The sequence below is a fragment of the Pseudescherichia sp. genome (assembly GCF_031998825.1).
Taxonomy (GTDB): domain Bacteria; phylum Pseudomonadota; class Gammaproteobacteria; order Enterobacterales; family Enterobacteriaceae; genus Pseudescherichia.
Genome location: NZ_DAMACX010000016.1, coordinates 1 through 56,515, shown reverse-complemented (window position 1 = coordinate 56,515; position 56,515 = coordinate 1). Strand labels below are relative to the sequence as shown.

Annotated in this window: 55 protein-coding genes and 1 pseudogene; 27 read left to right on the top strand and 29 right to left on the bottom strand. The window is 54.9% G+C overall.

Annotated features, from left to right (window positions below; genetic code table 11):
* Positions 1-157: 157 nt before the first annotated feature.
* The 3 genes from RTP97_RS09800 to RTP97_RS09790 all read right to left on the bottom strand — a co-directional run bounded on the left by RTP97_RS09800 (position 158) and on the right by RTP97_RS09790 (position 2,643).
* Complete coding sequence (locus RTP97_RS09800) at positions 158-439, bottom strand: hypothetical protein (RefSeq protein ID WP_409455933.1); 282 nt, start codon at positions 437-439, stop codon at positions 158-160.
* A complete protein-coding gene (locus RTP97_RS09795) occupies positions 440-667 on the bottom strand; it encodes a hypothetical protein (protein ID WP_312413087.1) in 228 nt (75 codons plus the stop codon). It abuts the gene before it with no gap.
* Between the two features lie 131 nt (positions 668-798).
* Positions 799-2,643 (bottom strand): pectate lyase, encoded by a 1,845-nt coding sequence (locus tag RTP97_RS09790; RefSeq protein WP_312413084.1) that lies wholly within the window; start codon positions 2,641-2,643, stop codon positions 799-801.
* Between the two features lie 75 nt (positions 2,644-2,718).
* On the opposite strand from RTP97_RS09790, the gene RTP97_RS09785 reads away from it, so the two are divergent.
* From RTP97_RS09785 to RTP97_RS09770, 4 genes are read left to right on the top strand one after another with little or no spacing between them, the layout of a single operon-like run.
* A complete protein-coding gene (locus tag RTP97_RS09785) occupies positions 2,719-3,963 on the top strand; it encodes an oligosaccharide MFS transporter (RefSeq protein ID WP_312413081.1) in 1,245 nt (414 codons plus the stop codon).
* Positions 3,964-3,976: 13 nt separating this feature from the next.
* On the top strand, positions 3,977-5,269 hold the full coding sequence (locus RTP97_RS09780) for a sulfatase-like hydrolase/transferase (RefSeq protein WP_312413078.1): 1,293 nt from the start codon (positions 3,977-3,979) through the stop codon (positions 5,267-5,269).
* Positions 5,270-5,272: 3 nt separating this feature from the next.
* Complete coding sequence (locus RTP97_RS09775; RefSeq protein ID WP_312413076.1) at positions 5,273-6,073, top strand: sulfite exporter TauE/SafE family protein; 801 nt, start codon at positions 5,273-5,275, stop codon at positions 6,071-6,073.
* Complete coding sequence (locus RTP97_RS09770; RefSeq protein ID WP_312413075.1) at positions 6,070-7,236, top strand: anaerobic sulfatase maturase; 1,167 nt, start codon at positions 6,070-6,072, stop codon at positions 7,234-7,236. Before RTP97_RS09775 ends, RTP97_RS09770 begins: the two co-directional genes overlap by 4 nt.
* Before the next feature lie 51 nt (positions 7,237-7,287).
* Here the strand turns inward: RTP97_RS09770 and RTP97_RS09765 are convergent, their stop codons facing one another.
* Together RTP97_RS09765 and RTP97_RS09760 are read right to left on the bottom strand one after the other, a co-directional pair.
* Positions 7,288-8,031 carry a Crp/Fnr family transcriptional regulator gene (locus tag RTP97_RS09765; RefSeq protein ID WP_312413074.1) on the bottom strand — a complete coding sequence of 248 codons (744 nt, stop codon included), beginning with the start codon at positions 8,029-8,031 and terminating at the stop codon, positions 7,288-7,290.
* Positions 8,028-8,198, bottom strand: a complete 171-nt coding sequence (locus RTP97_RS09760) for a helix-turn-helix domain-containing protein (RefSeq protein ID WP_409455935.1) — start codon at positions 8,196-8,198, stop codon at positions 8,028-8,030. The genes RTP97_RS09765 and RTP97_RS09760 overlap by 4 nt, the downstream gene beginning before the upstream one ends.
* A 563-nt stretch (positions 8,199-8,761) precedes the next feature.
* On the opposite strand from RTP97_RS09760, the gene RTP97_RS09755 reads away from it, so the two are divergent.
* On the top strand, positions 8,762-9,121 hold the full coding sequence (locus RTP97_RS09755) for a hypothetical protein (protein ID WP_312413071.1): 360 nt from the start codon (positions 8,762-8,764) through the stop codon (positions 9,119-9,121).
* Positions 9,118-9,522, top strand: a pseudogene (locus RTP97_RS09750) (phospholipase D-like domain-containing protein); the annotation flags it as partial. The gene RTP97_RS09755 and the pseudogene RTP97_RS09750, both read left to right, overlap by 4 nt.
* A 167-nt stretch (positions 9,523-9,689) precedes the next feature.
* On the opposite strand, the gene RTP97_RS09745 reads toward RTP97_RS09750, so the two are convergent.
* Positions 9,690-10,901: a right-handed parallel beta-helix repeat-containing protein gene (locus RTP97_RS09745; RefSeq protein ID WP_312413068.1), complete on the bottom strand. Its 1,212-nt coding sequence runs from the start codon at positions 10,899-10,901 to the stop codon at positions 9,690-9,692.
* A 341-nt stretch (positions 10,902-11,242) separates the two neighbouring features.
* Between RTP97_RS09745 and RTP97_RS09740 the strand changes: the two genes are divergently transcribed.
* From RTP97_RS09740 to RTP97_RS09730, 3 genes are all read left to right on the top strand, one after another.
* Complete coding sequence (locus tag RTP97_RS09740) at positions 11,243-12,031, top strand: MBL fold metallo-hydrolase (protein ID WP_312413067.1); 789 nt, start codon at positions 11,243-11,245, stop codon at positions 12,029-12,031.
* A gap of 125 nt (positions 12,032-12,156) precedes the next feature.
* Positions 12,157-12,936, top strand: a complete 780-nt coding sequence (locus RTP97_RS09735) for a zinc-dependent alcohol dehydrogenase family protein (RefSeq protein ID WP_312413066.1) — start codon at positions 12,157-12,159, stop codon at positions 12,934-12,936.
* Positions 12,884-13,147, top strand: coding sequence for a zinc-binding dehydrogenase (locus RTP97_RS09730; RefSeq protein WP_312413065.1), 264 nt, complete (start codon positions 12,884-12,886; stop codon positions 13,145-13,147). Before RTP97_RS09735 ends, RTP97_RS09730 begins: the two co-directional genes overlap by 53 nt.
* Positions 13,148-13,204: 57 nt before the next feature.
* On the opposite strand, the gene RTP97_RS09725 is transcribed toward RTP97_RS09730, so the two are convergent.
* Positions 13,205-13,561 (bottom strand): helix-turn-helix domain-containing protein, encoded by a 357-nt coding sequence (locus RTP97_RS09725; protein WP_312413064.1) that lies wholly within the window; start codon positions 13,559-13,561, stop codon positions 13,205-13,207.
* A gap of 149 nt (positions 13,562-13,710) precedes the next feature.
* Here RTP97_RS09725 and RTP97_RS09720 point away from each other — a divergent pair, with 149 nt between their 5' ends.
* Positions 13,711-16,671, top strand: coding sequence for an RHS repeat-associated core domain-containing protein (locus RTP97_RS09720; protein ID WP_312413062.1), 2,961 nt, complete (start codon positions 13,711-13,713; stop codon positions 16,669-16,671).
* 340 nt (positions 16,672-17,011) lie between these two features.
* The gene (locus RTP97_RS09715) at positions 17,012-17,908 is read left to right on the top strand and encodes a manganese catalase family protein (RefSeq protein ID WP_312413060.1); all 897 of its coding nucleotides are present in this window, start codon (positions 17,012-17,014) and stop codon (positions 17,906-17,908) included.
* Positions 17,909-17,962: 54 nt separating this feature from the next.
* Here RTP97_RS09715 and RTP97_RS09710 read toward each other — a convergent pair whose 3' ends face one another.
* Positions 17,963-21,664, bottom strand: coding sequence for an NAD(P)-binding protein (locus RTP97_RS09710; RefSeq protein WP_312413059.1), 3,702 nt, complete (start codon positions 21,662-21,664; stop codon positions 17,963-17,965).
* Between the two features lie 429 nt (positions 21,665-22,093).
* On the opposite strand from RTP97_RS09710, the gene RTP97_RS09705 reads away from it, so the two are divergent.
* Positions 22,094-22,681 (top strand): WYL domain-containing protein, encoded by a 588-nt coding sequence (locus RTP97_RS09705; protein ID WP_312413057.1) that lies wholly within the window; start codon positions 22,094-22,096, stop codon positions 22,679-22,681.
* On the opposite strand, the gene symE is transcribed toward RTP97_RS09705, so the two are convergent.
* Positions 22,678-22,989 (bottom strand): endoribonuclease SymE, encoded by a 312-nt coding sequence (symE, locus tag RTP97_RS09700; RefSeq protein WP_312413054.1) that lies wholly within the window; start codon positions 22,987-22,989, stop codon positions 22,678-22,680. The two genes, RTP97_RS09705 and symE, sit on opposite strands and share 4 nt — an antisense overlap.
* A gap of 206 nt (positions 22,990-23,195) precedes the next feature.
* Between symE and RTP97_RS09695 the strand changes: the two genes are divergently transcribed.
* From RTP97_RS09695 to RTP97_RS09685, 3 genes are all read left to right on the top strand, one after another.
* The gene (locus RTP97_RS09695) at positions 23,196-24,317 is read left to right on the top strand and encodes a cupin domain-containing protein (RefSeq protein ID WP_312413051.1); all 1,122 of its coding nucleotides are present in this window, start codon (positions 23,196-23,198) and stop codon (positions 24,315-24,317) included.
* 212 nt (positions 24,318-24,529) lie between these two features.
* Entirely contained in the window at positions 24,530-25,597 is a 1,068-nt protein-coding gene (locus tag RTP97_RS09690) for an HlyD family secretion protein (RefSeq protein ID WP_312413049.1), read from the top strand.
* Positions 25,587-26,657, top strand: coding sequence for a DUF2955 domain-containing protein (locus RTP97_RS09685; protein WP_312413046.1), 1,071 nt, complete (start codon positions 25,587-25,589; stop codon positions 26,655-26,657). Before RTP97_RS09690 ends, RTP97_RS09685 begins: the two co-directional genes overlap by 11 nt.
* Here the strand turns inward: RTP97_RS09685 and RTP97_RS09680 are convergent, their stop codons facing one another.
* Together RTP97_RS09680 and RTP97_RS09675 are read right to left on the bottom strand one after the other, a co-directional pair.
* Positions 26,658-27,929: a DUF445 domain-containing protein gene (locus RTP97_RS09680; protein ID WP_312413043.1), complete on the bottom strand. Its 1,272-nt coding sequence runs from the start codon at positions 27,927-27,929 to the stop codon at positions 26,658-26,660.
* Between the two features lie 41 nt (positions 27,930-27,970).
* Positions 27,971-28,492 carry a VOC family protein gene (locus tag RTP97_RS09675; protein ID WP_312413040.1) on the bottom strand — a complete coding sequence of 174 codons (522 nt, stop codon included), beginning with the start codon at positions 28,490-28,492 and terminating at the stop codon, positions 27,971-27,973.
* Between the two features lie 209 nt (positions 28,493-28,701).
* Here RTP97_RS09675 and RTP97_RS09670 point away from each other — a divergent pair, with 209 nt between their 5' ends.
* The gene (locus tag RTP97_RS09670) at positions 28,702-30,072 is read left to right on the top strand and encodes an NAD-dependent succinate-semialdehyde dehydrogenase (RefSeq protein ID WP_312413038.1); all 1,371 of its coding nucleotides are present in this window, start codon (positions 28,702-28,704) and stop codon (positions 30,070-30,072) included.
* A gap of 44 nt (positions 30,073-30,116) precedes the next feature.
* Here the strand turns inward: RTP97_RS09670 and RTP97_RS09665 are convergent, their stop codons facing one another.
* Positions 30,117-31,529, bottom strand: coding sequence for a PLP-dependent aminotransferase family protein (locus tag RTP97_RS09665; protein ID WP_312413035.1), 1,413 nt, complete (start codon positions 31,527-31,529; stop codon positions 30,117-30,119).
* A gap of 177 nt (positions 31,530-31,706) precedes the next feature.
* Here RTP97_RS09665 and RTP97_RS09660 point away from each other — a divergent pair, with 177 nt between their 5' ends.
* The gene (locus RTP97_RS09660) at positions 31,707-31,871 is read left to right on the top strand and encodes a DUF1127 domain-containing protein (protein WP_312413032.1); all 165 of its coding nucleotides are present in this window, start codon (positions 31,707-31,709) and stop codon (positions 31,869-31,871) included.
* A gap of 25 nt (positions 31,872-31,896) precedes the next feature.
* On the opposite strand, the gene RTP97_RS09655 is transcribed toward RTP97_RS09660, so the two are convergent.
* A complete protein-coding gene (locus tag RTP97_RS09655) occupies positions 31,897-32,793 on the bottom strand; it encodes a LysR family transcriptional regulator (RefSeq protein WP_312413029.1) in 897 nt (298 codons plus the stop codon).
* A 319-nt stretch (positions 32,794-33,112) separates the two neighbouring features.
* Between RTP97_RS09655 and RTP97_RS09650 the strand changes: the two genes are divergently transcribed.
* Genes RTP97_RS09650 through RTP97_RS09640 form a run of 3 tightly spaced genes read left to right on the top strand, consistent with a single transcriptional unit; the run spans position 33,113 to position 35,400 of the window.
* Entirely contained in the window at positions 33,113-33,796 is a 684-nt protein-coding gene (locus RTP97_RS09650; RefSeq protein ID WP_312413026.1) for a nucleoside recognition domain-containing protein, read from the top strand.
* Positions 33,789-34,256 carry a YjiG family protein gene (locus RTP97_RS09645; protein WP_312413023.1) on the top strand — a complete coding sequence of 156 codons (468 nt, stop codon included), beginning with the start codon at positions 33,789-33,791 and terminating at the stop codon, positions 34,254-34,256. The genes RTP97_RS09650 and RTP97_RS09645 overlap by 8 nt, the downstream gene beginning before the upstream one ends.
* A 40-nt stretch (positions 34,257-34,296) precedes the next feature.
* Complete coding sequence (locus RTP97_RS09640; RefSeq protein WP_312413020.1) at positions 34,297-35,400, top strand: M20 peptidase aminoacylase family protein; 1,104 nt, start codon at positions 34,297-34,299, stop codon at positions 35,398-35,400.
* Between the two features lie 39 nt (positions 35,401-35,439).
* Here the strand turns inward: RTP97_RS09640 and RTP97_RS09635 are convergent, their stop codons facing one another.
* Together RTP97_RS09635 and RTP97_RS09630 are read right to left on the bottom strand one after the other, a co-directional pair.
* A complete protein-coding gene (locus tag RTP97_RS09635) occupies positions 35,440-36,087 on the bottom strand; it encodes a LysE family translocator (protein WP_312413019.1) in 648 nt (215 codons plus the stop codon).
* Positions 36,088-36,135: 48 nt separating this feature from the next.
* Entirely contained in the window at positions 36,136-36,879 is a 744-nt protein-coding gene (locus tag RTP97_RS09630) for an AraC family transcriptional regulator (protein ID WP_312413018.1), read from the bottom strand.
* Between the two features lie 193 nt (positions 36,880-37,072).
* Between RTP97_RS09630 and RTP97_RS09625 the strand changes: the two genes are divergently transcribed.
* Together RTP97_RS09625 and RTP97_RS09620 are read left to right on the top strand one after the other, a co-directional pair.
* Positions 37,073-37,360: a BrnT family toxin gene (locus RTP97_RS09625; protein WP_312413017.1), complete on the top strand. Its 288-nt coding sequence runs from the start codon at positions 37,073-37,075 to the stop codon at positions 37,358-37,360.
* Positions 37,347-37,649 (top strand): BrnA antitoxin family protein, encoded by a 303-nt coding sequence (locus RTP97_RS09620; RefSeq protein WP_312413015.1) that lies wholly within the window; start codon positions 37,347-37,349, stop codon positions 37,647-37,649. Before RTP97_RS09625 ends, RTP97_RS09620 begins: the two co-directional genes overlap by 14 nt.
* A 43-nt stretch (positions 37,650-37,692) precedes the next feature.
* Here RTP97_RS09620 and yjiA read toward each other — a convergent pair whose 3' ends face one another.
* From yjiA to RTP97_RS09605, 3 genes are all read right to left on the bottom strand, one after another.
* Entirely contained in the window at positions 37,693-38,649 is a 957-nt protein-coding gene (gene yjiA, locus RTP97_RS09615) for a GTPase (protein ID WP_312413013.1), read from the bottom strand.
* An 8-nt stretch (positions 38,650-38,657) separates the two neighbouring features.
* Positions 38,658-38,852: a YbdD/YjiX family protein gene (locus RTP97_RS09610; RefSeq protein WP_042388298.1), complete on the bottom strand. Its 195-nt coding sequence runs from the start codon at positions 38,850-38,852 to the stop codon at positions 38,658-38,660.
* 94 nt (positions 38,853-38,946) lie between these two features.
* Positions 38,947-41,097, bottom strand: coding sequence for a carbon starvation CstA family protein (locus RTP97_RS09605; protein ID WP_312413011.1), 2,151 nt, complete (start codon positions 41,095-41,097; stop codon positions 38,947-38,949).
* 311 nt (positions 41,098-41,408) lie between these two features.
* Here RTP97_RS09605 and tsr point away from each other — a divergent pair, with 311 nt between their 5' ends.
* Complete coding sequence (tsr, locus tag RTP97_RS09600; protein WP_312413008.1) at positions 41,409-43,076, top strand: methyl-accepting chemotaxis protein; 1,668 nt, start codon at positions 41,409-41,411, stop codon at positions 43,074-43,076.
* A gap of 109 nt (positions 43,077-43,185) precedes the next feature.
* On the opposite strand, the gene opgB is transcribed toward tsr, so the two are convergent.
* The 9 genes from opgB to RTP97_RS09555 all read right to left on the bottom strand — a co-directional run bounded on the left by opgB (position 43,186) and on the right by RTP97_RS09555 (position 50,647).
* A complete protein-coding gene (gene opgB / locus RTP97_RS09595) occupies positions 43,186-45,477 on the bottom strand; it encodes a phosphatidylglycerol--membrane-oligosaccharide glycerophosphotransferase (RefSeq protein WP_312413006.1) in 2,292 nt (763 codons plus the stop codon).
* Between the two features lie 204 nt (positions 45,478-45,681).
* Entirely contained in the window at positions 45,682-46,182 is a 501-nt protein-coding gene (locus RTP97_RS09590) for a DUF2501 domain-containing protein (protein WP_312413005.1), read from the bottom strand.
* Between the two features lie 72 nt (positions 46,183-46,254).
* On the bottom strand, positions 46,255-46,992 hold the full coding sequence (gene dnaC / locus RTP97_RS09585) for a DNA replication protein DnaC (RefSeq protein WP_312413003.1): 738 nt from the start codon (positions 46,990-46,992) through the stop codon (positions 46,255-46,257).
* 2 nt (positions 46,993-46,994) lie between these two features.
* Entirely contained in the window at positions 46,995-47,534 is a 540-nt protein-coding gene (gene dnaT, locus RTP97_RS09580; RefSeq protein WP_312413001.1) for a primosomal protein DnaT, read from the bottom strand.
* Between the two features lie 122 nt (positions 47,535-47,656).
* The gene (locus tag RTP97_RS09575; RefSeq protein WP_042388279.1) at positions 47,657-48,085 is read right to left on the bottom strand and encodes an organic hydroperoxide resistance protein; all 429 of its coding nucleotides are present in this window, start codon (positions 48,083-48,085) and stop codon (positions 47,657-47,659) included.
* 94 nt (positions 48,086-48,179) lie between these two features.
* Positions 48,180-48,635 (bottom strand): MarR family transcriptional regulator, encoded by a 456-nt coding sequence (locus RTP97_RS09570; protein WP_312412998.1) that lies wholly within the window; start codon positions 48,633-48,635, stop codon positions 48,180-48,182.
* A gap of 64 nt (positions 48,636-48,699) precedes the next feature.
* Positions 48,700-49,341, bottom strand: coding sequence for a TetR family transcriptional regulator (locus RTP97_RS09565; protein WP_312412996.1), 642 nt, complete (start codon positions 49,339-49,341; stop codon positions 48,700-48,702).
* A 65-nt stretch (positions 49,342-49,406) separates the two neighbouring features.
* On the bottom strand, positions 49,407-49,880 hold the full coding sequence (locus RTP97_RS09560) for a threonine/serine exporter (RefSeq protein WP_312412994.1): 474 nt from the start codon (positions 49,878-49,880) through the stop codon (positions 49,407-49,409).
* A complete protein-coding gene (locus tag RTP97_RS09555; RefSeq protein ID WP_312412991.1) occupies positions 49,871-50,647 on the bottom strand; it encodes a threonine/serine exporter ThrE family protein in 777 nt (258 codons plus the stop codon). Before RTP97_RS09555 ends, RTP97_RS09560 begins: the two co-directional genes overlap by 10 nt.
* A gap of 471 nt (positions 50,648-51,118) precedes the next feature.
* Here RTP97_RS09555 and RTP97_RS09550 point away from each other — a divergent pair, with 471 nt between their 5' ends.
* From RTP97_RS09550 to RTP97_RS09540, 3 genes are all read left to right on the top strand, one after another.
* Complete coding sequence (locus RTP97_RS09550) at positions 51,119-51,856, top strand: LuxR C-terminal-related transcriptional regulator (protein WP_312412989.1); 738 nt, start codon at positions 51,119-51,121, stop codon at positions 51,854-51,856.
* Positions 51,802-52,482, top strand: a complete 681-nt coding sequence (bglJ, locus tag RTP97_RS09545; RefSeq protein WP_312412986.1) for a DNA-binding transcriptional activator BglJ — start codon at positions 51,802-51,804, stop codon at positions 52,480-52,482. Before RTP97_RS09550 ends, bglJ begins: the two co-directional genes overlap by 55 nt.
* Before the next feature lie 154 nt (positions 52,483-52,636).
* Positions 52,637-53,980 (top strand): PTS sugar transporter subunit IIC, encoded by a 1,344-nt coding sequence (locus RTP97_RS09540; RefSeq protein WP_312412983.1) that lies wholly within the window; start codon positions 52,637-52,639, stop codon positions 53,978-53,980.
* 3 nt (positions 53,981-53,983) lie between these two features.
* Here RTP97_RS09540 and fhuF read toward each other — a convergent pair whose 3' ends face one another.
* Both fhuF and RTP97_RS09530 read right to left on the bottom strand, forming a co-directional pair.
* Complete coding sequence (gene fhuF, locus RTP97_RS09535; RefSeq protein WP_312412981.1) at positions 53,984-54,772, bottom strand: siderophore-iron reductase FhuF; 789 nt, start codon at positions 54,770-54,772, stop codon at positions 53,984-53,986.
* A gap of 99 nt (positions 54,773-54,871) precedes the next feature.
* Positions 54,872-55,936 (bottom strand): GGDEF domain-containing protein, encoded by a 1,065-nt coding sequence (locus tag RTP97_RS09530; RefSeq protein ID WP_312412978.1) that lies wholly within the window; start codon positions 55,934-55,936, stop codon positions 54,872-54,874.
* 252 nt (positions 55,937-56,188) lie between these two features.
* Between RTP97_RS09530 and RTP97_RS09525 the strand changes: the two genes are divergently transcribed.
* Entirely contained in the window at positions 56,189-56,425 is a 237-nt protein-coding gene (locus RTP97_RS09525; protein WP_312412975.1) for a DUF1435 domain-containing protein, read from the top strand.
* The last annotated feature ends 90 nt before the right edge of the window (positions 56,426-56,515 follow it).

Sequence of the window (56,515 nt, the reverse complement as noted above, 5' to 3'; positions counted from 1 at the left end):
AATGAAGCATTCGAGTCCGGCCTTCGCCAAAAACGCTTGTTATAATCTGAAAAAGTACCACAATCAGTGGCTTGTACAATGAAGCTGAGCGTTGACGGCAACTACAAAATGGCCGCATCTCCGACTTTTTGTTTATAAAGCTTTGGGCCAGATCTTTTCACTCACTCCCTGTTTTATCAATCTCTCTCCACGCAACTTCTGAGCATCTCTGCATTGTTTCAATATAGCTCAGCGCCACCTTAACCCCGCCCGCCAGCGCCCCTTTCACCGCCACGCCAGCTCTCACTTCAGCCCACGTCATCGCACCCATCCAGAACGTCGGTAGCACCAGAAACATCGACCCCATCACCAGATTGATAATCACGTCATCCTGCGTATTCTGAATCTCGGCGAGATCCCAGCTACTGTGGGTAACGCTGTTATAGAGCACATCCAACAATCAGCTATCGAGCCACCGCGCCAGTTCCCAACAGGAAGTCAGGAATAATAGCGCGAATTGCACAAACGTCAGCGTCATCACCACCTTCACGTCCCATGCCGAGCAGAGCGTTATCAGCGGAATACAGATCACCAGCGCCTGTTCCATCACACGGGAGAGTGCGAGTTCACCAGAGAGACGTTGGATAAGTACCGCGGCATCAGGATAGTCGCGCAGCGCCTCAATCACGCTGCGTGTCAGATGAATTTACGCCTGAAGATGCTTCCTCCGCGACACGATGAATACAAAATGGTGTACGCGGAGGAAGCATTTAGCGCAGTAAGAAATTCAATACTGCCTGGAAAGCTATACTGCTGTGGTTATCGCCGGGAGCTACTTTCCGGCTCCAGTGCGCCGATAGTCGGTGGTGTTCCGATAGCCTGATTTAACGCATCGTGTGCAGGTGCGCCAGTAACAGCGACCCCCGCATTAATGGCCGGTGAAGCGGATTGCGGTAAATAGTCCCGCCAGAGCACATTTTCTGGACCTGGGTTAGCCAGTCGCGGATCGCCGATTAACGCATAACTGTCAGAGGGCATTACCGGAACATTGTTGTAGAGATTGTGGTCGCCAGTAATAGCGGAGTCGTTGTAGTCCCAGACTGGAGTAACGCCGGAGCCATCGCCCATCAGGATGTTGTTAGTCAGCTTAAGCTCAACTGCACCATCGTTGGTTGCCCCTTCTGTCAGAATGAGATGAGCGCTGGTTGAGTCTGGCGGCAGCAGAATTGTGTTGTTATAGATTTGTCCGTTAATCACGCCGCCGCTGCATACCTGGAAGGTGCGGGTCCTGTCCGCTACGGACAGGTTATAGCGGATCAGGAAATTGCGCGATTTGCCGGGGACATCATAGCCATAGGGGCAAAGCAGGAAAAAGCCGCCTTCATTGCCCGAGGAAATATTGTACTGATAGACAATGCCATTTGTTGAGTGATCGACATCATAAGACATACCGTCCTGAGTGGTATGGCCTCCTGAAGCGAAGTTGTACTGGTAAACGATATTGTCGCTGTTGGCCGACCACATTCCTGCATTTGGCGAGCCGGAGCGCATATTAAAACCGTTCAGTACGTTGTATTCCACCGTACTGTCCGTACTGGTCATGGGCGCGATGCCATCGCCACCAATGTCAGAAAGCATATTATGGCTGATATGGGTATTGTTGAATGGCTGCCACTTCGCCGTACATAAGCTGTACCAGAACTCGACCAGTTCCGGGCGTTGGCACCAGTTGGACCAGGTATAGATACCCTCGCGATCGACGGCGTGAATAATATTATCGTTGATATTCAGCCCGCTAAACCAGGTGGGGATCGTGTTGCCGAGCGCCTCCACCACAATGCCGCCGGAGGCATGGGCATATTTGCCGATGCTGCTGTCCGAAGGATTTTTTGTGGCTGGCATTTCTCCACGGACATCATGAATATTCAGGTGCTGAAGGCGGATCCCCTGATGTTCTCCACTGTTGGTGGCGCTAACCCATAATCCCCGGCGAGGGGATTTTCCATCACCGCTGGCCGAAAGCTCCAGATTCTGTACCGTTACCCAACTGACATCGGTCATGTGGAAAGCCGCTTCGTTGCCGTTTGCTTCTATGCGGGGTAACGCCGTTCCTTCACCCCAGGCATCATAGATAACAGGGGCACTCTCTGAGCCAGATGTTGTGGCAACTACTTCGCCATTACAGGTGGTACCACGGCGAAACAGAATGCTGTCCCCCGGTCGCACTTCATGATTGTTAAGCGTACCGATAGAGTTAATAGGATTACTGGCGGTTCCATCACCGTCAACGGTAGCGGAGCAATCAATATAAAGTGACTGTGCGTGAATGGAAAAAGAAAATAACAGCGTGAGTATCATAAGGAATAATCTGCGCCGCAAATTATTCCTCTTATAACGACTGATGTTGTTTAATAAATAAGTTGTCATAATATTAGCCTCATTTATGAATGAATAGGGATGATGAAACGGGCTGCTGATCATTAACAAAATTATGAAAAGAGTATTGCCAAGCCGGTCACGCGATGCCATTTGCTTACGGTTTGAAACAGACGGTAAATGCCGGGGGAAAATAAAGTTTCTGCTCACGAATGTGGTTAGGGTCACAATATAATCAGTTTTGATATGACGGTTGTTATAAGCGTTCTGGCCCTTTCTTTTTACCATTCCCGCACACTGTTCTGCGCAGTTGTCCTCGGAAAACAGTGCCTCTGTTTGATGATGCTTATTAAGGTGGCGGCAATGATTAAAACACATGACACCCGATGGAATGTGATCCTCTGGGGATTTTTTTTCCTCTTCTATTACTACAACTGGTCTTCCTGCTTCTTGTTTTTACCCATGTGGCTAACCCGAATGGTGGGGCTGGATAAAACGCATATAGGTATGGTGTTCTCCTCCTTTGCAGTGGCGGCTATCTGCCTGCAACCGCTGCTGGGCTGGGTAACGGATAAGCTAGGGCCGAAAAAACACCTGCTGTGGCTGATCGTTATCCTGATGGTGCTCTTCGCGCCGTTCTTTATTTACGTGTATACCCCGCTGCTGCAAAGCCATTTTGCGATTGGATTGGTGGTGGGCGGGCTGTATCTGGGATTTATCTTCCACGCGGGCTATGGCGCGGTGGAAGCCTTTGTCGAGAAAGTCAGTCGTAGTCGGGGCTTTGAGTATGGGCGTCCACGGCTGTTTGGCTGCTTTGGATCGGCGGCCTGCGCGACTATCTCCGGTATTCTTTATGGTTTCGATCCGACATGGATTTACTGGATTGGTTCGGCGCTGGCTTTACTGCTGGTGGTGATCCTGCTGGTTGCCCGTTCTGAGCCGCTGCCGGGCATTGAAGCGGAGCAGGTCCGCCAGCAGAAGGTCAGCGTGTGGGAGTTGTTTAAACTTCGCCGGTTCTGGTATTTCACATTATATGTATTAGGTGTGGCCTGTATTTATGATGTTTTCGACCAGCAGTTTATTAATTTTTTCACCCGTTTTTTTGACCATCAGGAAGAGGCGGCAAGAGCATTCGGCTATATTACGACTGCCGGGAATCTCGGCGATGCCGCCGTAATGTTTTTTATTCCACTGCTGATTAATAAATATATTGGCAGTAAAAATGCATTATTAATTACCGGCACTATTATGACGGTTCGGATTATTGGTTCATCTTTTGCCACCGGGCCGATTGAAGTGCTCTTTTTACGGATGCTGCATAATTTTGAAGTACCTTTCCTGCTGATTGGTATTTTCAAATATATTACTGACGTTTTTGATACTCGCCTGTCCGGGACTATCTATCTGGTGGGCGTGATGTTTATCAAGCAGTCCGCCGCTATTATTTTATCGACCGTCGCGGGTCATCTCTACGACACTATTGGTTTCCATAGTGCCTATCTCATCCTCGGCAGTATCACCGCCGCGTTCACTCTGCTGTCCGCTTTCCTGCTGACTTCAACCCCACGCCAGAAAACGGCGGACGCGCGTACACCCGCCACACTCTAATGGAGAGAACCTTATGCAACCGAATATTCTGGTCTTTTTCACCGATCAACAGCGCTGGGACACGGTAGGCTGCTACAACCCTGCCGTCAGTACCACCCCGGTGCTGGACCAGCTTGCCCGCGAGGGCGTAAAGTTCGAAAATGCGTTTACCGTCCAGCCAGTCTGCGGCCCGGCACGTTCCTGCCTGCAAACTGGGCGTTACCCAACGCAGAACGGCTGTTACCGCAACAATATCGCCATGCGGCAGGATGAGATGACGCTGGCAAAGCTGTTCAATCAGGCGGGATACGACACTGCCTACATCGGAAAATGGCACCTGGCTGATCTGGATGAAAAGCCAGTTCCAGAAGAATTGCGCGGCGGCTGGCAATACTGGCTGGCGGCAGATGCACTGGAACATACATCACACCCTTATGGCGGTCACTTTTTTGACAAAGATAACCAGCCTGTGCATTTCGATGGCTACCGGGTGGATGACCAGACCACGTTCGCGCTCGATTACCTGAAAAATCGCCAGCGAGATAACCCCTTCCTGCTGTTTCTCTCTTACCTGGAGCCGCACTTCCAAAATGATATGGCGCGTTTTGTCGCCCCGGATGGCTACGCCGAACGCTTCCAGACCGCAGCGGTGCCGCCAGATCTGATTAACCGCCCCGGCGACTGGCCGCAGAACCTCCCTGATTATTACGGCATGTGCCAGAATCTTGATGAAAACCTCGGGCGTATTGTGGATTACCTGAAGGCCAGCGGCGAATACGACAACACCATTATCCTGTTCTTCAGCGATCACGGCTGCCATTTCCGCACCCGCAATGATGAATACAAACGCTCGTGCCATGAGTCCAGCATTCGTATTCCCTGCGTGGCGCGGGGCGGGCCGTTCAGCGGCGGCAGGACGGTTGATCATCTGGTGACGCTGCTGGATATCCCGGTCACGATGTTGAGCGCCGCAGGTATTACAGTGCCGGATGCCATGGTGGGGCGTGATTTGCAAACCGCACTGGATGCTGAGCACTGGGACGAGGAGGTGCTGATCCAAATTAGTGAGTCGGAGGTTGGGCGGGCGCTACGTACACCGCGCTGGAAATATGAAATTGTCGCGCCCAGCAGCGATCCGTGGAATGAGGCAGCCGCAGAGATCTATGTAGAGAGCCAGCTTTACGATCTTCTGAATGACCCATGGGAGCGCCAGAACCTGATTGCCAGCCCGGAACATGCGCGGATCCGCGAGAAATTACGTCAGGACATTGGCCGCAAAATGACGGCAATTGGTGAAGACCTGCCTGCCATCGTTGCGGTGGAGTAAGCGATGACTGCATGGATGATTGTCGCACTCTGCGGCTGTGGTCTGGCAACCAGTCTGCTCTCGGCGCTGTTTGGCGTCGGGGGCAGTATCCTGCTCGTGCCGGTACTGCATTTGTTGTTTCCGCAATGTGCTGTGCAAGTGCTGGCCGCGACGTCCCTGACGGTGGTGATGCTGAGTGCGTTGATTAACGTCTGCGCCTTCTGGCGACAGGGGATACGGTTGAATACGAGGCTGCTGATACTCTGGTCTCTGGGGATGGCGGCGGGAATGCAGGTAGGTGTGTACGCCAGCTTTTTGCTGTCGGATAGGGTGCTGCTGATGTTGTTTGCGCTGGTCCTGGTGGGGCTGGCCTTGCGCTGTGGATATTCACGTCAGACAACCAAGGAAAACGTACAGCCGGATAACCGGACGCGCAGTACCGGGATGTTGTTGTGTACCGCTGGCGGTGCTGTGGCTGGGTTAACCGGGCTGGGCGGCGGTTCCGTACTCGCGCCGCTGATATCACAACTCTCCGGGCTCCCACGCCAGCATATCGCCGTGTATTGCAACTGGCTGATGCTGTTTGGCAGCGCCGGAACGGTCATCAGCTATCTGTATCACACTGCGCCTGATACCGGCGGATTGCCACTGTCGATGCAGTTTGGTTACGTCAATATGGCTATTGTGGCCGTGATCTTTCTCTGCACGGTGGCGTTTCAACCTGTCAGCATGAGACTTCGCACTCTTTTGCCGGAATGCTGGTTACAGCGCATTTTCTCCGGAGTATTGCTGATGATAGCCACGTTGATTCTGGTGACGCTATGAAACACGCTTTTCATCTGATGGCGAAGCCTGCAGGCTGGCGCTGCAATCTGGCCTGCGATTACTGCTTTTACCTGGCAAAAGGGCAGGGTGTGTTGCGTGATACCTGCGGACAGCGGCATATGTCCGATAAGGTGCTGGAGACGTATATTCGCCAGTACATCGCGGCATCGCCCGGCATGGAGGTGAATTTTACCTGGCAGGGCGGCGAGCCCACGCTGGCCGGGCTTGATTTTTATCGCCGGGCCGTGGCGTTCCAGCAGCGCTATGCCGGGGATAAGCGTATTACCAACAGCCTTCAGACCAATGGCGTACTGATTAACGATGAATGGGCGGCATTTCTGGCTCAGCATCGGTTTCTGGTAGGCATATCGCTGGATGGCCCGGCACATCTGCATAATCATTACCGCAAAACGGGCAGCGGTAAGCCTGTGTTTGATCAGGTGATGGCGGCGCTGGCTTGTCTGAAGCGTCATCGTGTGGACGTCAATATCCTGACGGTGGTGAACAACGTGACGGCACAGGCTCCACTGGACATTTATCGCTTCCTGACGCGTGAGGTGGGAGCTGAATTTCTTCAGTTTATTCCGGTGGTGGAGTATGACGACCAACGCGGGCTGTTGCCCTGGTCAGTGACGGGGGAAGATTACGGGCGATTTATGATCGCCATCTTCGATGAGTGGGTACGCCATGATGTCGGGCGGGTATTCGTTCAGCTTTTTGATAACACGCTGGCGGCGTGGCTGGGTGAACGCCCGGCGCTGTGCGTGATGCAGCCTACCTGTGGGCGCGGGCTGGTGGTTGAGCAGAACGGCGATGTCTACAGCTGCGATCACTATGTTGATGCGGAACACCGGCTGGGCAATCTGCTACAGCAGCCGCTGGAAAGGCTGGTTGTGAGTAAAGCACAACGGCGGTTCGGCCAGCGGAAAGCGCAGCTACCGGATGATTGCCACCGCTGCCCGTGGCGCTTTGCCTGCCAGGGTGGTTGTCCGAAGCACCGGGTAAACGATCGGTTAAATCATCTTTGTGCCGGGTATCGCATGATGTTCAGTCATATGGATCCGTATATGGCCTATATGGCGCGGCAAATTCGTTTGCAGCAGTCTCCGGCTGGGGTGATGACGGTGGCGGACGAATTGTGTCGTAATGATCTGATTCAATGAAGAGTACAATATTGTTCGGTTTGTAATAAATAGCCAGCGTAGTGATTAGCTTTATCCACTGGCTACTTTACCTTTCATCAATACAGCCAGTTGCTCTGGATAACGAACATGCAGGCGACGCTGTGAGTCATCCAATATTCCAGCTTGTCTTAATTCCTTACTGAACCGTAACGCCGTCTCTGTCTCACATCCGGCAAACTCTGCCACTTCACGCCACGTCCAGTCATACCCAGGAAAATACTGCGTCAGATACCAGAGGCTGCTCAGTACCCGGTGACGGGTGCGATAACGAGCTATCCAGGTCATGCGATGCTCTGAGTCAGACAGACTTGCCACCACCTGATTTAACAGAAATTGGGCAAACTGCGGGTGATGATGCAGGAAATCGCTGTTGGAGTGAGGAATGATGTGGCACAGCGATGCTGTCTGCAAAACGCAGGCCTGACAGTGGTAGAACTCCGAGCCAAACAACCCCAGATAGCCAAACCAGTCCCCTTGTTGGCAGGCGCGGACCAGCATCTCTTTGCCGTTTTCCAGCGTGTGGTGTAAACCGACGACGCCATGGTTAAGATACCAAAAACCACAGATGGATTCTTCTTGTAGATAGATTTTGCTTCCTGCTTCACGAACGATAGGACGTAGCAGGGCGTGGCGGGAAAAGTGAGTGTGGTGGAAGGCGGAGTGGTTGCGAGTGGGTGCTTTGAGAAACGGCATTTCTACAGGCGGTGGTATGGCGACTTGCTGAATCTGAACCGGCGTAGAGATGTTATGGATGTTGGCGTCTGGAATAATCATAGCTTGCACCTGACGGGGAGCGGATTTTTTGGTTGCCGTAGTTCGCTTTTATCTTCATAACGACTCGGCCAGATTTCCGCAGGGTGAAGGTTAAGTGCGCGGATAATCAGCCATTTGTCTTTGGACCCGGGGCGTGATAGTGCATTTGCCAGCGTAACTGCTGCCATACCAGGATGCCGTATGTGAGGAATGTCTTCAAGGTAAACGTCCTCCAGCGATTTTGCTTGGTAATCACGAAACATACTATTCCTTGTAGCGCCGCCATCGTCGATTGCAGAGCCTGCACGGTTTAAATATACCTATACGGTTAACGCGCATTAATGAATCCATTAATAAAGTCCACTCTAGTTTAGGAGGAACTATACCGGACACTACCTGTAGTGGATCCAGTCGTTGGCCATGCAAAAACTGAATATTGAGCTTTATGCAACTCCTTAACGTTGCTTCTTTAAAATCTGAATAAACTATGAAATGTATATGAAGCTATAGCAATAACCGAATTGTAATGAATTTTATTTATATACAAGGATGTTTGCTCGATTATTACAGGAGTTATTACTAATTCACGTTAACTTTCTTAGTAAAACATAACGTGTATGATCACTATGAAAAAACCAGAGTCAGGATTATATACTGAAAATAGTAAGGTGGGTTAGCGCAGCCATCCTCACCATCCTCACCGTACTCATCCTGAGGTGGCTGTTCGTCTGGTTGGTTGCGTCAGGTATCGGTGACGACGACTTACACAGAGAACGACTTCTTCAGTTACCATACGCTGCCGGGCAAAGACATTGAGAAAGCCCCCCGTATATCCGGCGATTACTACTTTAAAGCACAGCTCGGCGATGGGTATGCGCCAACCAGCATGATTATCTTTAAGTGGACAGCAAACGTTGAGCCATTACGGATATATCTAAAGCATGGCAAGGAACGCACCGCGGGCGCGCCGGAGGTGATCACACCGCTCGTGACCTCGGCGGTCGTGAACCGCGAAGGGTTTTTATTCCCCACCCCTGCAACCTCCATTCCCCGCGACCTGCTTGAGCCGCTGCCCAAAGGGTCGTTCTCTATCGGCAAAATCTTCCGCTAACCTGGCAGAAGCTGGAGGAGACGGGCTTTTTAGCGTCGATGCTCGAGGCCCGCGAACGGGGCATAGACGTCACCGTCGTCACGGATAAGAGCTACAACACTTATGACAAGGACTATGCGAAACGCCATGAGAAGAAGCAGAACCTGACGGCGGCGTTAGAGCAGTTAAACGCCGTTGGCATCGCTACCCGGCTGGTGGACCGCGTGCACAGTAAGCTTGTTATCGGTGACGATGGCCTGCTGTGCGTCGGATCGTTCAACTGGTTTAGTGCGACACGCGAGGCAAGGTATGAAAAATATGATACCTCGATGGTCTACGACGGCGGTAATCTGAAGCGAGAGATACAGGCGATCCAAAGCAGCCTGGATAAGCGCCAGGTTAAAGCACTTTTGCTCTCCTGAACGCAAGAGATAATACCGGGTGGCACTTCGCTTGCACGGATCTACAGACTTATATGTCCAGTAGGCCGGGCAAGCGAAGCTTAAATTATATACATTAAATCTATAAAGTGGAGGTCAAGGTACGCACTTTAACCTCAATGTGATTTTATAAATTCATATAAAACTGCTTAATCACTTACAGGAATGTCACTATTGTCCCAGGCATATTTAGTTTTGTTTTTTGTCGCAGCATTACCAGATATCTTCAATTTTTCCTTAGCTGCATCAGAAAGGTAAAGTAAGGTATAGTTATTACTGGTGTCGCCTGCTGGCATATCTTTTGGCGCAGTCGTATTACTGTAGTCGGCTATAATGATATTATTGTTAGTAGTGTTTTTTTCACAAAAGGAGAGGGCGCAAAAATTATTATTTGCTCTGCTTTCATAGCGAACAGCAACTTTTGATTTAGGAAGTGCGCTGACCAGTAAATTATTTAAAGAGTTAAAACGCGAACTTAGCTGGAATCTAAAGGCATTATTTACTGTCTTAACATCCTGATCTTTAAAATCTACTATAAAATCAGAAATGACATTGTATTTTGCCTTGCCGAGAATGCCACCCATATAGCATTTCTCTGCCTGGAAACCTGTCACAAGATTATGCTCGCAGCCAATGTCACCCTTCGTTTCCTGTCCCATGCCAAAGCCATAGAAGCAGTTGAGGGCCCGGTTGTTTATCACTTTGTTCCATTTAGAGTCGTTCTTAAGTTCAACACCAAAAAGTGTAATATCTTCCGCTACACAGTCGCTTATTTCACTATAGTCGCAGTCAGAAAGGAGTATACCATTACATAGGTTGGCTTTCTTATCTGAATCTGATGCTATTTTCCATGCGTTGAATGCGAATGTTGCCCGAGCAGAGCATCTTTTAAATGTAATATTAGTACACGGCTCACCGTCCTTGGATTTTAACGCCATAAAACCAGTGCCTAAGAAATCTTCTACATGGCAGTTTTCTACGAGAATGTTTGTGCATGACTCAAAAACCATGCCGTGTTTACGCTTTCCACTAGCAGGAGGGAAAAACATAAATTCACAGTTAACAGCTAAATTACTAATTTGGATTCCATGGCAATTCTGGAATCGCAAAAAAGTGTTAGGTGTATTGCTATGGAATATGGTTGAACTAACGCCGCTGCCGATTATTTTAAAAGGGCACTTGGAGTTTTTTAGATAAATATTATCTATCAAATAAATACCAGGCTCGATAATGCCAACGCCACCATCTGTATTTAGCGCATTCAGGAACTTTTTGAAGCTCTCAGTATCATTATCAGCACTATTCCCTTTAGCACCAAAATCCGCTTTCAGGTATATGATTTTGTTTTTTGTTTGGGCCATGATTTACCTCGTTATCAGTTTTTATTGAAAGGTGGTGATACACATTAAATTAGTACCGTCTGGTAATGGGATAATATTTTTTGTGGTTAAATTATGTGCCTTAAAATCACACGAAAACGATCAAAAAAAACAAATTATTGCAGGGCCTATGGAGACGCGGATTATTCACGCAATATAAAAAACAGTAGAGGATGATTTTATTACCACCCTATTTATGGATCGTGTTCACAGTAAATCGTTAATGACGATGATAAACTAGTCTGTTTATGATTGTTTAACGAATCTAACCCAATCGCAATAAGAATTTTTTAGCGCTTTTAAAAACACGGAGATTGTCTGTAATGCTGAGAGTTACAGTTTTACTTGAAAACCACATTACAAGAAATGCTGCGACTCTAATCTGTCGGCCTGGGCTAAGCCTGTTAATTGAGGATGGCATAACGAGGTTATTATTCGATACCGGGCCAGATGCCTCGTTTATAAGCAACGCTGAAAAGATGGGCGTGCCGCTTGAGCATATTGACTGGGTTGTACTCTCTCATGGCCACTACGATCACTGCGGTGGGCTGAGGCATCTTCAAACGCTCCCTAAGGTGCTGTGTCATCCGGGCGTGTATGACCATAAATATGCTGGTGTGAGAATATTAAATCGTTTTATAGCAATCAAGAAGATATCGACCCAGCTACCTTCGGTTAAACATAATTTCTATTTCACAAAAAAGCCTTACGAGATAAGTGACAGGTTTATCTGGTCAGGTGAAATTGCATCAGTGAAATCTTACGGCTATGTAAAAAGGGCGAAAGTAGAGCCTGATACACTTAATGATGAAGGTGCTCTGATATATAAGTGTGAAAAAGGGTTAGTGATATTTACCGGCTGCGGCCATAAAGGCCTGAGAAATATTATCGAACACTGTAAACAGCTTACTGGAGTAAGCACTATCTATGCAGTCGTAGGCGGGATGCATCTTCGACGCGCTATGCCGTGGAGTTTGATATCCCTACGGAATTATATAAAAGCCGTTAACCCTGAGCGGATCCTTACTTGTCACTGTACTGGAAAATGGGGAAAGCAGTGGTTACCCGGTGCAGAAGAGATCAATACCGGCGATGTTATAAGCCTGCTATAAACCCCTCCCACACTACCCTTTTGTATAGTATGTGTAAAAAAGTGTCGTATTGCGCTCCACGGCATCCGGGCAAACAATGTAGTCACTGCCTGGTTGTTCCTGGGCCAATTTTTAAGGAGTGCATTATGACCCGTGTTGTTCGCTTTCATGAGTATGGTGGTGCTGACGTACTGCGTATCGAAAACGTAGACGTACCTGCGCCTGCCGCTGATGAAGTTCAAATTTCCGTTCACGCTATCGGGCTTAACCGGGCCGAGGTGATGTTCCGTACCGGTCGCTATCTGCAGGAGGCCGTCTTCCCCTCGCCGCTGGGCTATGAAGCGGCGGGGGTAGTGAAGGCGCTGGGCGCAGAGGTGACCGGCTTTGCAGAAAACGATGCAGTGAGCGTGATCCCTACCCTGGATATGGCACGCTGGCCGACCTATGGTGAAGTCATCAATATCCCCGCTAAGTTTGTAGTGAAGCATCCAGCGAACCTGTCGTTTGAGCAAGCGGCGGCATCATGGATGCAGTACGTCACGGCGTGGGGCGCGCTGGTAGCCCAGGCGAAGCTGACTGCGGATGATTTTATTATCGTCTCGGCGGCATCGAGCAGCGTTGGCGTTGCCGCCATCCAGATCGCCCGCAGCGTTGGCGCTACCGTTATCGCCACCACTCGCACTGAGGCTAAAGCGCAGGCGCTGCGTGATGCCGGGGCGCACCACGTTATCGCGACGGAGCAGGGCGATCTGGCGGCGCGTGTGCAGCAGATTACAGACGGCAAGGGCGCTCGCGTTGTCTTTGATCCCATCGGCGGGCCTGCTATCGCCCAGCTTGCAGAGTGCATGGCGTTTGGCGGGATTCTACTGGAGTATGGCGCTGAGCACCGACGAAGGCACCTTCCCACAGTTCGCGCTGTTGGTTAAGTGCCTGATCTTAAAGGGCTATCTCTATATCGAGGTGACCAGCAACGATGCTCTGCTGGAGCAGGCAAAGGCCTTTATTAATGATGGACTCGCGAGCGGCAAGCTTGTGCCGCTGATCTCTCGTACCTTCAAATTTGATGAGATACAGGAGGCGACCCGCTTCCTGGAATCTAATGCGCAGATTGGCAAGATCGTTGTCACGCTGAGCTAAGCCAGGAAACGCCGGGTGCGGCTTCGCCTTACCCGGCCTACCAGAGCTACGGGATCGTTATTCCGCTTTTTCGCGTAATCCGCGATGCTCCAGCCAGCCGGTTCCCCACTCATTGAGCTGGCAAAGAATCGGCCCAATGCTGCGTCCCTCATCGGTAAGGGCATACTCCACCTTCGGTGGCACTACCGGGTAGACGGTGCGGGTGATAAAGGCATCCTCTTCAAGCTCGCGCAGCTGTTTGACCAGCAGGCGCGGCGTGCAGCCGGGCAGCTGGCGATGCAGCTCGTTAAAGCGCATGGTGCCCTTGGTTTGCAGATAGTAGAGGATCACCCCCTTCCAGCGACCGTTAAGCAGGTTGAGCGTAGCAACCATCGCGCACGCGGGCACTTCATCATATTTGCGACGCTTGGGCATTACGGACTCCTTAACTCCCACAGGAAAGACACTATCTTTTGAGGCAGTATAACCTCTTAATTGCACGCCTTAATACATCCTCTTTCTTTATCCTGATAAATAAGATCTCTCCTTCTGTTTAATTCTGCTTTTTCTCCAGGGAGTCAGCCATGAGCAATCCAATTGTTGGCACCGGTACGCCGGTAGTCAGCGTCACTGATAATCGGGGGCTGGCCGTACGCGCCCTTAACTGGAACCGGGAACAGGCTGGCGATCCGCTGCGCCTGCTGGTCAGTCATACGTACGTGGATGATGCCAGCAGAGCGGCGATACACCGCGATCCGCGCCTCTTTGCCGCCTGGACAACAGACAGCGCGTCTCCGGCAAACCTGCATACCATGCCCTCGCTGGCAGGCCAGCTACTGAAGCGGGAGAGTAGTGACAGCGGCGAGCAGGTAACGCTGTTTGACGCAGCGGGCCGCCCGGCGTGGACCCGTGACGGGCGCGGTACGGTGCAGACCGTGGCGTACGATGAGCTGGGACGCCCTGAGAGCGGCTGCGAGCAGCTGAGCGGAAGCGAGGACATCCGCGTCAGCTGGCGCAGCGGCTACGGCGACGCCGGTCCGGCGGATGATGGATCCCGGGGTAACAACCTGCGCGGTATAAATGTCGCACAGTACAATGACGGCGGCCTGCTGCAGATAAATTCAGTGGCGCTCAGCGGAGCGGTACTCAGCCAGACGCAGCGCTTTCTGGCTTCGGCGGAAAGTCTACCGGACTGGCCGAAGGATGGCACAGCGCGGGAAACGCTGCTGGAGGCAGATGTGTATACCACAACCACTGCCGTCGACGCCCGCGGCGCAACGCTGAGCCAGACGGATGCTGCCGGGCATAAACTTGCCTGGCGAAATGATGTCAGCGGCCACGTCTGTTATCAGGATGTGACCCCGGCAGGCGGGGAGACGCAGACCCTGCTGGCGGGCATAACCTGGAGCGCGGCGGGCCAGGTGCTGGCGGAGGCGGCCGGTAACGGGGTGACCACCACTTACGGCTACGATCCGCAGAACCAGTGGCTCGCCACCATGACGGCGCAGCGGGTGGATAACACCACGCTTCAGGCGCTGAGCTACGGCTATGACTTTACCGGCAATGTTACCTCGATGAGCGACGGCAGCGTGGCATCGCGCTATTACCGGAATCAGGCTACCAGCGGGGCACGGTTGTTCACTTACGATGCGCTCTACCAGCTGCTGAGCGCCACCGGGCGCGAGAACGCAACCAACACCGGCATGCAGTACAGCGGCCTGCCAGCTGTGATGTCCCCGGATGGCAGCCAGTATGTAAACTACACCCGCAGTTATGTGTATGACAACAGCGGTAATCTGTCCACCCTGAAGCATACCGGTGCGGGGAGTTTCACCCGCACCATGACCACGGAGACCACCTCCAACCGCAGCGTGCAACAGAATGACGGCGGAGCGCAGACCCCGGATGAGGTGAAAAACTGGTTCGACAGCAACGGCAATCTGTTAACTCTCCAGGCAAGCGCCGCAGGCACCGATGGGCTGGCGTGGGACGGCAGCAATAACCTGCGCTCGGTGACGCTGGTGAGCCGCAGCAGCGGCGACAGTGACCGGGAAATTTACCAGTACAGCGGCAGCCAGCGGGTGCGCAAGCAGACGCGAACCCTGGTGAACGGCAGCAGCGAACTGTGGAATATCGACGAGGTACGCTACCTGCCGGGGCTGGAGTTGCGTAAAAGCTGGCAGGAGACGGCGGGCAGCAGCGCTTCACCGTCCCTGAGCGAGGAGCTGCATGTCCTTAGCGGAAAGGCGGGCCGGGCGGGTATCCGGGTACTGCACTGGGAAACCGGAAAACCGGACGGTATCGGTAACAACCAGGTGCGCTGGGGCCTGGACGACAACATCGGCTCGCTGTCGCTGGAGCTGGACAGTGAGGGCCAGGTTATCAGCCGGGAGGAGTACTATCCCTTTGGCGGCACGGCGGTGTGGGCGGCACGCAATGAAGTGGAAGCAGAGTATAAAACCGTGCGCTACTCGGGCAAGGAAAGAGACGGCACCGGATTGTACTACTATGGCCATCGCTATTATGCCTCGTGGCTGTGCCGATGGGTGAGCGCCGATCCGGCAGGCGAGGTGGATGGTTTGAATCTGTTCCGGATGGTAAGGAATAACCCTGTTTCTCTTTATGATCCAGATGGGAATAAGCCTGTTTTTGCTTGTTTTGGGCAAGGGCAGGCTAAAAAAGAGATGTTTGCTCAGAGCATTGAACAAGAAAGTACTAAATATCCAATAATAGATATCCCAAAGAAAATCCACATGATTTGGATTGGCACCAATAAAATGAATAGTACAAATGTAGACCTGAGTAAAGAGACTGCTAGTAAGAATGAAGATTACGATGTGGCGCTCTATTTTGATAGTGGGATTCAGGGGTACGAGCCTGCTCTGGAATTTCTGCAAGATGCATTCAAAACTGATAAAATAAACCTTAGAGATATTCGTCAACATGCCCATTATGCTGAAATGAAAGAGCACCCAGCCTTTCAATATTATGAAGAGGCTGTTGCAGCTAAAAGATATGCTCAGGCCAGTGATATACTGCGATTGTTATTGTTGAAATATGAGGGCGGGGTATATAAAGATGTCGATGATACCCAGCAACAGCCCTTTGCGCAGCTCTCCGCGCCGGGCGGTGTAATGGTCAATGAAGAGTACGCCGCTTCTGCTGATAAAGCTCAGGCCATACCTAATACTCCCATTGCTGCGTCAGCGAATAACCCTGTTATTGATAGAACGCTCGAGTTAGCGGTTGAAAATTATAAGGCAGGTGAGACGAATATATTAAAGCTGGCTGGCCCTGATGTATTTACTCAGGCAATGTATGAAGCCTTTTCAGGATTGAATATTAGGGAATTAAACGAGACAATAAATCGACTGGTAGAACAAAAGAAAAAAATGTTAGGGAGTAAAGTAAAAAAACTGGATCCACAAGAGCTAATGTTGCTATATAAACCGTATAAAGAGATAAAGAATTTAAATAAATATGTCATTAATGGTTCTGATCATTCATGGTCTAAAATGCAGGGGCAAGCGAGTGGATACATATAATTTAAAAGGTTAAGCTACGAATGAAGTAGGCGATCTTTATGTGATTAGTTATATGCTGCAGATCGCTTTACATACCGTTATTCTGTTAGCAAAAGCATGAATAAAGTAATTTCTGCGTTTTTTTGTAAGGGAATATTTTACTGTGATTTTTGGCTAGGAATTATCTTAAAAAGTCAAGCTTGGATTAATATGACTGCCAATTTTTTGACATGGGCTATCCTTATAAGCGGTACGACGACTTTATATGAAAATTTAACGTTTTCATATTTAAGCATTTATTTATTAATCATTCAGTAGTTGTGAAGATGCTGAAAAAATAAATAATCACTGGAGTGAGCCTATGTTCAGACATGTAAAGCAATTACAGTACACAGTACGCGTTGCTGAGCCGAATCCCGGTTTAGCTAACCTCCTGCTTGAGCAGTTTGGTGGACCACAGGGCGAACTGGCCGCAGCCTGCCGCTACTTTACTCAGGGGCTAGGGGATGACGATCCGGGCCGTAAAGATATGCTGATGGACATCGCTACTGAAGAGCTAAGCCACCTCGAAATTATCGGCTCTCTGGTAGGGATGCTTAACAAGGGCGCGAAAGGCGACCTGGCGGAAGGTACCGATCAGGAAGCCGATCTTTATCGTAAAATCACCGGTAACGGTAATGACAGCCATCTGACCGCGCTGCTGTACGGCGGTGGCCCGTCGCTGACGAACTCCGCAGGCTTCCCGTGGACCGCAGCCTATATCGATACCATCGGCGAAGTAACCGCTGACCTGCGCTCTAATATTGCCGCTGAAGCGCGCGCGAAAATCATCTATGAACGTCTGATCAACATGACCGACGATCCAGGTGTGAAAGATGCGCTGGGCTTCCTGATGACGCGCGAAGTGGCACACCAGATCTCCTTTGAAAAAGCGCTCTACTCGATCCGCAACAACTTCCCGCCAGGAAAACTGCCGCCGATCGAGAAGTACGCTAACACCTACTTCAATATGTCTGAAGGTGGTGAAGTGCGCGGTAGCTGGAACTCAGACGAGAACTTTGAGTACGTATCTAACCCACCGCCGGCCGTGGACGGTGGCGATGGCTTACCAAGCGTCGTGCTGCCGGGGCCGCAGCAGGCGAACCTGGACGCTATGAAGCTGCGTACCGCATCTGACCCGTCGGTTAACCCGGTAACCGGTACTGACCTGGGTTCTGTTCCACCGATTGAAAATGACGCCGCTAAAAAAGCGCCGTAATCGTCGGTAAGAGACAAAAAACCCGGAAGATATCTTCCGGGTTTTTTTATGGCGTTAAGCGCCCGCTCCGCGCCGACTGACGCTGTTCTTCACCTTCTCAGCGGCATTTTTCCCGGCAATAAACGCATGATCGGAGTTGTAGTACTCCCACTCGCTGTAGCGGCCCGCGAGCACGATATCCTGAGTCAGCAGCCACTGGCGCACCGTCTCGACGTTTTTCGACCGCTCGTGATCGTAAACTACGTAGGCATAGGGAATATCCAGCTGGTTAGCCACCAGCACCTCATCTTCCGCAGTAAAGATGCCGATCTCAATGCACTCGGCAATACAGCGATCGATCAGCGCCTGACCATCAACCGGCAGCGGCTTATGCTCGGAGTAGGTGATCTCGCAGGTCAGGCCGCAGCCGCCCGGCGGATTACACTCAGGGCTGGTATTACCCTGCACAAAGATGCGGTGGAAAATGGTGTCGCCAGCAAAGTAGATCCAGTGCTTATCGGTGAGGTTGGCCCGGCCAATGCCGAGGTTTACGCAGCGCACCGAGACATGGTGCAGCCCGTTCGCCGCCGCAACCACCTCGTCCGGGGCCTCATCGCCAATGATGCGAATCAGCTCCGGCAGGGGCATGGTGCTGATCAGCTGCTCATAATGGAACTGCCTGCCGTCGGCGAGAACCGCGATATGCTGGTTGGCCAGAATATGGGTGATCTCACTGCTGGTCTCCACTACGCCTTTGATATGCGGTAGAAAAGCCGACATCAGCGCCTGGAAGCCACCCTTCAACGGATAGCCAAAGCGGGCGTTGGGACCCATCGGCTTGCCGACCGGCTCTACTGCACCTTCAACAATCTGAGCCAGATCCGGCAGCGGCACGCGCCCGCCAAGCCATGAGGTCTCCATCTCAGAGAGCGGCACGGTCCACAGCTTCTGGTTATAGGGGATGGCAAAATGCCTGGCGATACCCGCGCCCCAGACCTGATAGATAAAGCGTTCGAAATTCTCCGGTGGCATCTGCGCCGTGCTGCTGTACTTGGCTTCAATTGCGCCGAGAATGCACTCTTTGATGGTCTCGGTCGGCAGACCATACAGCGCTCCCTGGAAGGGGTAGCGCGTGTAGACGCCATCGGTATAGATCCAGGCCTCGCGCATCTGCCAGTGCAGGTTGTCACCCAGCAGCATGTCATACAGCTCCAGCACATAGGGATCGTTCGAGAACATGATGTGCCCGGCGTAGTCGAAGGTAAAGCCGCCGTCTTGAATGGAGCGGCACCAGCCGCCGACGCTCTCGTTGCGCTCCAGCAGAACCGCCTGCGAGCCGTAGTGATATGCCGCGCTCAGGCCCGTGGGGCCACCGCCGAGGATCAGGCAGCGGGCAGGAATAGCATTTTCGCTGCGAGAAGGTTTGAGCTTCAGCGCTGTGTTTTTACGTGCTGCATCATTTGCCGCCTGTGGGGTAGGGGTCGCTACGCGTTGCAGGGCCGATTTTGCCAGCTCTTTCTCAATCAGGCCGTGCATGGCCTGCGCCGTGACGTCCCAGGAGGTGCTATCAACGATCCGCTTCATCTCACGCTGCATCGTCTGCCTGGCTTCAGGGGTCAGGGCGAGCATCTTTTCACAGGCGCGCACAAAGCCCGCACGATCGTAGCCGATGGCCACCACATGCTTATAGGGCTCGACCACGTCGGTGATCGCTGTACTGACCACCGGGAGTAGCGCAGCCATATATTCAAGTACCTTGGTCGGGCTGATATAGCGCGTTGAAGCGTTAAGGGCAAACGGCATCAGACAGACATCCCACCCGGCCAGAAAATGAGGCAGGGCCTGGTAAGGCTGCATGCCGAGATAGTGAATATTAGGGCGCTGGGGCAGGCTTGCCGGATCGATTTTGACCACCGGCCCAACCATAATGACCTGCCACTCCGGGTGAGCATCGGCAATGGCCGCCAGCAGATCGAGATCCATCCGCTCGTCGATGACGCCGCAATACCCCAGACGCGGGTGCGGCAGATCCTTGATCAGCGGATGATAGTTATTGCGGTCAAGCGCCTGCTCAAAGTGGATGGCGTCTACGCTGCTGGTAAAGCAGTGGATATTCTCATGCCGCCCCGACTTTGCATTATAGAGGCTGGGCCCGCCGGTAAAGACCAGCTCGGCCCGGTTGAGCAGGGCGGATTCACGCTGCAGAAGCTGCCTGGGCGCATTTTCAAACGCGGCCAGCTCATCCATGCAGTCGTAGATCACCAGCGAAGGGTTAAAGACCGCCAGCAGCGGCAGCGCCATCGGCGTGTAGAACCAGACCAGCGGCGACTCATTTTCATCAACAATATCTGCCAGCAGCGGCTGGAGGTAGGCTATCTGGCTATCATGGAAGCCATGCACCTGAAGCGGCGTATGCGGCTTTATCACGGTCACATTGGGCGCAGGGTGCGTCAGGCTTAAGCTGGCGGGCGGAGGCGCGAACGTGGGCTCTTCAATAAAGTAGATCTGGTAGTGCTTCGCCAGCCGGGTCAGGAGGTGCTGCGGGCGCTGAAAGACAAAGTCCCAGCGCAGATGGCTAAAGATATACAGTTTTTTCATAGGGTCGCTACTATTCTTAGCGTCATTCAGATCGCATAATCGGGATTGGAACAGACCCAGTGTGTGCTGCGCCTTTTGCAAAGCGGCGGCATAAACAGGATCAAGTATGCGTGCCAGTGGGTCCGTGCCCTGATGGTCAAGTTCCCATAGTCCGCTGCGATGCCAACGGCTCAAATCCTCCCAGTCGGGCCGATCGATGGCGGGATAAAGACATACCCCATGTAGCGCGACGCCTGCCAGCTGCGCCTGGGCTACCTCTGTCGCTATCTGGCTTATCCATGCCCCGCGTCCGCTGCCAACGTGGCTGGTCTCAGCCAGCAGGATCGGACGCTCATAGCGACGGTAAAGCGTTTGTAACATGTGGCTAAGGGGGACCCGCCGGGGATCGCCAAGATGCCACCACAGGCGTGCGTTGCTGCCGCTCTCCCACTGGTTATCGTGATAGTAGTTCGCGCCAATGAGATCGAGGTAACGGGGTGCCCCGCCCAGCTCCGGTTCTACTCTTCCCGAGAGCATGTCCCAGGTTTGATACTGTGAATTGTAATGGCCTGCTGTAGCGGCCAGCGATTCCGGACTCTCGTCCGGCGCGGCCAGATGAATAATCGGGTCGCAGTGTAAAATGCGTGCACGGGGATCGGCAGCCCAGATAGCGTCACAGGCTGCAATCGTTGCGCGTACCAGCTGGCGCTTGCTCTCTTCTCCCGTAGCCATGCTCGGCGGCGCAGAACAGCGGAAAAACCCTACCGAGAGGCTCCAGCTGGTAAACGAGATCTCATTGACCGGGGAGTAGACGGGCGAAGAGACGTACCAGGGCGCTAAAAAACGGGCCAATGCCCCGCAGAGCCGCGCAAAGCGAGGCACGAAATCGGGTGAAAAAATATCGGTATCGTCCGGCCAGCCGTAGTGGCAGATCGTCCAGCAGATTTGTACTCCGGCCTCGTTTGCGGCCTGCATCTTTTCGGCAACGGATGAAAAATCATATCCGTGAGGCTGCTCAACGAGACGCCAGCCTACGCTCTCCCGTACCGTTGAAATATTTAACTTCTTTAAAGAAATATAATCGCTTAGCACTCTGGCATTGTGCCCGGTAATGTCGTTCATTGAGAGCGGCATACCTTGACCGTTACGGTGATCGGCACCCTCATACCCCCCCTGCCAAAAGCTGTCAAATATAGGCATCCCGTTCTCTCCTGCGTTTTTTATTTTTTGTGATCCGTAACCAACGAATATCAATTTTTATAACGGGCAGCGTAATTTACCGAAGCGGTAACGGTTAAAACTTTAAGAAATTTAAGCGTATATCCAAGGGGTTATATTTTCCCTCATGCTTTTGCATGAGCAATTTTTAATAGAAAAAGAGTTATAGATATATTTTGTTAATTTCGGTTAAGTATAGTGCTGGCAATCCCTTTTTCCAGTTGAGTATTGCTAAAGAGTGATAAAAAATTATTAGAATTGTTCATATATGTAGCGCGCCATCAATAAAAAGTATGAATTTTATAGTGAGTAAATACTCAATTAAAAAAAATAATTATAGTTTTCAACGCGCCTGCCGTTAATTATTAGATCTTAACGCCTTTCAAGACCTTCTCTTTCGGGACGTAAACAATGAAGGATAACGGCAGTACAAAATACGATTTGCTCATTGAGCGCCTGTGCGAAACCTTTGGCGCGCTCTATCAGGGCGTCACCATCGATAAAACCTGGCTTTGCGAGCGGTTTGGCATTGCGGAGCGAACGGCCTACCGGGATCTCGCCAGGCTTGCCCACGTGCTGGACGAGGTATCGAGCGGGCGCTTTAAGCTGACAGCGGACCTGCTGCCATCGCTCCATGCGGGCCATCTGGCCGAGTTCGCCAGCTTTGCTGGCGTTGCGCATCTTTTTCCGCATCATGAGGGTCAGTCCCTGCGTAAAGGTATAAACAGCGCCGACGTGACGCTGCATGTCTCTGCCCATGCGGCCACGTTCGTGACGCGCCGACCGTTTTTTCCTGCTCAGCGCCTGCTGAAGGAGCACCATGACGGGAGCATTACCATTACAACGGCAATCAGCGACCAGAACACGCTGTTTCGCTGGTTACGCTACTGGCTGCCTGACATCCGCATAGTGGCCCCGGCGACGCTGAGCGCCGCTTTTATGCAGGATCTACAGGCGCGCTGCGAGCCGGCTACCAGCGAACAGCCGCAAGACGCTTAATTTACCCGTTTCTTCGCCGCGACCAGGTCGATGTAGTCCTGTACCTGGCGCTGCTTTCGGGGGGAAAGCTTGCTGATTTTCCGTACCGAGCGAACCAGCTCCTCTTCTACGGGTTTGGCGATCAGCACAATACAGCCGTTCAGCACCCGAACATCCATCTCTGTGCCGGTTGAGAAGCCGGCCTCCTCCAGCCACTGGCCCTTTATGGCGATGGCTGGCACATGAGCATGGTCGTGAAAGCGTGTCGCATAGCTGACGGTTAAACGGCGTTGCGTAACGGGATCTACAAGACAATTTTCATCTGCCATGGTAACGGCTCCTTAAAGAGACAAAGGCGATACGCCGAAAGAGAATGACTGTCATTATATACAGTGCTTCTCTGCTGGCTATTTAGAAAAACTCAAAGAGTTATTTAGAAATAGTGGGTTCGCCAGACTCTTGACCCATGACAAGGCGGCGGTGGTAACGACCTCCTTATAATCAGGGTCGTTTGTCCTCTCTCTGGTGTGAACCTATGGCTTACCAACTCGATCTGAACTGGCCGGAATTTCTGGAAAAATACTGGCAAAAACAACCGGTTGTTTTAAAAAATGCGCTGCGCAACTTTGTTGATCCTATCACTCCCGACGAGCTGGCAGGGCTGGCGATGGAGCCGGAGGTGGACAGCCGCCTGGTTAGCTATCACAACGGCCAGTGGCAGGCCAGCAACGGGCCGTTTGAGCACTTTGATAACCTGGGTGAAACCGGCTGGTCGCTGCTGGCCCAGGCCGTCAACCACTGGCATATGCCCGCCGCCGAGCTTGTGCGTCCGTTCCGCGTGCTGCCGGACTGGCGCCTGGACGACCTGATGATCTCCTTCTCCGTGCCGGGCGGTGGCGTAGGTCCGCATATTGATCAGTACGATGTCTTTATTATTCAGGGGATGGGTAGCCGTCGCTGGCGAGTGGGTGACAAGCTGCCGATGCGTCAGTTCTGTCCGCATCCGGCGCTGCTGCACGTCGACCCCTTTACGCCGATTATCGATGAGGATCTTGAGCCGGGCGATATTCTCTACATTCCGCCTGGCTTCCCGCACGACGGCATTACCCATGTTACGGCGCTGAACTACTCCGTCGGCTTCCGGGGACCCAACGGCAGGGATCTGCTCAGCAGCTTTGCTGATTACGCCCTGGAAAACGATCTCGGCGGCGAGCACTACAGCGATCCCGATCTCACCTGCCGCGATCATCCGGGGCGGGTAGAGGCCTATGAGCTCGATCGTCTGCGTACGATGATGATCGAGATGATCCAGCAGCCCGAGACGTTTAAGCAGTGGTTCGGCAGCTTTGTGACCACGCCGCGCCACGAGCTGGATATCGCACCCGCCGAGCCGCCCTATGCGCAGGATGAGGTACTGGACGCCCTGATGGGGGGGGAGTGTCTGACCCGCCTGAGCGGCCTGCGGGTGCTGAACGTCGGCGAAAGCGTGTTTATCAACAGCGAACCGCTGGAGATGTCCGATCCCGCAGCGGCGGATGCGCTCTGCCACTACACCACGCTTGGTAAAAGCGAGCTGGGCGCGGCGCTTGGTAACCCAACATGCGTGGCCGAGCTCACCGCGCTGATTAACCAGGGCTACTGGTACTTCGACGAGTAAAAGTGTGCGAGGATAGCTCGATATGCCCGGCGGCGCAGGCTTGCCGGGCTGACAGTAGCCGCAGCCTTTCGCAATCCATGCTCTTAACCGGACCACTTCTTGATAGTTCCCCTGATAAGCATTAGCTTACCCCGCTTTTGTCAACAGACGCCGCTGGCACGCCTGCCTGCGCCGCTGCATCACCTGCACTAACACCGTAAGACATAATAATTATGATGACGCCTGAACAAAAATTCGCCCGCTGGGTAAGGGTCAGTATTGCCTCTTTCCTGCTGATGTTTGTCTATTTTATCGTTGCGGATATCTGGATCCCGCTGACGCCGGACTCCACCGTGATGCGTGTGGTGTCGCCCGTTTCCGCCCGCGTCTCTGGCTACGTCGCGCAGGTCTATGTGCACAACAACAGCCAGGTAAAGAAGGGCGACCTGCTGTTTGAGCTGGATCGCACGCCGTTTATCAACCGCGTCGAGGCGGCGCAAATTGCGCTGCGTCAGGCGCATCTGACCAATCAGCAGCTGGATGCGCAGATCGCCGCTTCGCAGGCGAGCCTGACCAGCGCCCAGCTTACGGCCCGTAACGATAAGGCGACCTTTGATCGCTATCAGCGCCTGAGCGCTACGCAGAACGTCTCCCAGCAGGATCTCGATAAGGTCCGTACCGCGTGGCAGTCCAGCGAGCAGTCGGTCAGTAACCTGCTGGCAAACATCCGCGCGCTGCACATTCAGCGTGGCGACCGGGACGATAGCCGTAACGTTACCCTGCAGAAGTACCAGAACGCGCTGGAAGAGGCGCAGCTTAACCTTGGCTGGACGCAGATCCGCGCCGAAGCAGACGGGACCATCAGTAACCTGCAGCTTAGCCCTGGCTGGTACGCCTCTGCCGGATCGGCAGCGCTGGCGCTAGTGAGCAACAATACCGATATCGTGGCCGACTTCCGTGAGAAGAGCCTGCGCCACACCAAACCGGGGACGGATGCGGCGGTGGTCTTTGACGCCCTGCCGGGCCAGGTCTTCCATGCCCGAGTCACCTCCCGCGATGCTGGGATCCTGGCGGGTCAGGAGGCGGTAAACGGCGATCTCTCCCAGCCGGAGACCTCTAACCGCTGGGTGCGCGATGCCCAGCGGATGCGCATCCACGTGGTACTGGACGAACCGCTGGCGCAGCCGCTGCCGACCGGGGCGCGCGCCACCGTTCAGCTCTACAACAGCGAAGGCCCGTTTGCCCACTTCTTCTCGGGCCTGCAAATTCATCTGGTTAGCCTGCTGCATTATGTCTATTAGTACGCTGGCCCGGTTTTTTTCGCCTCACGACAAGGTCGTCTACTCGGCTAACGATTTCCGCCAGACGCTGCGCATTGCCCTGGCGGGGACGCTGGCCCTGAGTATATCGAGCTTCTACAACGTGCAGTACGGCGTCTTTTTTGTGGTCTACCCGCTGATGCTGATGTCGCTGGTGCCGGTCTTTAATGGCCACGTGGCGAGGCAGTTTATCTTCAGCTCGGTAATCAACTGCATTGAGATGGTGCTGATCATCGGCTTTCTGTCGCACTGGCCGGTGATCATGACGCTGGTGGTCTTTGCTCTGTACGTGGTGCGCTTTCGCTTTATGAGCCAGGGACCGCTGTTTCTCTTTGGCTCGATGGGCGTGGTATGCCAGAGCACGATGCTCAATTTCATGAGCTATCCCACCAACGACTGGCACGTGCTGTTCTTCTCGAATATTGAAGCCTGCGTGCTGGCGGTCTGCCTGAGCGCGCTACTGCACTACCTGATCCCGGACGTTGAGCCGCGTATGCGCCCGCCGGTTATTGAGAAAGATGCCGCGCGGATCCGCCACGAGTCGCTGCTCTCCGGCACGGTGGCCACGCTGATCTTTATCGTTTTCCAGGTGTGTAACCTCAGTGACTCGCTGTCGGCGCTGATGGCGGGCGTGCTGAGCCTCTTCCCGATGAGCTACCGTGGCGCGGTGCTCAGCTCCCTGTGGCGAATAGCGGGGGTGGTATTGGGCTGTCTCTATATTCTGCTGATCCAGCTGGTGCTCTACGATCACAGCAGCCATATGCTGCTGATGATGCCGCTAATCTGCCTCGGACTGGGGGTGGGCGCACGGCTGCATACCATGGAGAAGGTGGGTGCCGGGGTGGGCTTTGCCAGCATCTCCACCCTCGGGATCATGTTCGGCCAGAACATGCACCCGAACCAGGATCTGGTGTTCAGCGATCTCTACCGCATTATCTCGGTTACCTTGTCGCTGCTCATCACCCTGACAATGGTGTTCCTGGTGCATCTGCTGCTCAACCGCTTTGAGGCCACGCGCTACGTGATACCCCCGCCGGCCTGATTAGCCGGCAAACAGCCCCGGCAGCTGCGACAGGAGCCAGAGGATCAGCCCGATGGTGCCGCCGACCAGCGTACCGTTGACGCGAATAAATTGCAGATCTTTGCCGATGTTCAGCTCGATCTGCTGCGACATCTCCTTCGCATCCCAGCTCTTGACCGTATCGCTGATGTGACGGGTCAGGAACTGGGCAAACTCCGGCGCGACGCTGCGGGCGGCCTGCTCAAGGTGCTGATTAAATGAGGCACGGAGGGCGCTGTCCGCTACCAGCGTCTCGCCAAACCACTGCCCGGCCTCGGCAATGCGCAGCTGAACTTTTGAATTTTCACCCTCCATATCGGCCTTCAGCCAGTTGCGTAGATCTCCCCACAGCTCCCCCAGATAGCGGTTAAAGGCTTCGTCCTCTTTCAGGTACGTTTTGGTGCTCTCAGCGCGGGCAGCCATCTCCGGATCGTTCTTCAGCCGGTCGATAAGCTTAAGGGTCGCTTTGTCAAACGCCTGGCGGATCTGGTGGGCCTGGTCGTGGCTGATGTCATCCAGCAGGGAGTTTACGGCGCTGGAGACCATCTCCGCGCTCTGCTCCCCCAGCCACTCGGTGGGCAGCAGCTTCGCCTTGCGGGGATGCTCGGTCTTCAGCCAGCGCACGATGTGGTGAGCGATAAAGTCCCGCGTGCTCTGGCGCTGGATAAGCGTCAGCAGCTGGGCGATCAGCGAGTCCAGCAGCACCTGGTGACGGTTGTTTTTAGTGAGGCTCTCCAGCACCAGCGCGGTAGTGCCGGAGAGATCGACTTTGTCGATCGCCTTGTGTACGGCGCGCTTGAGCAGATTCTGAATGCGCGCGTCATCAGTGAGATCGAGAAAGCCGCTCATTACCTGGAGCAGGTGCTGGCCTACGCGACGGGCGTTATCCGGCTGGCTGAACCAGGTACCGATCATCAGCGCGGGCTCATGGCGACGAATCAGCGCAATCAGCGACTGGGTATCGAGAAACTTCTCCTGCACAAAGATGCCAAGATTGTCGCCGATCCGCTCCTGATTACGCGGGATGATCGCCGTATGGCGGGAAATGAAGGGCAGCGGCACGCGGCGAAACAGCGCCACCACCGCAAACCAGTCGGCCAGTGCGCCAACCATGGCCGCTTCGGCCACCGCCTTCACTGCGCCTACCAGACGGGTGGGCGGCAGAAACAGCGTGGTGGCAAAGGTTGCTGCAGCGATCAGCAGCAGCGACAGGGCCAGGCGCTTGGCGCGTTTAAGTTCGGCTAATTTATCCATCTGTTCATCATAGATCCCTGACGATTAAATAGAAATCCGAATCAGGGTTTCCAGCGCCGCGAAGCGGTCTCTTTTTCATAGGGCATCGGCGTAGGGCGAGAGATAAATTCAATGATGCCGCCCCAGGGCGTGCTGCCGTAGCAGAACTGGTTGCCGTCGCCGTACTCGGTAGGGAAGGTAAGCGGCTTAGGCTCGGTGAACATCTTCCCCCCGGCCTCTTCGAAGCGTTGCGTTGCCTGCTCAATGTTATCGGTATAGACCGCAAAGTGCTGTAGACCGTAGTCGCTGGCCCGTGGCGGGCGATCCTGATCCGGCCCCTGCATCTCAAAAAGCTCGATGCCTGGACCATTGTGCAGCTTCAGCATCCTGACCGCTTTCACCTGAGTACCCGGGGCAAGGCGCAGCGTATGCTGCTGGGCGTCCTGGTCGATCTCCTGGCCGGGCGAGACGGACTCATAGAGCAACTCCGCGCCCAGGGCGGCGCACAGGAAAGTGGTAGCCTGTTTGATGTCCGGAACGGTAATACCAATGTGGTCCATACCGCGAATAGTTGCTTCACTCATGATCTCTCCCGATATTTGGTCAGTGATTTTATCCATGCGTTTAAGCGTAGAAGGTGAACGCCCCATCGCGCAAACGCTGGGCTATTCTTCACTTCACGGTGGATTCGGAACCGTCCGTTTATGCCGGATAATCCATGCATCATCATGCATTTCAACTACCCTTATTAACCTTATCAGCATCTTTTACTGCTAACCAGGAGGTATTTGAGATGGCCTATCAGACAGTGAACCCATTTACAAATCAGCTCGTTAAAGAGTATCCATCCCATAGTGACGCGGATATCGAGGCGACGCTGAGTAAAGCGGATGCGCTATATCACTCCTCATGGTCGAAGGGCGATATTCAGCAGCGTCTACCCGTCCTGCTTAAGCTTGCCAATCTGCTGGAGGAGCGCAGCGAAGAGCTGGCGAAGATCGCCACCCAGGAGATGGGCAAACTGATCGAGCAGAGCCGCGGTGAAGTGAAACTCTGCGCCGATATTGCGCGCTACTACGCCGATAATGCCGATACTTTCCTTGCACCGGTAAAATACGTTTCCGATCTGGGCGACGCCTGGGTTGAGCATCACCCTATCGGCGTGCTGATGGCGGTGGAGCCGTGGAACTTCCCTTACTATCAGCTGATGCGCGTCCTGGCGCCGAACCTGGCCGCCGGTAACCCGATTATCGTTAAGCACGCCAGCATCGTGCCGCACTGCGCGGAAATCTTCGAGCAGCTGGTGCGGGAGGCGGGCGCGCCAGAGGGGGCGTACACCAACCTGTTTATCTCTTCGGATCAGGTATCCAACATCATTGCCGACGATCGCGTCCAGGGTGTGGCCCTGACCGGGTCTGAGACGGCGGGCAGCGCGGTCGCGGCGCAGGCGGCCAAAAAGCTCAAGAAAGCCACCCTTGAGCTGGGCGGTAACGACGTCTTTGTCGTGCTGGACGACAGCGACCTGGAGAAAGCCGTTGAGGTGGGCGTCACGGCGCGTCTGCAAAACGCCGGGCAGGTCTGCACCGCCGCGAAGCGCTTTATTGTGCAGGAGGCGGTTGCCGATAAGTTCCTGGAGAAATATACCGAAGCCTTCCGCCAGGTGAAGATTGGCGACCCGATGGATGAGTCCACCACCTTAGGCCCGCTGTCGTCTAAGGACGCGCTGGAGACCCTGACCAAACAGGTTAACGAGGCGGTAAAAAACGGTGCGAAGCTGCATCTTGGCGGTAAGCCCGTTGAGCGCGAAGGTAACTTCTTTGAGCCGACCATTTTGACCCACATTACCCGCGACAATCCGGCCTATTTCGAAGAGTTCTTCGGCCCGGTAGCGCAGATCTATGTGGTCAAAGATGATGACGAGGTGGTGAAGCTGGCCAACGACTCCAACTACGGCCTGGGCGGGTCCATCTTCAGCCAGAATATCGACCGGGCAAAAGCGCTGGCGTCGCGGATTGAGACCGGTATGGTCTACATCAACTCCCTGACCGATACCGCGCCGGAGCTGCCGTTTGGCGGCGTCAAACGCTCCGGCTTTGGTCGTGAGCTGTCGGATCTGGGGATCAAAGAGTTTGTGAACCAGAAGCTGGTCGTTGTCAGTAAGTAGTTGTCAGTAAATAAACGATTGTCCCCCTCCTGCCAGGGAGGGGGCTATTCCATTGCCACTTTTACCGCATTGCCCAGCTTCTCCATCACCGCCTGATGCTTCTCGTTTGGCGGCAACGCGCAGTTGATGCGTACGCAGTTGCGATATTTGCCTGATGCCGAAAACAGCGATCCCGGCGCAACCTGGATTTTCAGCTGGCACAGCTGCTTAGCCACGCACACCATATCGACCTGCTCGGGCGGCTCGACCCACAGCATAAACCCGCCCATCGGGCGAGTGATGCAGATCCCTTCCGGAAAATATTCCCGTACCCAGCAGGTATAGATCGCCATATTACGCTGATAGAGATGGCGCATCCGTCTGATATGACGATGATAATGACCTTCTTTGATAAAGCTTGCCGCCGCGAGCTGGGTGACCGGGACATTGCTACCCAGCAGGGCGTACTTCATCTGCAGAAAACGATCGTGATAGCGGCCAGGCACAACCCAGCCGACGCGCAGGCCAGGCGCGACGGATTTGGTGAACGAGCTGCACAGTATTACCCGGCCATCAATGTCCCAGGAGTGGATCGTGCGTGGACGAGGATACTCAGTCGCCAGCTCGCCATAGACATCATCTTCAAAAATCACGATGTCATGACTCTGGGCAAGGGCGAGAAGCGCTCGTTTGCGTGCGTCCGGCATAATAAACCCGAGAGGATTATTACAGTTCGGCACGGTAATAATTCCCTTAATGGGCCACTGGTCAAGTGCCAGCTCTAGCGCCTCCACGCTCATGCCCGTTTCCGGATCGGTGGGGATCTCGATGACCTTAAAACCCAGGCTGCGCAGAAGCTGCATGGTGCCGTAATAGGTAGGGGACTCGATAGCGACGATATCCCCAGGCTGGCACACCGCCAGCAGGGCCAGCGATAGCCCGCTCTGGCTGCCGCTGGTGACGATAATATCCTCCGCGCTCACCACCGATCCGCCGTCTAGCATCAGGCGGGCGATCTGCTCCCGTAGCTCCTGACGGCCGGTCAGAGAGTCATAGCCAAGAACCTCGTTGAGATTGTGCTGTACCAGGCGTTTAAGCTCGCGCCAGAGCGGTTGCAGGCTGGGCTGCTCAATATCGGGCGCGCCGCTGCTGAAGGGAATGACCTCTTTATCTTTATGACCTTTCAGCATGTCGATCACCTGATCCCACTGGGTGATCTCCACCGGACGCTGTACCGGCCGCGACATAGGGGGAACCGGCGGCTGAACCTTGCGCGGCGCGACAAAGTAGCCGGATCGCGGCTGCGGGGTAATAAGCTGTCGTGTTTCCAGCGTCTGGTACGCCTGCTGAACGGTACTAATACTTACGCCATGCTCCTGGCTCAGGCTGCGTACCGACGGGAGCTTTTCTCCGTGGCGATACAACCCTTGCTCAATGCGCTCAGCCAGCATATTCGCCAGATTTTGGTAACGTGCCATGCTGTATCTCTCTCTCTTGCCATACAGATAAAAAAACCAGTACAGATCCGTGCTGATGACGCTATTCAGATAGCGTTTTAGCGCATCTGTATGGAAAACAAAACTGTTTTGTGAGTCTGTATTGTTTATGCCGCTCTCGCTGAAAATAGTGCTTCAGTCAACGCGAGGAGGCAGAGAATGGAATTTTATGAAAATAGGGCAAAAAGGCCCTTTATCGGCTTTGTGCTGCTCTGGCGAGCAGTCAAAAAGTGGCATCTTCGTAGGCAAGCGCAGCGTATCCTGCAAAAAATGAGTAACGAGCAGCTAAGAGATATCGGGCTGCGGCGGGGAGAAGTGGAGTAGGTAAAATTGACTCTGCGCATCGGCTTCACTTGTCGCTAAAAGCATCCCGCAGCAGTCGCCACATATGGTGCGCCGCCGGGGTAAATCGACGATCCGAATTACGCAGCAGGTGACACTGAGCGCTGCTGGCGATGGGGTGATCGAGCGGCACCGCCTTCAGCCAACCCTGGCTTATCGGCCCCGCGGCAGCGTATTCGGTCATAAATGAGATTCCCAGCCCCGCCTGGCTTAGGCTCATGGCGGTGGAGAAGAGGTTGCAGCGGTAGGCCGGGTGGAACTGCAACCCCTCGCTTTTAAACATCGCGTTCATATGGCGCTGGAGGCCAAAGTTCTCCGTCAGGGCGATCAGCCGGTGTTCGATCAGCGCCTGAATGGTTATAGAGGGACGGGTGGCGATAGGGTGATCGGGGGAGACCACCGCACAGATCGGCCCCCACTGAAAGCTGTGCCGTTTCAGCTCCGGCGTGCCGATAGGGCCGAACGCCAGCGCCATGTCGGCGTCGCCGCTGGCAATCTCGTTGAGCATCTCCTGCATGCTGCCGACGGTGATATCCACAAACACGTGCGGATAAGAGCGCGCAAAGCTGCACATCACCTCGTCAATAAAGGTCGTAATCAACCCGCCGCCAATCTTTACCGAGACGCTGCCGCCGCGCATATGGCGCAGATCCTTCAGGTGGCTCTCCAGCTTCTCCCGTCGCTGGCGGCCCTCGAAGTAGTCTGCCGCCAGCAGGCGTCCCGCTTCGGTCAGCACCACCGAACGCCCGCGCCGCTCCAGCAGGGGGAGCTGGAGCGCACGTTCCAGCTGGGCTATCTGGCGGCTGACGACGGAGGGGTTGATGCCCAGCATATCCGCAGCCCGGCGGATGCCGCCCTGAATACTGACTTCGTAGAGATAGCCTACCTGTCGTTCATGAAACATCGCGCCTGGCTCCTGTCTGTTGACCTGAAAGCAACAATAACATTCATCGCCAGGCATTTATAATCCCCAATGTTTATAGATAATCGAATTTCCGGTTATTTTTTGTAGCCGCGAAAAAATTAAGAAAATATACGCACCATAAAAAGACAGATGCACCAGGCTGGTGCCCTGCATAGGTGAGAGAAGTTAATTTACTTATCTCTTAATCGTCACCATTAAAATAAATTATTTTTTCGCTGCCGATTATTGAGGCATGGTTTCTGCTTAATTGAAAACGCACAGAAAATTAAACCTGTTTTTTGTTATGGGAGGGGGAGTGATGAGCGAATCAAAAACGCTGGAGCGTCCAGCAGAGGAAGAAGCAAATGAGTGGCATGTCGGGCCGGGAGCCTGGATTGCCCTGATTATTGTTCTGCTGGTCTTTTCCGGCTTCTTTTTTAAAGTCGAGGGGATGGCGTGGCTGGGGGCGTTTGACTTCACTACACTCGGCGGGGCATTCGGCACCATGAAGTCGCCGGAGACTAACACCTTCATCGGCAGCGGCGGCATCAGCGCCAAAGCGGGCTTCCTCTTCGCTCTGTCGCTGGTGCCGACGGTAATGCTGGCACTCGGGCTGCTGGAAATCTTCACCCACTACGGCGCGATCCGCGCGGCCCATAAGCTGCTGACGCCGCTGCTGCGTCCGTTGCTCGGTATTCCTGGCTATACCGGCCTGGCGCTGATTACCGATCTTCAGAGCACCGATGCGGGGGCAGCACTCACCAAAGAGCTGTACGACAGCAATAAAATTAGCCAGAAGGACGTGGTGATTATGGGGGCATGGCAATATTCCGGTGCCGGCCTGATTAATAACTACTTCTCTATTGGTTCGGCGATGTTCGCCTCGCTCACCATCCCTATTATTATCCCTCTGATATTAATGTTTGTCCTGAAATTTGTTGGTGCCGCCATAGTGCGTCTGGCGTTAAATACTGTTTACAAGAAGGATTTCACCCATGAGTAATCAAGCCAAAGTCTCCGGCAACCCGTTTGATATATTCGTGGTTGGCGCCCGCAAAGGGTTTAATATCGCCATCAATAACCTGATGCCGAACGTGCTGATGGCCTACGTCATTGCCGAGATGCTCAACCTGCTGGGGGTGATGCAGATTATCGGTAAGATCTGTGCGCCGCTGATGGGACTTTTTGGCCTGCCGGGGGAGGCGATCACCGTGCTGCTGACGGCCTGGCTCTCCTCCTCGGCGGGAACCGGCGTGGCGGTGAGCCTGCTGACCAAAGGCACGCTGGATATCACGGCGATCACCATTCTGGCTCCGGCCATCTTTTTAATGGGCTCTCAGCTACAGTACATGGGACGCCTGCTCGGCGTCGCTGACGTGCCGAAAAAATACTGGCCGCTGCTGATGGGCGTCAGCATTCTCAACGCCGTTATCGCCATGCTGGTGATGAGCGTTATTGCCTGAAAACTATAAATTCACCTGCCTGGCAGTCAAGGAGTCAGCCGTGTCGCAAACCGTAGAGCACTTTAACTATCTGCATCACATCCCCGAGCTGGGCTTTGAGGAGTTCAAAACCTCAGCCTATATCGCTGATAAGCTGGAGGCCGCTGGGTTCCAGGTCACCCGCAACATCAACGGCACGACCGGCATCGTTGCCGTGCTGGAGAGCGGACGTCCAGGGCCGGTGCTGGCCCTGCGCGCCGATATGGATGCCCTCGGACATATTATCGACGGCCAGCACGTAGCACGCCATACCTGCGGCCACGATGGCCACTCCTCGGTGGTGCTGACCACCGCCCAGGAGATCCTTGCCGAAGGCGGCATTAAGCAGGGACGGCTGAAGATCCTCTTCCAGCCTGCGGAAGAGCTGGGCACCGGCGCGATTGCCATGACCGAAGGCGGCGCGATCGACGATGTGGATATGCTGCTCGGCTTTCACCTGCGCCCGCTGGAGGAGTGCCCGATGGGGCAGGCGGTTCCGGCCATGTACTACTCTGCATCCGCCACGGTGGAAGCAATTTTTCACGGCAAGGCGGCCCACGGCGCGCGTCCGCATCTGGGGGTTAACGCTCTTGACGCCGGGGCGCATGCGGTGCAGGCGGTCAACGGTATTCACCTGTCGCCGTCCCTGACCTGGAGCGCCAAAGCGACCCGCTTCCTCTGCGACGCGGGGGTAACCAACTCGATCCCTTCCGAGGCGACGGTGGTTTGGGATCTGCGCTCGGCAGAGAACGAAGGCATGACGGAGCTGAAAGCACGCGTGCTGAGGGCAATTGAAAGCAGCGCTCAGGCCTACGGCGCGAGCGTTGATATCCGCATTCTGAAAGAGATGCCAGCGGCGATTATCGACGAGGACGCCACCGGCGTGATCGCCAGCGCTATTCGCGAGGTGCTTGGCGACGCCGGGTTAACCGAGCCGAAAAGTACGCCGGGCAGCGAAGATTTCTTCCACTACCTGCGCCTGCGTCCGCAGATCAAAGGCGGCTTCTGGGGGCTGGGGGCCAACCTGACGCCGGGCCTGCACCACCCGGAGATGCACTTTGACCGCGACGCGCTGGCCCTCGGCGTGAAGGTATTTAAGTCCTGCGTACGGCGGGTGCTGGGGTAACATGCACCTGTTTGCCCGGCGGCACGATGCTTGCCGGGCTTACGTCAGGGCAAAAAACCCTGCTGCCAAAATCCATAATCCAAATCCCATCAGCACCGCACCGGCGATCCGCTCGATAATCACTACCGCCGCCGAGAGGCGTTTTTGCACCGGCGGCAAACCGATTAGCATCACCACCAGCAGATCCCACACCAGCACCACGCTCACCATCCAGATGCCGCTTACCGACTGCTGAAGCAGGGTGACGTTAGCCCCCAGCAGCGAGGTCATTAGCGCCAGGTAGAACAGGGCATTTTTTGGGTTGAGCAACGCCGAAGCCAGGCCCATCAGCAATTGCTTTGCCAATGACGGGCAGCCCGCATCGACGCCCCGCAGCGCCAGGTTGCCCGGCCTGCTGCGAATAAGATGGCTGCCGATCCACAGCAGGTACGCCGCGCCCGCCAGTTCGATAATTGAAAACAGCACCGGCGAGCGCCGCAGCTCGCTCCAGCCAATAATCGCCAGCGCAATGTAGACGGCGTTGCCTGCGGCGATCCCGATGCAGAGGCCCATGCTGCCGCGCAGGCGGTAGCGGATGGCATAGCCCGTCAGCAGAAAAAAGTCGGGACCGGGGCTGAGCAGAGCGACAAAGTGCGATAGTGCCAGCATGGCAAACGCGGCGGGAAACAGGGTGTGTAACAGATCCATAGCGGCCTCAGAAAAGAAAACTGAGACCATCCTACGGTGCAGAAGGCGTTAATTATTGTCAGATATTGATCGGCCCGTGGCGTACTGGCGCGGCGTGGCGGCGGTGTAGCTGACAAAGGTTTTATGGAAGTGGCTCTGATCGGCAAAGCCGCTCTGGTAGCCGACATCGGCGATATCCGCCCCGGCGCGCAGGCGCGTTTTGGCAAACTCAATGCGGGCGCTATTCAGAAAGGTAACGGGCGTCAGGCCGGTATCCTGCTTAAAGGTGCGGATCAGCGTCTCCTTGCGTAGCGAAAACCGGTGGGCCAGCACATCCAGCGAAGGTGGGGCCACCAGGTTTTCAAGAAACGTTTCCCTGAGCTGCTGGCTGGTAGGGCGCAGCGTAACAGGCTGCACTGGCCCAGCGGGAAGCGCGGCTAGCAGCGTCTCGACGGCGTGAGCAGAGAGATCCTCAATGGTTTGCAGATAGTGATGAAACAGCGATTCACTCCGCACGATCTGCGGCGCAGGCTGAAAATCGGTTTCGATGTAGAGCATATGGTAACTGCGAGGCTGCCCATCCACCGGATTGCAGCTGTGCGGGGCATGCGCGGGGATAACGATCAGATCCCCAGGCGAAAGGAGCCAGGTTTCACCGTTGCAGACGCAGCAGGTTTGCCCCTCAACAATGGCACCGACCGACAGCTGGGCGTGGCTGTGCGTTTTATACGCCTGGCGGCTCTGCCAGGTGGAGCGTAGCTCTATGCCGGGCTTGTAGATAAAGCTCTGATTGATGTGGCGAGGATGCATCATGAGCGTGACCGCAACGGGGTTTTAACTGTTATATCACAGGCCAGTGCAGAGTACCTCTTCCAGTAAGATCAATATAGCCTTGTAATTTGCTGAAGCTAGCTTCCAGATCTGAATAGTTAACCCACAAAGATAGTGTGAGTAGCACTCTTTTTGTATATGCTTTTTTGTATATACAATCAAGGAAGAGTAGACTATGCCAACGGAGTTTGAGTGGGATGTCAACAAGGCTAAAAGTAACCTGCGTAAGCATGGAATCAGGTTTGAGGATGCTGTTCTTGTATTCGACGATCCGCGACATTTATCAATGCAGGATCGATATGAAAATGGTGAACATCGCTGGCAGACGATCGGATTAGTGCATGGCATTGTTGTTATTCTGGTTGCACACACGATTCGCTTTGAGAGCGGGGAAGAGGTTATCCGGATCATCAGCGCGCGAAAAGCAGATCGCAAAGAGAGGAACCGTTATGAGTATTGTTAAGCATAAACGCGGTAGCGCATCCATGCTGAGTACTCAGCGAGAAACGGAGCTTAACGCTCTGGCAGCCAAACCCGATGCGGATATCGACTACAGTGATATTCCCGCAACGGATGACACGCAGTGGTCCGATGCGGCGAGGGGTAAATTTTATCGGCCGCTAAAGACGCAAGCATCTGTGCGTATCGACGCAGATGTCATGGAGTGGCTGAAACGGCCTGGGAAAGGTTACCAGACGCGCCTGAACGCGATTTTGCGTGAAGCCATGCTGCGCGATCAAAATAAAAAATAGCCGAGACCCGACAGGCGTTAAGCCATCGGGCCTCTAATGATTATTATTTTTTCAGTTCCGCAAACGCCGCCCGGATCTCATCCTCTGGCAGCTGAACGCCGATAAACACCAGCGTGCTGTGCGGCTGCTCGTCGTCCCAGGGACGATCCCAGTCGGCGCTGTAGAGACGCTGCACGCCCTGAAACAGCAGGCGGTTGGGTTCGCCGTCGATCCACAGCATTCCCTTGTAGCGCAGCAGCCTCTCGGCAAAGCTGAGCAGCAGGTTCTCCATCACCCGGGAGACCGCGCCAATCTCTACCGGGTAGTCCAGCTCCACCACAATCGACGAGATAGCGTTCTGCTTGTCCGCCATAAAGTGGAAGCGCGGTTTCGCGGGCACCACGTTCTCCTCCAGCATAAAACCGTTAGTGTCAAACAGCAGCGCCAGATCGATGTCACCGTGGGTCACGGTGTAGATCGGCGCGCGGGCGTTGATGCGCTGTAGCCGTTCGCGTAGGGCCTCGGCGCTGTCCGCCACGTCGGTTTTGGTCAGCAGAATACGGTCGGCGTAGCCTACCTGCGACTGGGCAAGGGTGAATTGATTCATCTGCCCGTCGGCGTGCACCGCATCCACCAGGGCAATAACGCCGTCCAGCAGGTAACGCTGGCAAAGGATCTCGTGGGAGAAGAAGGTCTGAATAATCGGGCCGGGATCGGCCATGCCGGTGCACTCGATCACCAGCCGGTCAAAAGCGATATCGCCCCGGTCGAGGCCGTCGAGCAGATCCAGCAGGGCGCTCTCCAGCTCGTTAGAGCGAGAGCAGCAGATGCAGCCGTTGGTCAGGGTTTTGATCTGCGTAGCGCGATCGCCAATCAGCTGGTCATCAACGGAGACTTCGCCAAACTCGTTCTCAATGACCGCAATCTTGTAGCCGTGCTGCTCGTTGAGGATGTGGCGCAGCAGGGTGGTTTTGCCCGCGCCAAGAAAACCGGTAAGAAGCGTTACTGCAATGGGTGTCATAGTGTCTCCTAACAGCAGCTGCTTCCGCCGCTGCCATAGCGTGCTTCCTGTCGCTCGCGGAAGAACTCGTTATAGGTCATGTAAGGCTTGTCCGGATGATTGGTCTTCATATGCTCGACGTAGTTATCATAGTCAGGAATACCAATCAGCATTTTCGCGGCCTGGCCGAGATACTTTTTTGCTTCGCCTAAGTTACCAAACATAATGCCATCCAGAAATTGAAAAAGCCCGGCAGCATTGCCGGGCCGAGAAACGTAGGCCGGATAAGCGCAGCGCCATCCGGCGTTCCGTTAACGACTAGTGGTGTGAAGAGGTCTTCACGCCGCCCTCCGGCACCGGTACGTACGGGGTCTCTTTATCCGTGCGCACCGTGCTGCTGCGGGTCTTCATCCAGGTTTTAAAGCCGTAGAAGATGATGCTGTAAACCACCACCAGGAAGAGGATGCTCAGCCCGGCGTTGGTATAGTTGTTGACGACGATGTGGTTCATGTTCGCCACTTCCTGGGCGGTCAGCTCACCACCGGCGGCAATACGCGCTTTGTACTGGTTCGCCATGTAGAAGAAGCCTTCCATCTGCGGGTTGTCGCTAAACAGCTTCAGCCCTAGCGCCCAGGTGGTGCAGATCAGCAGCCAGACGGCCGGAACCACGGTCACCCAGATGTATTTGGTACGCTGCATCTTAATCAGCACCACGGTACCCAGCACCAGCGCCACGGCGGCCAGCATCTGGTTGGAGATGCCGAACAGCGGCCACAGACTCTTCACGCCACCCAGCGGATCGACCACGCCCTGATAGAGCAGGTAGCCCCAGAGGCCGACGCAGCCTGCGGTACCGATAATGCCCGCGACCAGAGAGTCGGTTTTCTTCAGGAACGGCACGAAGTTACCCAGCAGATCCTGGAGCATAAAGCGGCCGGAGCGGGTCCCGGCATCCAGCGCAGTCAGGATAAACAGCGCTTCGAACAGAATACCGAAGTGGTACCAGAAGCCCATGTCCGCCCACGGCAGGATTTTGTGGAATACATGGGCGATACCTACCGCCAGCGTCGGCGCACCACCGGCACGGTTCAGCACGGACGGCTCGCCGATATCCTTCGCGGTTTGCAGGATCTGTTCAGGGGAGATGACAAAGCCCCAGGAGCTGACCGTAGCGGCCGCATGAGCGGTGACGTCTTGTAGCTGCGCCATGATCGCCGGGGCGTTCGCGCCGCCCAGCTCGTGCAGGTTCGGCATCACGATGCCCAGACCGGCAGGCGGGGTGTTCATGGCAAAGTAGAGGCCCGGCTCGATAATCGAGGCCGCCACCAGCGCCATAATCGCCACGAAGGACTCCATCAGCATCGCGCCGTAGCCGATAAAGCGGGCGTCGGTTTCACAGGCCAGCAGCTTCGGCGTGGTGCCGGAGGCGATCAGCGCATGGAAGCCGGAGACGGCGCCACAGGCGATAGTGATAAACAGGAACGGGAAGAGCGCGCCTTTCCACAGCGGACCGGTACCGTCAATGTACTGGGTCATGGCTGGCATCTTCAGCTCTGGGTTGAGGATCACGATGCCAATCGCCAGGCCGACGATCACGCCGATCTTCAGGAAGGTCGCCAGGTAGTCACGCGGGGCGAGGATCAGCCACACCGGCAGCAGGGCGGAGACAAACGCATAGCCAATCAGGGTAAAGGTGATGGTGGTGTCTTTGAAGGTCAGTGCCGGGCCCCAGTACGGGTCGGCCGCAATCACGCCGCCGAAGTAGATGGACGCCACCAGCAGCACGATACCAATCACCGACACTTCGCCCACGCGGCCTGGGCGCAGGAATCGCATGTAGATCCCCATAAACAGGGCGATCGGCACGGTGGAGCAGACGGTGAAGACCCCCCATGGGCTTTCCGCCAACGCCTTAACGACGATCAGCGCCAGCACGGCGAGGATGATAATCATGATCAGGAAGCAGCCGAAGAGGGCGATCGTACCCGGTACCGGACCCATCTCCTCTTTGATCATCTCCCCGAGAGAAGCGCCGTTACGGCGAGAGGAGATAAACAGCACCATAAAGTCCTGTACCGCACCGGCTAGTACCACGCCCGCCAACAGCCACAGCGTGCCGGGCAGGTAGCCCATCTGCGCGGCCAGCACCGGGCCGACCAGCGGACCTGCCCCAGCGATAGCGGCAAAATGGTGGCCAAACAGTACGTTACGGTTGGTCGGGACATAGTTCAGACCGTCATTGTTAATGACCGCCGGGGTAGCGCGGGTCGGGTCGAGCTTCATGACCTTCTGCGCGATGTAGAGGCTGTAGTAGCGGTAGGCGACAAGGTAAACGGAGACCGACGCGACGACGATCCACAGGGCGCTTACGCTTTCACCCCGCCGTAAGGCGACAACCGCCAGACAGAAAGCACCGATGATCCCAAGGATCATCCAGGGTACGTGCTTGAGTAGCTTTTTATTATCCATATCAGACCTGGCTATATGACAAAGATTACAGGAGTAGGGGCGTTAAATTGATAAATTTTCCCTGAGGATCATGGCAAACGGCGAGCAGAAAACGGGCAATAAGTGGCCGAGCGGTAGAATGTGAGGGGTGAGCGGTCGCAGGGGAGCGATAAGCGGTTTTAACGGGGCGTGAACGGGAAAAAGAGTGTGATGTGGATCACTGGCTAAGAGCTAAGCCAGCAGGCCAGACCACGTCGCAACGCACAACTATTCGGTAAAGTTTTCCTGTTCCAGGCCGAAAAACTGTTATCCCTCTAAAGGAATGAGAAAACATGTTGAACCGTATCAAAATTGTGACCAGTTTACTTCTGGTCCTTGCACTATTTGGCCTGTTACAAATCACCTCCGGCGGTCTGTTCTTCAACGCGCTGAAACACGACAAAGACAACTTCACCGTTCTGCAAACCATCCGTGAGCAGCAGTCTACGCTTAACGGCAGCTGGGTTGCCCTGCTGCAGACCCGTAACACGCTTAACCGTGCCGGGATCCGCTACATGATGGATCAGAACAACATCGGCAGCGGCACCACCGTCGCCGAGCTGATGCAGACTGCCAGCGTCTCCCTGAAGCAGGCGGAGCTGCACTGGAATGAGTACCAGACTCTGCCGCACGATCCGCGCCAGAACGAAGCTGTAACTCAGGAAATCAAGCGCCAGTACGATATCTACCACGGTGCGCTGGCTGAACTTATCCAGCTGCTGGGCGCAGGCAAAATCAACGAGTTCTTTGACCAGCCGACCCAGGGCTACCAGGACGCGTTCGAGAAACAGTACGTTGAGTTCCTGCAGCAAAATGACCAGCTGTACGACCTCGCCGTTGCGGACAACAACAGCTCCTATAGCATGGCTATCTGGATCATTGTTGGCGTGCTGCTGGCAGTGCTGGCGGTGATTGTTGCCGTCTGGTTCGGTATTAAAAACGTGCTGATCTCCCCGCTCAACCGTCTGGTGGAGAGCATCCGCCATATCGCCGGTGGCGATCTGGTGCAGAAGATCGACGTGCACGGTGCCAACGAGATGGGCCAGCTGGCGGAAAGCCTGCGCCACATGCAGGGTGAGCTGATGCGTACCGTAGGTACCGTGCGTACCGGTGCGAACGAGATCTATAGCGGCGCAAGCGAAATTGCGATGGGCAACAACGATCTCTCCTCCCGTACCGAGCAGCAGGCTGCCTCCCTGGAAGAGACCGCTGCCAGCATGGAAGAGCTGACTGCGACCGTGAAGCAGAACGCCGAAAACGCCCGTCAGGCCAGCCATCTGGCGCTCAGCGCCTCTGAGACCGCGCAGAAGGGTGGTAAAGTGGTGGATAACGTGGTGCAGACCATGCGCGACATCGCTGGCAGCTCGCAGAAAATCGCTGACATCATCAGCGTGATCGACGGTATCGCTTTCCAGACCAACATCCTGGCGCTGAACGCAGCGGTAGAAGCGGCGCGTGCCGGTGAGCAGGGTCGTGGCTTTGCGGTGGTAGCAGGGGAAGTGCGTAACCTGGCCCAGCGCAGTGCCCAGGCCGCTCGCGAAATTAAGAGCCTGATCGAAGACTCCGTAGGCCGCGTCGAGCTGGGTTCAACCCTGGTAGAGAGCGCCGGTGAAACCATGGATGAGATCGTTAATGCAGTTACCCGCGTAACGGACATTATGGGCGAAATCGCCTCCGCTTCCGACGAGCAGAGCCGCGGTATCGACCAGGTGGGTCTGGCCGTTGCCGAGATGGATCGCGTTACCCAGCAGAACGCCTCGCTGGTGCAGGAGTCTGCCGCCGCCGCCGCCGCGCTGGAAGAGCAGGCGAGCCGTCTGACCCAGGCCGTAGCGGTGTTCCGCATTATGCAGGATCAGCGTAAAGAGGCCCGCGACCAGGCTATCATCGCCAAAGCCGCTGCGCCGCTGGCGACCCGCAAACCGGCAGTCGCCGACGCAGGCGATAACTGGGAAACGTTCTAAGCTGTAGCAGCATCGTAGGACCGTAGGCCGGGTCAGGCGAGAGCCGCCACCCGGCATTACGGTAACGCCGGGTGGCGCTGCGCTTACCCGGCCTACTCACACCAAACCGCTAGCCCTCGGTTTTTACTACTTTAATCTCCACCATCCCAATCCCTAACCTGCGCGGCGAGTGGCCGAGAATATTCCCTTCGTTGGTTGACTGCGGATCCGGCGGCACAATCGTCAGCGTATTGCTATGCGACGGGTTATGGAACCGCAGCGTGGTGGTAGAGACCTCGTTGCCTAAAGTTAGTGTCTGCTCACTATCACCTATCCGCACCGGGATCGGTTTGTTGGCGTTCGGGCCATAGGCTTTAGCAGTGATAACCAGATCGAAATTCTCCGGCAGCGGCGCGTTGTACTCAATCTTCACCTCTTCACCCAGCTGCGCGTTGGACCAGCGCCCCCAGCTCTCCGGGCGAGAGATGCCGCTAAACTGCTTCACCTCTTCCGGCGCGCCCGCCACGTTGAAGATAAAGCTGTCTGCCTTATAGCGAACGTCATTATCCACCACCTTCAGCATATCCACGTTGCGCTGATAGCGGGCGCTGTCGATGACCGTATCTTTAAACGCGGTTTTGCCTTGCCACTGTGCGCTATCGACGTGCTGCACCGTTTGCTGGCCGCCCAGCTGACCCTGTGAAACGCACCAGTCGGTGGAGAGCGCCAGCTGCTGGGCCCACATTTGCGCCATCTTGTAGCAGCGGTCGATCCAGACAAAGTTATCTCGTGGTGCGAAATCGGCCAGCTGGAAGCGCAGCGGCGCAGAGTATTCGCTCTCCGGCAGCGGCTCTACGCGCTGGTCCGAGACGCGGATCAGCAGCGGCAGGCGGAACCGACTGCCGGAGAAGGCGATCGTCTCTTTATCGCGCTCAACGGTGAAATCCTTCATCTCTTTCGGGAAGTTCCACAGGCGGATGATATCCGGCTTCCACGCCAGCACCTTCTCCTTCATATTGAGGAACGACTGGGAGAGGGACTGGCCGGAAAGGCTGCTGCGCCCGAGGCCGAGGAAGTTATCCCCGCCGAGGATATCCAGCACGGTTGCGCCGTTATCCATGGTGTTGCGTTTCAGCCCGATGATGTCCTGCGCAGGCTGGTCGCCGCGCAGGATAAAGAAGAGGTTGTTGCGATCCTGCTTGCTGAGGTACTTCCACGCGGTGTTGTTCATCGCCAGATGATCGGAGGAGACGACGATCACCGTATCCTTAAACCACGGTGAAGCTTTGATCTTATTAATCAGCGCGGCGATATGCTGCTGGCTGCAGGTGACTGCGCTAAAGGACTGGTTCGCTTTCCCGTCGATGGTATAGCTTTTCCGCTCGCAGCTGCGCGAGACAAAGCCGTCCGGGTGATGGGTATCAACGGTCAGGGCAAAGAGCGAGAAGCGCTTGCCGCTCTGGGAGAGCTGCTGATACTGCTGCCACACCTCGTCCAGCACGGTGTCGTCGTAGAAGCCCCAGTCGTTGCGGTAGGCTGGATCGGCGACGCGGCCTTTCAGCTCTTCCGCCCCGATAAGGTGGTCAAAACCGTGGGATTTTAAAAACACATCCTTCCCGGCAAAGCGCAGGTTCGCCCCCTGCACAAAGTGGTTCTCATATCCGGAGTTTTTCAGGATATCGCCGAGGCAGAGATTGTGCGGGAAGAAGCTCGACATTGAGGCCGAGGCGTTGCCCTCAAAGGGAGCAAACAGCGGAATGCCACACTGGGAGGCGACCATCCCGGCAATGGTATAGTCGGTGCCCGGCAGCTGCGCGGTATGGGTAAAATCCAGCCCCTCATCTTTCAACGCGCCCAGCTCCGGCGTCAGTCCCGGGAAGGCGTCGCTGTCAAAGTAGGTACGCTCCAGGCTCTCGCCATAGATATAGACCAGGTTAAGGGCCGGCTGCGGAATGCTTTTGGCCGGCTCTTTATACCAGACCGCAAAATCCGGATCCCCCGCCCGGGACTGGGATTTAACCAGCTCGGTGATCTGGCGGAAAGCGGGACTGGCATCCACCGATCCCAGGGCCAGCAGCAGCGCCAGCAGACTATAGCCGACGTGCAGCGGGTGATGGCGGCGACGGCGCAGGATCCAGCCGAGGGCAAAAAAGAGCGCCAGCAGGCCGATGACCAACGCCACACCCGGCAAAATATACTTGCTGACGCCCGCGCCGGTCAGGCTGTTGGTGATGGTGTAGAGCACTGCATCGTTAATGCCGTCGCCGGTAAAGTAGTCGCTGGCGTAGAGGGCAATATTAAGCACAACAAACAGGCCCAGCACACCCAGGATGGCGGTAAACCACCACGTATTGCGGCCTGCCTTCAGAGAGTAGATAGCTATCGAGGCAATAAACAGGACAAGAGAGAGAAATTCAGACAACGGTCGATCCTCAATAGCAGCAGCCGGAATTTTGCAGGAATAACACTTTAATGGCGAATTCACATAGCTGCAATTCTAGCGTCACAAAGCCTGAATTCTATTAAGAAAAGGTTTAGAGAGGGGCGTTTTATGAGCAATGTCTCATTTATATGCGACAGACGCGCCTGCTGTGTATCAGGGCAGGCGCGACAGGGGGGAGAGCTATCAGGAGAGGAAGTTCATGCCCTGCTTCAGCACCAGGTCGCAGGCTTTGGTTTTCACCTTCTGCGCCAGCGGCGTGCTGCCGATATTATTCAGGTTCAGCTGCTCGCCATCTTTGGTGTTCAGCATCCCCTGTAACCCATCCATAAAGTTGGTATCTTCCTTCTGCTCCGGCGCGCTCAGACCGAGCTTCTCCAGCACCTGGCTTTTGATATTCTCCGCGCTGGTGACCGAGGCCAGCTTGTTTTTAGCGCAGTACTCCAGGATGCCCGCGGCGTTATTCATGGTGTCGGCGCTCAGCGCCTGGTTGCCGCCGTTCAGCAGGCTGCCGAGGGCAGAGATAGAGGTATTGCTTTGCTGCGACGACGTGGTCGAACCTGAGTTCTGGCTCAGCTGGTTGGCAGCGCTGGTCAGCTGCTCCTGCCAGGTGGCGGCGTGAGAGAGAGAAGAGAGCAGGGCGCTGGCAATCGCGACGCTGCACAGTAAACGTTTAGCTGATTTCATGTGGCATAACCTGTTGTGGTGAATCGCGTCAGTATATAACGGGACACCCGGCAGGCCGCGCCAGGAAAGCTCTTAATACTCTTTGCCGGTCACGCGGCTGCGGTAGCTATCCCAGTTAAAATTGACCCACAGGCTGTTGCCGAGGCGCATGCGATCCATTACCCGCTCGCCGAGCAGCCGGGTCATGTCCGCCACGTTGTTATTGGTAAGCATGCCGGTCGGGCGCTTGGAGGAGGAGCGGCGATCGACAATCTGGTTGATGATCACCTTCTCATAGCGAGACTCCGACTGAACGCCGATCTCGTCGATCACCAACAGATCGACTATGCTGAGATCGTTAATCAGCTGCTCTTCGCTGGTCTCCCGGCTGCTGAAGGTCTCCTTCATGGCGGACATAATGTCGGCCACGGTGATGATCAGCACCGACTTCCCGCGCAGCAGCAGCTCGTTGCAGATGGCCGCCGCAAGATGGTTTTTGCCGGTGCCCGGCTTGCCAGAGAAGACAAAGCTGGCGATGTTGCCGTCGAACTCCTCGACGTAATGGCGCGCCTTACTCAGGGCGTTCATCTGCCCCTCGTTTTCGACCTTATAGTTATCGAAAGAGCAGTTCTGATGCAGAGGACGAATGCCGGAGCGGTTGAAGGTACGCTGCATCTTCATGGCCCGGTTTTCGCGGGCGATGGCCGCCGAGCGGATCTCCCCCTGCTCTTTTTGCCAGGCCAGCAGCTCTTCGCCGGTGGTAAACGCCGGTTTCACATGGGCAGGCATCATCTTTTGCAAACGCTTCATCATTTCGCCGACGTCTTTCATGATTAACCTCTGAAGCCTGGGGGAACCTGATTATCCGGCTCGGAGACGGCATTCACGTCGCGCTTAACCGCGCCGCTCAGGCTGCCGCGGCCGATCTGTACGCTGCGGGCCAGCTTCTGCTGCCACTGCATATGGTGAAACACTTTGCCCTCCGCCTGCCAGTAGGTGACAAACGAGGCCAGCTCCTCATGGGTAACAGGCTGGTTCAGGCCGATGCCCCACAGAGCCGCCAGGCGCTGAAAGTCGGCGTCCGGCTGCCAGCCTGCGTACATCGGAAATTTGCCCATCGGCACGCTGGGCGGTGCGTCGGTCGGCTCGCTAAAGAACTGCTGATCGAGCGCGATATCGCTGGCCGGGCGCTGCAATCGGGCTTCCAGTTCCAGCAGCTGGGCCAGCCGCGCAGGCGTCAGGGCATAAAACGCCGGGGCGTTATCAGCAAAAACGGCCACCGTCCCCTCACGGGACTGGGTCAGGACGCGGGCGTGATCGTGCATAAACGCGTCGATACCGATGACATTGGTGGAGAGGATTCTGGAAGACATAGCGCTATCTCAAGCTAAAAACAGAGCGGAAAGATCCGCGGGTGATATCTGCTCATAGTAGCACAGAGAGGGGGTGCTTTTATAGGCCAGGCAAGCGCCGCGCCGCCCGGCCTTCGAACGTCTTAGGCGATAATGTTCAGCGTCACGTCGATGTTATTGCGGGTGGCGTTGGAGTAAGGGCAGACGATATGCGCTGCGTCGACCAGCTTCTGCGCTTCGGCCGCATCCATACCCGGCAGGTGAATATTCAGCTTAGCTTCGATACCAAAACCGGTCGGCAGCGGCCCGATACCGACTTCGCCTTCAACAAAAGCCTCTTTTGGCATGGCGATCTTGTCGCGGCCAGCAACAAATTTCATCGCACCGAGGAAGCAGGCGGAGTAACCCGCAGCAAACAGCTGCTCTGGGTTAGTGACGTTGCCGCCCATGCCGCCCATCTCTTTCGGTACGCCCAGCTGTACGTCCAGCACGCCGTCAGAGGAGGTTGCACGGCCGTCACGGCCACCGGTTGCTTTGGCTTTTGCAGTGTAAACTACTTTTTCTAAAGACATGGCAGGTTCCTTATTTTCGCTGTTATCAATACATTCGCTATAAAATAGCGCGCTATTTATATGTTAAGCTCAGGACCGTCAGGGACGGTGAAACCTAAGCCTTATGAAGCTGGTGGCGCAGCGTCTCCAGCTCGTGCTGAAGGGCGGCCAGGGAATCCGTATCGCAGGCAGCGGCGCAGCGTACCGATTCCGGGATCGTGAATGCCTGCTGCTGTAACGCGCGTCCCGATTCGGTCAGGGTTACGGCAACCTGGCGTTCGTCCTGGCGCGAACGCTGGCGAACAATCAGCCCGGCACTTGCCAAACGCTTCAGCAGCGGCGTCAGGGTCGCCGAGTCCAGAAATAGCTGTTCGCCAATCTCAGACACGGTGATGTCGTCCCGCTCCCACAGCACCAGCATCACCAGATACTGCGGGTAGGTCAGGCCTAACGGAGCCAGCAGCTGCCGATAGAGTTTATTCAGCGCCAGGTTTGCGGAGTAGAGCGCAAAGCAGAGCTGGTTATTCAGGGCTAGCGGCGCGTTCGCCGGAGCCGTCGATTTCGTCTTCATGAAGTGAATATAGATAGTGCGCGATTTAATTACAAGTAATTTTTTTCACCTTGCAGCTGAGCAATCAGGGACAGACATAGCGCAGCACAACCTGTACCGCCATGGCGCGGTAGTGCGCCTGCTGAGCCTGGCTATCCGCCCCCTCTTCAAACAGCAGGGTAAAGGTGTAGCTGTTCGCCACGTAATGGAAGCTGAAGCTGCTCATCAGACGGTGCACGTCCCGGGCGTTCACGCTGCGGCTGAAGAGCTGCTTTTGCTGGCCGCGCTGTAAAATATCCTCCAGTAGGATCAGCGCGCTGCGATTAACCTTGCGCAGATATTCCGACTGCTGCATGTAGCGTCCGCGCTGCATGTTCTCCATGCAGATAATGCGAATGAAGTCGGGGTGCGCAGCATGATAGTCGAAGGTGCTCTCCACCAGCTCTACCATCGCCTCTACCGGCGGCATGCGCGTCAGGTTGAGCCGCGTTTCGCTGGCGCGGATCTGGGTATAGACATACTCCAGCACCTGCAGATAGAGGTTCTCTTTGGTTTTAAAGTGGTAAACCACCATCCGTTTGGTCGTGCCCGCCTTCTCGGCGATCTGCTCCATGCGGGCGCCGTTCAGACCATACTCGGCAAACAGCTCAATGGCACTGGTGAAGATTTTGTCCTTCAGGCTGGACTCGTCCAGTTTCTCCGGTAAATACACGCCGTCGTGCTTCACATCCGCCTCTTTTTGGCCGCAACAGGAACAGGGATTATTACCACGACGCAGGCAGAACACAAATCTCAAACGCGGGGGCGCTTACGGTAGAGCCACAATCCAGGCACCGACAGGCCGACAGAGAGCGCTGCGACGATTGACGTCGCCTTGAGAAAGTTAGTCAGCAGCAGGATCATCAGCGCCTCGCTGTAGCCTAAATGACCTATCTTCACTGCGGAGATCATCGCCGTATAGGCCGAAATGCCGGGAAACATGGGGATCACCGCTGCGACAGTAAAGACCTTGGGGTGGGCAAGATACCAGCGCGACCAGCGGATGCCGATGCAGCCAACCAGCATGGCGGCAACAAATGTGGACCACTCAATGTTGATGCCGCTGGTCATCATCACCATCCGCGTGCCGTGGCCGATGGCGCCCAGCAGGGCGCACCAGGGCAGGGCACGCTGCGGCACGTTGAACACCATGGCAAAGCCGACGGCTGGGATCGCGGAGAGGATCATGTCCTGCGCCAGCGCCAGCAGAAAATCAGTTATACCCATCCGCGTAGCCCCCATACCGTCATGGCCATCACCACCCCGATACAGGTGGCCAGCGTTAGCAGGCTGGCGATAGCCCAGCGTGCCAGCCCGGTATTGATATGTCCTTTAAACATGTCGGCAACGGCGCTAATCAGCGGAAAGCCGGGAACCAGCAGCAGGACGCTGGCCGCCATCGCCACCGTTGACGTGTGGGCGAAGGCGGGCAGGGTAAGCAACAGCCCCGAGACGGTAGTCGCCACAAAGGCCGTCAGGCAGAAATTGATCTGCGGATGCAGATGCCGCTGGGCCAGCGTCAGGCGTACGTACATGGCGACGCTGCTGGCACAGAAGGTGATGGCTGAACCATCCCAGCCGCCGTTGTTCAGTTTGCAGAAGCAGGCGCAGGAGAGGCCCACCACCAGCGTTACCAGCCAGCGTGGGTAGCGCAGCGGCGTAATCTGCTTAAAACGCCTTTCTACGCCTCTCTCATCCAGCAGCTTATGTTCGGTCATAATGACGATGTGCTGCACCTCAGTGACCACGTGCATATTGATGCCACGATCGCTGTTTTTACGCGTGGAGGTCAGACACTGGCCGTTCTGAATGGTGGTAAGCACAATGGCGTTCGCAGCGATGGCGCTCTCTACGCTATCCATTCCCAGCGCGAGGCCGAGACGGGTAGAGAGCTCCTCCACCAGGGCGCTCTCTGCCCCGTGCTGCAACAGGAGAAGGCCGCACTGAATGCACAGTCGCGTTACGGCACGCTGTTTATCCCGATCTGTTTGCATAGTTTGCCCTGGTAACGTAGCGAAATAGCAATGTGGTGAAATAGAAAACCTATTTTTAACACAACGTGCTACCTGCCCGGCGCTGTGGTAGATCAATATTTAGCTAATAAATTGATTTAATCTGTTTCTGGCCGCCTGTCCCCGCAGTATCGGCCTTTTACGTTATATGAAAGATATTAATCATTCATCATGTTTATATATTTAGATCTGGTTTCTCAATATGTTATTTTTTTTGCCGTACCACCCATTATTTTTTTAACAAAGTTATGCGATATTATGTCAGGGATAAAAGATTAATACCGCAGTTGGCCACCGTTAGTCTGAAAGAGGTAAGTGTGACATACAGAGATAATGACATGCTGTGTTAACAGCTGTGATGTTGAGTAACGCTTTTGTTCTGGCATTTATTTATTCATGAACGTTATCGTGATGAATTAACACACTGAGTTCTCGAATGTAAGCGGAGGGGATATGCTGTCAGAAAAGTACAGGTGCGCAGTAATAATAAGCAGAGCACCTATAATACAATTTGGCCTTGGCGCTATTATGGCGCAATCATTTTGTGAATATGAAATTATCTACTGCACCACCCCAGAGGAGGTGACGCTCTCTTTACTACAGCACGCGAATGTGATCATTGTCGATTTAACTAACGATTTAAGGCAGGCCCGCAGCGCCTGTAAAAAATACTACTCCGTTATGATGCAATCAATTGATATACATTGGGTTTTTATCGTACCTTTACCTATCTACCCGCTGGCGGTAGAGCTGCTGCTGCGTTCGGAAAGCACGCTGCTCTCGAGCATGGAGCCGGTCGACGGAATTATTAACGCGGTGCGTAGCGGTAACCGGCGTGCAGAAATTATTAGCCGTTCGCTTTTATCAGGAAATCCTTATGATGAAGAGGAGGCAAGCCCTCCAGCGCTATCACTAACCTATTCTGAACGACAGGTATTACGGCTTCTTGGTAAAGGATGGGGTATTAATCAGATCGCTTCAATGCTGAAAAAAAGCAATAAAACGGTGAGTGCGCAAAAAAATAGCGCTATGCGGCGCCTCACTTTACGTAGCAATGCTGAGTTGTACGCCTGGATTAATAGCAGTGACGGGGCGAAAATATTAAATTTAAATCCAACGTATGGCGAGGATAGACAATGGAAAAAAGCGGATCAAGAAGACACGTTGCCATTATTGAGCGATGCCCCCTGAGCGAGGCTGGGCTGCGGAGTCTATTACCGATGGTCGGGAAATATCAGTTTTATTTCTTTAAAGACTACGCCGCGTTTCTTAATTCGCTGGCCTGGACACCCTTTTTTTCATTAATCTATTCGCTATCGGCCATTAGAGCACAGCGGCTGGAGTGCCTGAAGGTGATGTACGACATGGAGCGAACCAGTCCTGGGCGGCAGCGCATTGTGCTGGCAGGAGATGACATGGAGGCGCGGCTGGTGAGTCGTTTCTCGGCCGCGTCGCTGCACGGCGTCATCAGTAAAACCGCCCCGCTGGCGCTGATGCGCCAGCAGCTACAGAAGTGGCTGAGTGATAAGCAGAGGGTGAATGAGAATATCCTCAACCTATGGTATTACGGCCATGAGCGCGTCCTGAGCCAGACCGAGCAGGAGATCCTCTATTACACCGCGTTGGGTTATCCGATTGCTAATATCGCCGTTCAGCTTAACCGCAACTGTAAAAACATTCGGGCGCATAAGTTTAGTCTGATGGCGAAGCTGGGCGTCGATACCGACGCAGGATTATTCTATGCGGCCGATATACTCGTCCAGATGCAGCAGGCGCTTAAGGACAATCCTGACGCCCGGTGGCAGATACCGGCCTGACTGTGAGGTAAATCCTGGTTATTCACAGTAGGATAGGCCGATTATCGATCCTCTTCACAATCACGGAAACCGGTTACAGTAACCGGTTGCACAGTGCAGATCGGAGGCTGATACTCATTTTGCCATTCCATTTTTCGCCTGACCGGAGAGCCAAATGTCTGCCAACCACGCTGCGTTTAACCTGATCTTCCGTTTTGTTGAAAATTATGTCAGCCCCATCGCCGGACGCATCTCTGCCCAGCGTCATGTGATGGCAATTCGCGATGGTTTTATCTCGGCAATGCCCTTTATGATTGTCGGCTCCTTTCTGCTGATTTTTGCCTACCCGCCGTTCTCACCGGATACCACCTGGGGCTTTGCTCGCGGCTGGCTCGATCTGGCCAAGCAGTATGAGGGGCGGATCCTCACTCCGTTCGATATGACCATGGGGATCATGTCGATCTACATCTGTGCCGCTATCGCCTATAACCTTGGCAAACACTACGTGAAGTCGCACCAGCTCGATCCCTTCATGTGTGCCATGCTCTCGCTGATGGCCTTTCTGCTGGTGGCTGCGCCAAAAACCGATAGCGCCTTGCCGGTGCATAGCCTGGGCGGCACCGGGATCTTTACCGCGATCCTGGTTGCCATCTACTGCGTGGAGCTGATGCGTTTTTTAAAAGCGCACAACATTGGCATCCGCCTGCCGGACCAGGTTCCGCCGATGATCAAAAACTCGTTCGATCTGCTGATCCCGGTATTGGTCGTCGTGCTGACGCTCTACCCGCTGAGCCTGTTTATCCAGTCAGAGTTCTCGGTGCTGATCCCGCAGGCGATTATGGCGCTGTTTAAGCCGCTGGTGGCCGCCGCTGACTCGCTGCCTGCCATCCTGCTGGCGGTGCTGATTGGCCACCTGCTGTGGTTCGCCGGCATCCACGGGGCAGCAATTGTCTCCGGCATGCTGCAAATGTTCTGGTTAACCAACCTGGGGATGAACCAGACTGCGCTGGCCCAGGGCGCGCCGCTGCCGCACATCTTTATGGAGGCATTCTGGACATTCTTCATTGTGGTAGGCGGGTCCGGGGCAACGATGGGGCTGGTGATCTGCTATCTGCGCAGCCGATCCGTGCACCTGCGCTCTATCGGGCGGCTCAGCATTGTGCCCAGCTTCTTTAACATCAACGAGCCGGTGATCTTTGGCACGCCCATTGTGATGAACCCGGTCTTTTTTATTCCCTTCCTGCTCGCACCGCTGATCAACTCGGTGATCGCCTGGGGCGCAATGAAAATGGATTTGATTGGCCGGGTGATTGCCGTGGTCCCATGGACTGCACCGGCCCCAATCGGCGCGGCCTGGGCGCTGGGCTGGGACTACCGGGCGGCGATCCTCGTTGTGCTGCTGGCCGTGGTCTCTGCCGTGATCTACTACCCGTTCTTTAAGGTCTACGAGAAACAGCTCCTGGAGCAGGAGGCGCAGGAGTCACAGCGTGCAGAGGGAGAGAGCCAGCAGGTCGCGTAAAGATTATTTCAGCGTACAGTCGCCGCACTGCTGGACATCCGGCAGGCGGTAGCGCTGACAGCAGGTACGGCGCACCAGCACACCTTCACGCAGGACGACGGTGCGCCAAAGCGGGTTGTCCATGCCGTTTGCCAGCGTCTTGTCAAAAAAGCAGAGCTGGCGCAGCGCATTAACCCGCGCATCGCCGAGCAGCGGCTTCATCTCGTTCAGATACCAGTTGATAAGATAACCGGTATTGCTCCAGATAAGCTTGCCGTTAATCTCACCGGTGGCTTCCAGCGCCTGGACTACCGGCAGCATCGCCGAGACGATCAGCTTCTCAATGCGGCCACGATCGTCTAACAGCGTAGTATAGCGATCGGCATGCACGTCGGCCCAGAAGCAGGCCGCGCGGCCGGTCTCATGGAATTCAACGTGAAAATGTTCCGGGGAGACATCCAGTGCGGTGTCGTGCGCCAGCAGAGCCAGCATTAGCGGTGGAACCAGCAGGCCCAGATACCACTGCGCCCACAGCGAGATAAGCGGTTTCCCCTCGCGCGGCAGCTGTGGCTGGTTGCGGTAGATATGATCGGAGTAGTCGGCCAGCAGCGTGCGCAGCGCGGCGGGGCGCTGCCACTGCGCCAGAGTCATAGCCTGATGCGGCGGTGGCTCGTCGAGACAGATAATCTCCAGCATGTGCGGACGCTGGCTGGACATCGTTTCGCGCACGGCATCGGCAAGCGTAGGTGCTGCGGTGTGCAGCGGGGCTCGCCAGATGAGATCGTTTGCCAATAGTTCAGAGCGTTGGGCCATAGGAGATTAGACCGGAATCTAAATGATAATGATTGCCAATCCTAACCACCAGCAGGAACAAGCGCAACATTTTTGTCGCGAAATGCCTGCTTGTTTTGTTTAAGCCATCTGCAATTCGCCGCTGACCAGAATAGAGTTACGCCCTAAATGCTTCGCTTCATACAGCGCCTTATCCGCTTTGCCCAGTGCATCCTCAATGTCTTCGTCCAGCAGAGGAGCGATACCGATGCTTACCGTGACGTTGGTTGCCACGCTTTCGTTAAACATATGCGGGATCTTAAGATCGAAAACCTGCTGGCGAATACGCTCGGCGGTCACGCGGGCGTGCTCCAGATCGACATCGCTCAGCAGGATCATAAACTCTTCCCCACCGAAGCGGGCAACGATATCCCGGGAGCGCACCGCATCACGAATGGCGGCAGAGACACGGATCAACGCCTGGTCGCCCATCATATGACCGTAGTGGTCGTTGTAAGCTTTGAAGTGATCAATATCCAGCAGCAACACGAACTGCCTGCCGGCATCATGCGTTAGCAGGTTATCAATCTTATTTTGCAGGCCGCGGCGATTGTAGAGGCCGGTCAAGGGATCGAGCATGCTTAAATCTTTCAGCGTCTTGCGCTCGTCCAACAGCTTGTACATCAGGTCCCGGGCAAAGCTATCATTACGCCGCTGAATAACATGCTGTATGGTGATGCCTACCACCGGCAGGGCGAAACAGTAGAGCACTCTTATCCAGGCGCTGCCGTCAGTTAACCACAGGCAGGTCAGGCCTACCGGCAGCGAATGCAGAATAAACGCGCTGATATTGTTAGAGAAAGCGATAGTGCCAATAAATAATACGCTTAACAGCGCAACGAGAAGATAAACCGGATCTGGATGGCCAATAGCTGAATATTTCACGTTAACATGCCATGCCCACAGGCAGCCAAATAAGAGTGAAATGAGAGGAATATTTATTTTCTTTTCTGATTGCCACTTGTGCCAGAGCAGCAGCGCAAGGCTGGCTGTAAAGAGCAGTCCAAGCGGCAGAGTTATGCTCATCACGCTGTTTAGCGGCAGCAGGAAGGAAAAGAGGGCCGAAACGGCATTGAGAAACAAGAATAATCGCAGGGATAATTGATATTTCTTGTTGCAGAGGTTATGCCAGGATTGTGCTGTCATGTGTAATGTCGTTATTAATCTGCAATATATAAAAAGTTATGGTTGGCAAAATGAGAAATAACGCGTGAATAAAATTTCGCGAAAATAGTAAGAAATTGTTATGTATTTTTCCGAAGCGCACAATTTATCACCTTCATGAATGTCTGTCATTAACAGATGCAGAAAGTTCACGCACTGGTGCGACCGCATGCTGACAAATGAGAAAACATATCATATGATATTGGTTATCATTATCACCGTGAGGATGGGAGCATGTTGCAGCGCGTGCTGGAAAGTGGTTGGGGATTCGTATTATCGGGCATCGTCGCGCTCGGACTGGCGTGTGCCGATCTCTCTGTTGATGCCTGGTGTGCGGTTATTGTGCCCGGCCTGCTGTTGACGCCTGCCATGCTCTATCACAAGCGTCTGCGCCACTTTGTGCTGCTACCGTCGGGTATCGCCCTGGTTGGCGGGATGATGCTGGTAATAATGAATTTGAAAATGGCGTGAAGCGGGAGAGGTCGTACCGGGAGAGAGCAAGATAAGTGGTGCGAGGGGGGGGACTCGAACCCCCACATCCTAAGGACACTAACACCTGAA

Bases quoted from the DNA above. Each gene is read 5' to 3' on its own strand.
- RTP97_RS09715 (WP_312413060.1), top strand. From the start codon at position 17,012: ATGTTCAGACATGTAAAGCAATTACAGTACACAGTACGCGTTGCTGAG.
- symE (WP_312413054.1), bottom strand. From the start codon at position 22,989: ATGGCAGATGAAAATTGTCTTGTAGATCCCGTTACGCAACGCCGTTTA.
- RTP97_RS09590 (WP_312413005.1), bottom strand. From the start codon at position 46,182: ATGAAATCAGCTAAACGTTTACTGTGCAGCGTCGCGATTGCCAGCGCC.
- RTP97_RS09550 (WP_312412989.1), top strand. From the start codon at position 51,119: ATGCTGTCAGAAAAGTACAGGTGCGCAGTAATAATAAGCAGAGCACCT.
- RTP97_RS09525 (WP_312412975.1), top strand. From the start codon at position 56,189: ATGTTGCAGCGCGTGCTGGAAAGTGGTTGGGGATTCGTATTATCGGGC.
- RTP97_RS09760 (WP_409455935.1), bottom strand. From the start codon at position 8,198: ATGGCAGCAGTTACGCTGGCAAATGCACTATCACGCCCCGGGTCCAAA.
- RTP97_RS09725 (WP_312413064.1), bottom strand. From the start codon at position 13,561: ATGCCCAAGCGTCGCAAATATGATGAAGTGCCCGCGTGCGCGATGGTT.
- RTP97_RS09625 (WP_312413017.1), top strand. From the start codon at position 37,073: ATGCCAACGGAGTTTGAGTGGGATGTCAACAAGGCTAAAAGTAACCTG.
- RTP97_RS09680 (WP_312413043.1), bottom strand. From the start codon at position 27,929: ATGGATAAATTAGCCGAACTTAAACGCGCCAAGCGCCTGGCCCTGTCG.
- RTP97_RS09765 (WP_312413074.1), bottom strand. From the start codon at position 8,031: ATGATTATTCCAGACGCCAACATCCATAACATCTCTACGCCGGTTCAG.
- RTP97_RS09670 (WP_312413038.1), top strand. From the start codon at position 28,702: ATGGCCTATCAGACAGTGAACCCATTTACAAATCAGCTCGTTAAAGAG.
- RTP97_RS09710 (WP_312413059.1), bottom strand. From the start codon at position 21,664: ATGCCTATATTTGACAGCTTTTGGCAGGGGGGGTATGAGGGTGCCGAT.
- RTP97_RS09575 (WP_042388279.1), bottom strand. From the start codon at position 48,085: ATGTCTTTAGAAAAAGTAGTTTACACTGCAAAAGCCAAAGCAACCGGT.
- RTP97_RS09645 (WP_312413023.1), top strand. From the start codon at position 33,789: ATGAGTAATCAAGCCAAAGTCTCCGGCAACCCGTTTGATATATTCGTG.
- RTP97_RS09690 (WP_312413049.1), top strand. From the start codon at position 24,530: ATGATGACGCCTGAACAAAAATTCGCCCGCTGGGTAAGGGTCAGTATT.
- RTP97_RS09720 (WP_312413062.1), top strand. From the start codon at position 13,711: ATGAGCAATCCAATTGTTGGCACCGGTACGCCGGTAGTCAGCGTCACT.
- RTP97_RS09785 (WP_312413081.1), top strand. From the start codon at position 2,719: ATGATTAAAACACATGACACCCGATGGAATGTGATCCTCTGGGGATTT.
- RTP97_RS09635 (WP_312413019.1), bottom strand. From the start codon at position 36,087: ATGGATCTGTTACACACCCTGTTTCCCGCCGCGTTTGCCATGCTGGCA.
- RTP97_RS09605 (WP_312413011.1), bottom strand. From the start codon at position 41,097: ATGGATAATAAAAAGCTACTCAAGCACGTACCCTGGATGATCCTTGGG.
- RTP97_RS09630 (WP_312413018.1), bottom strand. From the start codon at position 36,879: ATGATGCATCCTCGCCACATCAATCAGAGCTTTATCTACAAGCCCGGC.
- RTP97_RS09530 (WP_312412978.1), bottom strand. From the start codon at position 55,936: ATGACAGCACAATCCTGGCATAACCTCTGCAACAAGAAATATCAATTA.
- RTP97_RS09620 (WP_312413015.1), top strand. From the start codon at position 37,347: ATGAGTATTGTTAAGCATAAACGCGGTAGCGCATCCATGCTGAGTACT.
- RTP97_RS09770 (WP_312413075.1), top strand. From the start codon at position 6,070: ATGAAACACGCTTTTCATCTGATGGCGAAGCCTGCAGGCTGGCGCTGC.
- RTP97_RS09705 (WP_312413057.1), top strand. From the start codon at position 22,094: ATGAAGGATAACGGCAGTACAAAATACGATTTGCTCATTGAGCGCCTG.
- RTP97_RS09675 (WP_312413040.1), bottom strand. From the start codon at position 28,492: ATGAGTGAAGCAACTATTCGCGGTATGGACCACATTGGTATTACCGTT.
- RTP97_RS09685 (WP_312413046.1), top strand. From the start codon at position 25,587: ATGTCTATTAGTACGCTGGCCCGGTTTTTTTCGCCTCACGACAAGGTC.
- fhuF (WP_312412981.1), bottom strand. From the start codon at position 54,772: ATGGCCCAACGCTCTGAACTATTGGCAAACGATCTCATCTGGCGAGCC.
- dnaT (WP_312413001.1), bottom strand. From the start codon at position 47,534: ATGTCTTCCAGAATCCTCTCCACCAATGTCATCGGTATCGACGCGTTT.
- RTP97_RS09540 (WP_312412983.1), top strand. From the start codon at position 52,637: ATGTCTGCCAACCACGCTGCGTTTAACCTGATCTTCCGTTTTGTTGAA.
- RTP97_RS09660 (WP_312413032.1), top strand. From the start codon at position 31,707: ATGGAATTTTATGAAAATAGGGCAAAAAGGCCCTTTATCGGCTTTGTG.
- RTP97_RS09555 (WP_312412991.1), bottom strand. From the start codon at position 50,647: ATGCAAACAGATCGGGATAAACAGCGTGCCGTAACGCGACTGTGCATT.
- yjiA (WP_312413013.1), bottom strand. From the start codon at position 38,649: ATGACACCCATTGCAGTAACGCTTCTTACCGGTTTTCTTGGCGCGGGC.
- RTP97_RS09610 (WP_042388298.1), bottom strand. From the start codon at position 38,852: ATGTTTGGTAACTTAGGCGAAGCAAAAAAGTATCTCGGCCAGGCCGCG.
- RTP97_RS09570 (WP_312412998.1), bottom strand. From the start codon at position 48,635: ATGAAGACGAAATCGACGGCTCCGGCGAACGCGCCGCTAGCCCTGAAT.
- RTP97_RS09560 (WP_312412994.1), bottom strand. From the start codon at position 49,880: ATGGGTATAACTGATTTTCTGCTGGCGCTGGCGCAGGACATGATCCTC.
- dnaC (WP_312413003.1), bottom strand. From the start codon at position 46,992: ATGAAAGACGTCGGCGAAATGATGAAGCGTTTGCAAAAGATGATGCCT.
- RTP97_RS09655 (WP_312413029.1), bottom strand. From the start codon at position 32,793: ATGTTTCATGAACGACAGGTAGGCTATCTCTACGAAGTCAGTATTCAG.
- tsr (WP_312413008.1), top strand. From the start codon at position 41,409: ATGTTGAACCGTATCAAAATTGTGACCAGTTTACTTCTGGTCCTTGCA.
- RTP97_RS09695 (WP_312413051.1), top strand. From the start codon at position 23,196: ATGGCTTACCAACTCGATCTGAACTGGCCGGAATTTCTGGAAAAATAC.
- RTP97_RS09735 (WP_312413066.1), top strand. From the start codon at position 12,157: ATGACCCGTGTTGTTCGCTTTCATGAGTATGGTGGTGCTGACGTACTG.
- RTP97_RS09780 (WP_312413078.1), top strand. From the start codon at position 3,977: ATGCAACCGAATATTCTGGTCTTTTTCACCGATCAACAGCGCTGGGAC.
- bglJ (WP_312412986.1), top strand. From the start codon at position 51,802: ATGGAAAAAAGCGGATCAAGAAGACACGTTGCCATTATTGAGCGATGC.
- RTP97_RS09775 (WP_312413076.1), top strand. From the start codon at position 5,273: ATGACTGCATGGATGATTGTCGCACTCTGCGGCTGTGGTCTGGCAACC.
- RTP97_RS09745 (WP_312413068.1), bottom strand. From the start codon at position 10,901: ATGGCCCAAACAAAAAACAAAATCATATACCTGAAAGCGGATTTTGGT.
- RTP97_RS09790 (WP_312413084.1), bottom strand. From the start codon at position 2,643: ATGGTAAAAAGAAAGGGCCAGAACGCTTATAACAACCGTCATATCAAA.
- RTP97_RS09740 (WP_312413067.1), top strand. From the start codon at position 11,243: ATGCTGAGAGTTACAGTTTTACTTGAAAACCACATTACAAGAAATGCT.
- RTP97_RS09650 (WP_312413026.1), top strand. From the start codon at position 33,113: ATGAGCGAATCAAAAACGCTGGAGCGTCCAGCAGAGGAAGAAGCAAAT.
- RTP97_RS09665 (WP_312413035.1), bottom strand. From the start codon at position 31,529: ATGGCACGTTACCAAAATCTGGCGAATATGCTGGCTGAGCGCATTGAG.
- RTP97_RS09730 (WP_312413065.1), top strand. From the start codon at position 12,884: ATGGCGCTGAGCACCGACGAAGGCACCTTCCCACAGTTCGCGCTGTTG.